Source organism: Pseudomonas sp. CP4 (genome assembly GCF_047758505.1).
GTDB lineage: Bacteria > Pseudomonadota > Gammaproteobacteria > Pseudomonadales > Pseudomonadaceae > Aquipseudomonas > Aquipseudomonas fluorescens_AO.
The window spans coordinates 1,603,852-1,661,522 of record NZ_CP180489.1; the positions used below are offsets into that span (position 1 = coordinate 1,603,852).

The 57,671-nt window shown below is 61.3% G+C and carries 48 protein-coding genes (2 of these 48 only partly in view); 22 read left to right on the top strand and 26 right to left on the bottom strand.

The window, feature by feature from the left end; genetic code table 11:
• The 8 genes from ACMYUN_RS07110 to ACMYUN_RS07145 form a co-directional block, all read right to left on the bottom strand.
• Nucleotides 1-1,271: the 5' portion of a flagellar hook-associated protein 3 gene (locus tag ACMYUN_RS07110; RefSeq protein ID WP_039761124.1), read on the bottom strand. Its footprint begins 298 nt before the window's first position; the window shows 1,271 of its 1,569 coding nt (coding positions 1-1,271); the start codon lies at nt 1,269-1,271; its stop codon lies off the left edge, out of view.
• 13 nt (nt 1,272-1,284) lie between these two features.
• Nucleotides 1,285-3,330 (bottom strand): flagellar hook-associated protein FlgK, encoded by a 2,046-nt coding sequence (gene flgK, locus ACMYUN_RS07115; RefSeq protein WP_073472814.1) that lies wholly within the window; start codon nt 3,328-3,330, stop codon nt 1,285-1,287.
• A gap of 25 nt (nt 3,331-3,355) precedes the next feature.
• On the bottom strand, nt 3,356-4,672 hold the full coding sequence (gene flgJ, locus ACMYUN_RS07120) for a flagellar assembly peptidoglycan hydrolase FlgJ (RefSeq protein ID WP_129999012.1): 1,317 nt from the start codon (nt 4,670-4,672) through the stop codon (nt 3,356-3,358).
• A gap of 11 nt (nt 4,673-4,683) precedes the next feature.
• The gene (locus ACMYUN_RS07125; RefSeq protein ID WP_052269122.1) at nt 4,684-5,772 is read right to left on the bottom strand and encodes a flagellar basal body P-ring protein FlgI; all 1,089 of its coding nucleotides are present in this window, start codon (nt 5,770-5,772) and stop codon (nt 4,684-4,686) included.
• Nucleotides 5,773-5,799: 27 nt separating this feature from the next.
• On the bottom strand, nt 5,800-6,495 hold the full coding sequence (gene flgH, locus ACMYUN_RS07130) for a flagellar basal body L-ring protein FlgH (RefSeq protein WP_039761113.1): 696 nt from the start codon (nt 6,493-6,495) through the stop codon (nt 5,800-5,802).
• 51 nt (nt 6,496-6,546) lie between these two features.
• Nucleotides 6,547-7,332 (bottom strand): flagellar basal-body rod protein FlgG, encoded by a 786-nt coding sequence (gene flgG / locus ACMYUN_RS07135; RefSeq protein WP_016771111.1) that lies wholly within the window; start codon nt 7,330-7,332, stop codon nt 6,547-6,549.
• A 45-nt stretch (nt 7,333-7,377) separates the two neighbouring features.
• Nucleotides 7,378-8,118: a flagellar basal body rod protein FlgF gene (locus ACMYUN_RS07140; protein WP_129999011.1), complete on the bottom strand. Its 741-nt coding sequence runs from the start codon at nt 8,116-8,118 to the stop codon at nt 7,378-7,380.
• A gap of 344 nt (nt 8,119-8,462) precedes the next feature.
• A complete protein-coding gene (locus tag ACMYUN_RS07145; protein WP_415763338.1) occupies nt 8,463-10,025 on the bottom strand; it encodes a sigma-54-dependent transcriptional regulator in 1,563 nt (520 codons plus the stop codon).
• Nucleotides 10,026-10,416: 391 nt separating this feature from the next.
• Between ACMYUN_RS07145 and phhA the strand changes: the two genes are divergently transcribed.
• From phhA to ACMYUN_RS07175, 6 genes are all read left to right on the top strand, one after another.
• Nucleotides 10,417-11,208, top strand: coding sequence for a phenylalanine 4-monooxygenase (gene phhA, locus ACMYUN_RS07150; protein WP_129999010.1), 792 nt, complete (start codon nt 10,417-10,419; stop codon nt 11,206-11,208).
• 115 nt (nt 11,209-11,323) lie between these two features.
• Nucleotides 11,324-11,680 (top strand): 4a-hydroxytetrahydrobiopterin dehydratase, encoded by a 357-nt coding sequence (locus tag ACMYUN_RS07155; RefSeq protein WP_016771115.1) that lies wholly within the window; start codon nt 11,324-11,326, stop codon nt 11,678-11,680.
• Complete coding sequence (locus ACMYUN_RS07160; protein ID WP_415763339.1) at nt 11,680-12,873, top strand: amino acid aminotransferase; 1,194 nt, start codon at nt 11,680-11,682, stop codon at nt 12,871-12,873. The genes ACMYUN_RS07155 and ACMYUN_RS07160 overlap by 1 nt, the downstream gene beginning before the upstream one ends.
• A 334-nt stretch (nt 12,874-13,207) precedes the next feature.
• Nucleotides 13,208-13,339: a hypothetical protein gene (locus tag ACMYUN_RS07165; protein ID WP_016771117.1), complete on the top strand. Its 132-nt coding sequence runs from the start codon at nt 13,208-13,210 to the stop codon at nt 13,337-13,339.
• A 70-nt stretch (nt 13,340-13,409) separates the two neighbouring features.
• Complete coding sequence (locus tag ACMYUN_RS07170; protein WP_039761215.1) at nt 13,410-13,592, top strand: hypothetical protein; 183 nt, start codon at nt 13,410-13,412, stop codon at nt 13,590-13,592.
• A 112-nt stretch (nt 13,593-13,704) separates the two neighbouring features.
• Nucleotides 13,705-14,892: an MFS transporter gene (locus ACMYUN_RS07175; RefSeq protein ID WP_039761213.1), complete on the top strand. Its 1,188-nt coding sequence runs from the start codon at nt 13,705-13,707 to the stop codon at nt 14,890-14,892.
• Here the strand turns inward: ACMYUN_RS07175 and arfB are convergent.
• From arfB to ACMYUN_RS07215, 8 genes are all read right to left on the bottom strand, one after another.
• A complete protein-coding gene (gene arfB, locus ACMYUN_RS07180) occupies nt 14,889-15,302 on the bottom strand; it encodes an alternative ribosome rescue aminoacyl-tRNA hydrolase ArfB (RefSeq protein ID WP_016771119.1) in 414 nt (137 codons plus the stop codon). The two genes, ACMYUN_RS07175 and arfB, sit on opposite strands and share 4 nt — an antisense overlap.
• A gap of 224 nt (nt 15,303-15,526) precedes the next feature.
• Nucleotides 15,527-16,939 (bottom strand): amino acid permease, encoded by a 1,413-nt coding sequence (locus ACMYUN_RS07185; protein WP_039761099.1) that lies wholly within the window; start codon nt 16,937-16,939, stop codon nt 15,527-15,529.
• A gap of 1,101 nt (nt 16,940-18,040) precedes the next feature.
• Nucleotides 18,041-19,261: a 23S rRNA pseudouridine(2605) synthase RluB gene (gene rluB / locus ACMYUN_RS07190; RefSeq protein ID WP_039761212.1), complete on the bottom strand. Its 1,221-nt coding sequence runs from the start codon at nt 19,259-19,261 to the stop codon at nt 18,041-18,043.
• A 142-nt stretch (nt 19,262-19,403) separates the two neighbouring features.
• On the bottom strand, nt 19,404-19,595 hold the full coding sequence (locus ACMYUN_RS07195; RefSeq protein ID WP_016771121.1) for a DUF1289 domain-containing protein: 192 nt from the start codon (nt 19,593-19,595) through the stop codon (nt 19,404-19,406).
• Nucleotides 19,596-19,721: 126 nt separating this feature from the next.
• A complete protein-coding gene (scpB, locus tag ACMYUN_RS07200) occupies nt 19,722-20,687 on the bottom strand; it encodes an SMC-Scp complex subunit ScpB (RefSeq protein ID WP_415763340.1) in 966 nt (321 codons plus the stop codon).
• 11 nt (nt 20,688-20,698) lie between these two features.
• A complete protein-coding gene (locus ACMYUN_RS07205) occupies nt 20,699-21,397 on the bottom strand; it encodes a segregation and condensation protein A (RefSeq protein WP_172828192.1) in 699 nt (232 codons plus the stop codon).
• A gap of 123 nt (nt 21,398-21,520) precedes the next feature.
• On the bottom strand, nt 21,521-22,150 hold the full coding sequence (locus tag ACMYUN_RS07210; protein WP_016771124.1) for an L-threonylcarbamoyladenylate synthase: 630 nt from the start codon (nt 22,148-22,150) through the stop codon (nt 21,521-21,523).
• Nucleotides 22,151-22,163: 13 nt separating this feature from the next.
• A complete protein-coding gene (locus tag ACMYUN_RS07215) occupies nt 22,164-23,027 on the bottom strand; it encodes a PHP domain-containing protein (protein ID WP_039761090.1) in 864 nt (287 codons plus the stop codon).
• A gap of 87 nt (nt 23,028-23,114) precedes the next feature.
• Between ACMYUN_RS07215 and ACMYUN_RS07220 the strand changes: the two genes are divergently transcribed.
• The 6 genes from ACMYUN_RS07220 to ACMYUN_RS07245 all read left to right on the top strand — a co-directional run bounded on the left by ACMYUN_RS07220 (nt 23,115) and on the right by ACMYUN_RS07245 (nt 27,414).
• Entirely contained in the window at nt 23,115-23,711 is a 597-nt protein-coding gene (locus tag ACMYUN_RS07220) for a septation protein A (protein WP_042607495.1), read from the top strand.
• 1 nt (nt 23,712) lies between these two features.
• On the top strand, nt 23,713-24,012 hold the full coding sequence (locus ACMYUN_RS07225; RefSeq protein ID WP_415763341.1) for a YciI family protein: 300 nt from the start codon (nt 23,713-23,715) through the stop codon (nt 24,010-24,012).
• A 108-nt stretch (nt 24,013-24,120) separates the two neighbouring features.
• Nucleotides 24,121-24,531, top strand: a complete 411-nt coding sequence (locus ACMYUN_RS07230; RefSeq protein WP_039761083.1) for a translation initiation factor 2 — start codon at nt 24,121-24,123, stop codon at nt 24,529-24,531.
• A gap of 7 nt (nt 24,532-24,538) precedes the next feature.
• Nucleotides 24,539-25,216 (top strand): response regulator transcription factor, encoded by a 678-nt coding sequence (locus ACMYUN_RS07235; RefSeq protein ID WP_016771129.1) that lies wholly within the window; start codon nt 24,539-24,541, stop codon nt 25,214-25,216.
• Between the two features lie 234 nt (nt 25,217-25,450).
• On the top strand, nt 25,451-25,903 hold the full coding sequence (locus tag ACMYUN_RS07240) for a Spy/CpxP family protein refolding chaperone (protein WP_042607494.1): 453 nt from the start codon (nt 25,451-25,453) through the stop codon (nt 25,901-25,903).
• Nucleotides 25,904-26,073: 170 nt separating this feature from the next.
• Complete coding sequence (locus ACMYUN_RS07245; protein WP_350571619.1) at nt 26,074-27,414, top strand: HAMP domain-containing sensor histidine kinase; 1,341 nt, start codon at nt 26,074-26,076, stop codon at nt 27,412-27,414.
• 113 nt (nt 27,415-27,527) lie between these two features.
• On the opposite strand, the gene ACMYUN_RS07250 is transcribed toward ACMYUN_RS07245, so the two are convergent.
• A complete protein-coding gene (locus tag ACMYUN_RS07250; protein WP_415763342.1) occupies nt 27,528-28,094 on the bottom strand; it encodes a nitroreductase family protein in 567 nt (188 codons plus the stop codon).
• 121 nt (nt 28,095-28,215) lie between these two features.
• Here ACMYUN_RS07250 and ACMYUN_RS07255 point away from each other — a divergent pair, with 121 nt between their 5' ends.
• The gene (locus ACMYUN_RS07255; RefSeq protein ID WP_042607491.1) at nt 28,216-29,670 is read left to right on the top strand and encodes a TrkH family potassium uptake protein; all 1,455 of its coding nucleotides are present in this window, start codon (nt 28,216-28,218) and stop codon (nt 29,668-29,670) included.
• Here the strand turns inward: ACMYUN_RS07255 and ACMYUN_RS07260 are convergent.
• On the bottom strand, nt 29,627-30,688 hold the full coding sequence (locus ACMYUN_RS07260) for an AraC family transcriptional regulator (RefSeq protein ID WP_205884335.1): 1,062 nt from the start codon (nt 30,686-30,688) through the stop codon (nt 29,627-29,629). The two genes, ACMYUN_RS07255 and ACMYUN_RS07260, sit on opposite strands and share 44 nt — an antisense overlap.
• Before the next feature lie 165 nt (nt 30,689-30,853).
• On the opposite strand from ACMYUN_RS07260, the gene ACMYUN_RS07265 reads away from it, so the two are divergent.
• Both ACMYUN_RS07265 and ACMYUN_RS07270 read left to right on the top strand, forming a co-directional pair.
• A complete protein-coding gene (locus ACMYUN_RS07265) occupies nt 30,854-31,165 on the top strand; it encodes a DUF962 domain-containing protein (protein WP_039761067.1) in 312 nt (103 codons plus the stop codon).
• Nucleotides 31,166-31,179: 14 nt separating this feature from the next.
• On the top strand, nt 31,180-31,770 hold the full coding sequence (locus ACMYUN_RS07270; protein ID WP_415763343.1) for an HD domain-containing protein: 591 nt from the start codon (nt 31,180-31,182) through the stop codon (nt 31,768-31,770).
• A 111-nt stretch (nt 31,771-31,881) separates the two neighbouring features.
• Here the strand turns inward: ACMYUN_RS07270 and ACMYUN_RS07275 are convergent, their stop codons facing one another.
• Nucleotides 31,882-32,697 (bottom strand): UDP-2,3-diacylglucosamine diphosphatase, encoded by an 816-nt coding sequence (locus tag ACMYUN_RS07275; protein ID WP_137216256.1) that lies wholly within the window; start codon nt 32,695-32,697, stop codon nt 31,882-31,884.
• Nucleotides 32,698-32,996: 299 nt separating this feature from the next.
• On the opposite strand from ACMYUN_RS07275, the gene ACMYUN_RS07280 reads away from it, so the two are divergent.
• A complete protein-coding gene (locus tag ACMYUN_RS07280; RefSeq protein WP_415763344.1) occupies nt 32,997-33,890 on the top strand; it encodes a DMT family transporter in 894 nt (297 codons plus the stop codon).
• Here ACMYUN_RS07280 and ACMYUN_RS07285 read toward each other — a convergent pair.
• Nucleotides 33,884-34,171 carry a SelT/SelW/SelH family protein gene (locus ACMYUN_RS07285; RefSeq protein WP_016771139.1) on the bottom strand — a complete coding sequence of 96 codons (288 nt, stop codon included), beginning with the start codon at nt 34,169-34,171 and terminating at the stop codon, nt 33,884-33,886. The genes ACMYUN_RS07280 and ACMYUN_RS07285 overlap by 7 nt on opposite strands.
• Nucleotides 34,172-34,242: 71 nt before the next feature.
• Between ACMYUN_RS07285 and ACMYUN_RS07290 the strand changes: the two genes are divergently transcribed.
• Complete coding sequence (locus ACMYUN_RS07290; protein WP_415763345.1) at nt 34,243-36,432, top strand: patatin-like phospholipase family protein; 2,190 nt, start codon at nt 34,243-34,245, stop codon at nt 36,430-36,432.
• 103 nt (nt 36,433-36,535) lie between these two features.
• Here the strand turns inward: ACMYUN_RS07290 and ACMYUN_RS07295 are convergent, their stop codons facing one another.
• The 3 genes from ACMYUN_RS07295 to recQ all read right to left on the bottom strand — a co-directional run bounded on the left by ACMYUN_RS07295 (nt 36,536) and on the right by recQ (nt 41,165).
• Nucleotides 36,536-38,341, bottom strand: a complete 1,806-nt coding sequence (locus ACMYUN_RS07295) for a FimV/HubP family polar landmark protein (protein WP_415763346.1) — start codon at nt 38,339-38,341, stop codon at nt 36,536-36,538.
• A 127-nt stretch (nt 38,342-38,468) separates the two neighbouring features.
• Nucleotides 38,469-38,903, bottom strand: coding sequence for a MarR family transcriptional regulator (locus ACMYUN_RS07300; RefSeq protein ID WP_415763347.1), 435 nt, complete (start codon nt 38,901-38,903; stop codon nt 38,469-38,471).
• Nucleotides 38,904-39,035: 132 nt separating this feature from the next.
• On the bottom strand, nt 39,036-41,165 hold the full coding sequence (recQ, locus tag ACMYUN_RS07305; RefSeq protein WP_415763348.1) for a DNA helicase RecQ: 2,130 nt from the start codon (nt 41,163-41,165) through the stop codon (nt 39,036-39,038).
• Between the two features lie 412 nt (nt 41,166-41,577).
• Here recQ and ACMYUN_RS07310 point away from each other — a divergent pair, with 412 nt between their 5' ends.
• Complete coding sequence (locus tag ACMYUN_RS07310; RefSeq protein WP_039761053.1) at nt 41,578-42,165, top strand: YecA family protein; 588 nt, start codon at nt 41,578-41,580, stop codon at nt 42,163-42,165.
• Between the two features lie 10 nt (nt 42,166-42,175).
• Nucleotides 42,176-42,571: a YbaN family protein gene (locus ACMYUN_RS07315; RefSeq protein ID WP_415763349.1), complete on the top strand. Its 396-nt coding sequence runs from the start codon at nt 42,176-42,178 to the stop codon at nt 42,569-42,571.
• A 297-nt stretch (nt 42,572-42,868) separates the two neighbouring features.
• Here ACMYUN_RS07315 and ACMYUN_RS07320 read toward each other — a convergent pair whose 3' ends face one another.
• On the bottom strand, nt 42,869-50,722 hold the full coding sequence (locus tag ACMYUN_RS07320; protein WP_415763350.1) for a retention module-containing protein: 7,854 nt from the start codon (nt 50,720-50,722) through the stop codon (nt 42,869-42,871).
• A gap of 532 nt (nt 50,723-51,254) precedes the next feature.
• Between ACMYUN_RS07320 and ACMYUN_RS07325 the strand changes: the two genes are divergently transcribed.
• The 3 genes from ACMYUN_RS07325 (at nt 51,255) to ACMYUN_RS07335 (ending at nt 56,306) form a co-directional block, all read left to right on the top strand.
• Nucleotides 51,255-52,613, top strand: a complete 1,359-nt coding sequence (locus ACMYUN_RS07325; RefSeq protein WP_016771146.1) for a TolC family outer membrane protein — start codon at nt 51,255-51,257, stop codon at nt 52,611-52,613.
• Between the two features lie 161 nt (nt 52,614-52,774).
• Nucleotides 52,775-54,934 (top strand): type I secretion system permease/ATPase, encoded by a 2,160-nt coding sequence (locus ACMYUN_RS07330; protein ID WP_217879519.1) that lies wholly within the window; start codon nt 52,775-52,777, stop codon nt 54,932-54,934.
• A 10-nt stretch (nt 54,935-54,944) separates the two neighbouring features.
• The gene (locus tag ACMYUN_RS07335) at nt 54,945-56,306 is read left to right on the top strand and encodes an HlyD family type I secretion periplasmic adaptor subunit (RefSeq protein WP_039761043.1); all 1,362 of its coding nucleotides are present in this window, start codon (nt 54,945-54,947) and stop codon (nt 56,304-56,306) included.
• A 114-nt stretch (nt 56,307-56,420) separates the two neighbouring features.
• Here the strand turns inward: ACMYUN_RS07335 and ACMYUN_RS07340 are convergent, their stop codons facing one another.
• A complete protein-coding gene (locus ACMYUN_RS07340) occupies nt 56,421-57,017 on the bottom strand; it encodes a tRNA-uridine aminocarboxypropyltransferase (protein ID WP_125917808.1) in 597 nt (198 codons plus the stop codon).
• A 7-nt stretch (nt 57,018-57,024) separates the two neighbouring features.
• A protein-coding gene (locus tag ACMYUN_RS07345; RefSeq protein ID WP_007956593.1) for a LysR family transcriptional regulator crosses the window boundary here: on the bottom strand, nt 57,025-57,671 show its 3' portion. The gene runs 247 nt beyond the window's last position; the window shows 647 of its 894 coding nt (coding positions 248-894); its start codon lies off the right edge, out of view — the gene reads right to left on this strand; it ends in the stop codon at nt 57,025-57,027.

The window sequence follows — 57,671 nt, forward strand, 5'->3', positions numbered from 1 at the left end:
TCGCCGTCAACCGGCGTGTTCAGCGCGGTGATCATCTGGCCCAGTGTGTCGAGCACGTTCTGGGTCTGGTGATTGTTCGGCTGGATCGAGAACTGGTCACCTGCAGCCGGCGTGTTGCCCAGCGCGAAGGTCACACCGGCAGCGGTGGCGTTACCGCCGGCCACCGTGCCCGAGGAAACCGGCTTGCTGTCGGCGGTCACTGGCGCGGCATACAGATCGAAATCGGTGGCGCTGGTGAACTTGAGCACCGCGCCGCCCTGCGGGAAAGCTGCGGTGTAGGCTGCCTGATCGGTGATGGTCGAACCAGTGATCACGCTGGTCGACGGGTTACCCGGATTACGCGTGGTGGTGAACGAGTCCGGCGAGGCCGACAGCTGGAAGCTGTGCCCTGCGATAACGGCGTCCGGATTGGTATCGCCGGCCTTCAGGTTGACGTTCAGCTTGAGGTCGACGCCGCGGAAACTGACGGTCTGATTGGCGCCGCTGCTGTTGCTGATCAGGCCATTTTGGCTGGCCTCGGCGGTCACGTCGTTGCCCAAAGCATCGGTGATCTTCAGCTGGGTGCTGCTGACGAAATCGATGGTGTACGGCTGCCCGGCAGTGAACTTGGCGTCGTAGGTGGCGGCAGTGCCGACGGTGCCGTTGGACAGCACGACACGGCCGTCATCCACGGCTGGTGCAGTCATTTTGGTGTTGGTGCGGCCGGTGTTGATGGTCTGCTGAAACGCATCCCAACCAGTGGTGTTGGTACCTACGGTCATGCCGTCGCCGATGCCCAGATCAATAGTGGTCTGGTCACCGTTGTAGCTGAACGTGCCGTCAGAATTCTTCGAGTACGGTGCGGTATCGGTTTTCGAACCGGAGAACAGGTAGTTGCCGTTGGCATCCTTGGCGTTCATCAGGCCCAGCACTTGTTGCTGGATCTCGCCCATCTCCGAGGCGTAAGCCTGGCGGTCCTTGTCGGTGATCGTGCCGTTGTTCGCGGCCAGCGCAAGTTCCTTGGCCCGTGCCAACGCCGTGGTGATCGAATCCAGCGTGGACTCCTGCACGTTCAACGCACTTTTGGTGGTGTTAACGTTGGTCTTGTACTGATCGAGCATCGCTGCCTGCTGGCCCAGCTGCAGCAGACGCCCGGCACCGATCGGATCATCGGCGGCAGTGTTGATGCGTTGCAGGCTGCTCGCCTCGCTCGCGGTGGCGACAGCCTTGTTGAAGTTACGCTGATAATCCGAAGCTTGCGTTCCGTAATACTGGGCGGTGGAAATGCGCATGAATTACGACTCCTTAAAGGCTGTTGATCAGCGTGGCGAAAGTTTCCTGCGCAGCTTTGATGATCTGCGAAGACGCTGTGTAGTACTGCTGGTACTTGACCAGGTTGCCGGTTTCTTCGTCCAGGTTGACCCCGGAAAGCGAATCGCGGGCACCCTTGGCGTTCTCCAGAATCGCCGTGGTCGCGGCGCTGTCGGACTTGCCTTGGGCGGTCTTGGTACCGACGTTGGTCACCAGGGTGTTATAGGCGTCGGTCAGGCTGATGCCCTTGCTAGCCGAACCGGTGTCCACGGTCTGTTTGGTTTGCAATGCGACCAGTGCCTGGGCGTTGCGGTTGTCCGAAGACGCCGCGCCGGTCAGGTTCATGGTGAAGGTCTCGCCGGATTTCGGCGTGCCGCCCACGGTGGTCTGCACGGTGAAGGTCTTCTGCACGTTCGGCGTGACCGTAGTGTCCATCACCGGGTTGCCGCTGGCGTCGACGATGCCGACTTTCAGGTTCAGCGTGTTCGACTGGCCGGGCACGATGGTGCCGGTGCCGATGGTCGCGCCCTTGGCGTCGACCAGATTGTACGATTGGCTGCCGCCGCTGGCTGCGCCGAACACCAGTTTGACCGGCGTCGAATTCTTCAGCGCCGCCTGCATGTCAGCCTGGGCGGTCGGGTTGTAGATGTCGATCTTGTCGCTGAGCGTCGGCTGGGTGTAAGTGCCCAGACCGTTGGCGCTGGCGACGCCGGTGAGCGGACCGGCCGCAGCGATTTTCTTCGGATCGGTCAGGACCGTCTGAATGCTCGCCGCCGCGTTGCGGGTCGGCGTGATTTTGAACGAGTCACCCGCGCTCAGCGCGCCGCCATTCAAGGCCAGGGTGAAACCGTCGATCACTGGCGGCGGATTGGTCGTGGTGCTGAATGCGCCCAGATCGGTGCCGTCGGAACGTTTGACGGTGTAATCGGTGGCACTGGTGAAGGTCACCTGATAATCGCTGGTGGTCAGCTTGCCGGTGTCCTTGATGGTCACATCGAGGTTGCCCGAACCGGCGCTGTTGCCATCCTTCGCAATGCTGCGCTGACTGATCAGGGCGGCACTGTTGATGTTGTTGAAAATCGCCGCGCCGAAGTCACCGTTCTTGTCGATGCCCTGGGCTTGCTGGCTGTTGATCTGATCGGCAATCACCAGAGCGACGCGACCGAGCTCGTTGAGCGACGGGTCGAGGACTTCCTTGCGATAAGTCAGCAGACCGCCGATTTCGCCACCGCTGATCACCGAAGTGATGTCGATGGTGCTCGAACCGCGATCCATCTGGATCGACATGCGCGACGGGTCGGTCTTGCTCGCGACCATGCTCAGGCTGTTGGTGGTATTGCCGATGACCAGCGGCTGGCCGCTGCCGACATAGATGTCGAAGCTGGTGCCGCGCTCGACGACCTGGGCACCGGTCAGTTCGGAGAGCTGACGCACGGCTTCGTTACGGCTGTCGAGCAGGTCGTTCGGCGCCCCGCCACTGGTGGAGATTTCGCCGATCTTCTGGTTGAGATTGGCGATCGCCGTGGCGAGCTTGTTCACCTGGGCGGTCATGTCGCCGAGGCTGCCGTTGATCGTGGTGTTCTGATCGTTGAGCTGCTTGGCCAGGGTATTGAAACGGCTGGTCAGCGCCTGCGCACCGGTCAGCACCGACTGACGCGAAGTGTCATCGGTGGCCGACGTCGATACGCCCTGCATCGAGGTGAAGAATTTCTGCAGCACACCGGTCAGGCCGGTGTTGGTGTCCGAAAGCATGGCGTCCAGCGGCGTCGCCTGCTTGAGGAACGCGGCCGATTCGCTGTCCAGCGAAGTCGCGGTGTGCAGCTGCGATTCCAGGTACGAGTTGTACACCCGGCGCACGTCGGCCAGGGTCGTGCCCGTGCCGATGAAAACGCTGCCGTACTGCTGCGAGGACTTGGTGCCCTGCACGGTTTGCTGACGTGAATAACCGGCGGTGTCGACGTTGGCAATGTTGTTGCCTGTCGTAGCCAGAGAGGACTGGCTGGCCGACAGTCCCGACATCCCGATATTGAGCAAACTCATGGTTCAGACCTTATTACCTGGTGCCTTATAAAGGCGTGGTGGAGACACCCGCCGCAGCGTAGTTTTCAAAACTGTTCATCTGCTTGGCAATTTGCGAAATCTTCGTCGCGTAGTTCGGGTCGGTGGCGTAACCGGCCTTCTGCAACTCGCGTACAAACTGTTCTGGGTTATCGGCCGACTTCAGCACTTCTTGATAGCGATTGTTGCTCTGCAGCAACGTCACCAGATCGTGGAAGCTGTCCTTGTACGAGGCATAGGAACGGAACTCGGCCGTCTCCTTGACCATCGCGCCATTGCGGAACTCGCTGGTGATCGCGCGGGCCGAATCGCCCTTCCAGTTGCTGCTCGCCTTGATGCCGAACAGGTTGTGGCTGCTGCTGCCATCCTGAGCGCGCATGACCGATTTGCCCCAACCGGTTTCCAGTGCCGCTTGCGCCACCAGATAACGCGGATCGACGCCGATGCGGTCGGCAGCTTCCTTGGCCATCGGTAGCATGGTGTTGACGAATTCGTCGGCGGAACTGAAGGCTTTTTTCGCCGGTGCCAGCGGAATCTGCGCCATGGCGCGGCCGTAGACCTGCATCTGCCCGCCGGCAGCTTTCTGCTCTTCGGCACGGGCCAGCCAGTCGCCGTTGTACAACGCGCCGGAACCGCTGACGGCGGTTGTCGCAGCCCGTTGCGGCAAGGCGTTGGTCGCCGCTGCTGCAGTGGTCGCAGTGGCCACGCTCGGCGCCGACGGCACCAGGCCGGCGAGCAAGCGATCGGCCAGTTTCGGCGGCAGCGCCAGACGCCGCTGATTGATCAGCGCCATGTCGTTGCGATGGGAAATATCGGTGTTGTTCGGCGCATGCACCGAGCGCGATGCCCACAACGGACGCTCGCCGTTGACGCGGGACAGCGGACCGGTGGCGACGGTGCCGGCGGCAATCGGCGTCGGCACGGCGGCGGCCTTGGCCAGCGCTTCCTGCTGCTTTGCGGCGGACGCGGCGGCAGCCTCACCCGGAGCCATCGGTTTGTTCTTCGACATCTGCCGGATCAGCACGTCGGCCAGGCCGATACCACCGCCCTCGCGGGACATGGAAACCGCCAGTTGCTGGTCGTACATTTCCTGATACTGCTTGGCCGCCGGTGTGTTCAGCGGATTGTCCTGGCCGAGCGCTTCGGTGGCCGAACGCATCGACTTGAGCATTTCGCCGAGGAACAGCGACTCGAATTCCTGCGCCACCTTGCGCATGTTTTCGTCGCTGTTCTTGTCGCCGACCTTGAGCTGATTCAGACGATTGAGGTCCGAGTAGGACCCCGAATCGCTGCTGCTGACCAGACCGCTTTTGCGCATATCCATGGGGGCCGGCCTCAGATCACGATCAGGTCGGCTTGCAAAGCGCCGGCCTGCTTCAGAGCTTCAAGAATTGCCATCAGGTCACCCGGTGCCGCGCCGACCTGGTTCACCGCACGGACGATCTCGTCGAGGGTGGTGCCCGGGCCGAACTTGAACATCGGTTTGGCTTCCTGTTCGGCATTCACTCGCGAGCGCGGCACGACGGCAGTCTGGCCGTTGGACAGCGGGCCCGGCTGGCTGACGATCGGGTCTTCGGTGATGGTCACGGTCAGGCTGCCGTGGGTGACAGCGGCCGGCGACACTTTCACGTTCTGGCCGATGACGATGGTGCCGGTGCGCGAGTTGATGATGACTTTGGCGACGGCCTGGCCCGGATCGACTTCAAGGTTTTCCAGGATCGACAGGTAGTCGACACGCTGGCTCGGATCGAGCGGTGCAGTCACACGGATCGAACCGCCATCAATGGCTTGTGCGACGCCAGGGCCGAGCATGTCGTTGATCTTGTCGACGATGCGCTTGGCGGTGGTGAAGTCGGAGCGGTTGAGGTTCAGCGTCAGGCTGTTGCCCTGGTTGAAACCGCTCGGCACCGAACGCTCAACCGAGGCACCGCCAGGGATGCGCCCCGCCGACGGAACGTTGACAGTAATCTTCGAACCGTCACGGCCTTCAGCGTCGAAACCGCCAACCACGAGGTTGCCCTGAGCGATTGCATAGACGTTGCCGTCGATACCCTTGAGTGGCGTCAGCAACAAAGTGCCGCCGCGCAGGCTCTTGGAGTTACCGATCGACGAAACGGTGATGTCGACCTGCTGACCCGGTTTCGCAAACGCTGGCAGATCAGCACTCACCGACACCGCCGCGACGTTCTTCAACTGCACGTTGCCCGATCCCGGCGGCACCTTGATGCCGAACTGCGAGAGCATGTTGTTGAAAGTCTGCAGGGTGAACGGGGTCTGCGTCGTCTGGTCGCCGGTACCGTTAAGCCCGACCACCAGGCCGTAACCGATCAACTGGTTGGAGCGCACGCCGGAAATGCTGGCGATGTCTTTCAGCCGCTCGGCATGTGCAGTGAAGGCAACCGGCAACAACAATGCGGCCAGCATGAGGCTTTTCAGATTCAACGTAGCCACCTAGAAAGGGAACAGCGGGCTGAGGAAGAAGCGGTCGAACCAGCCTGGCTGACTCGTGTCGGCAAACGCGCCGGTACCCGAATAGGTGATACGCGCATCGGCGACACGGGTCGACGACACGGTGTTGTCGGTCGCGATGTCATCGGCGCGGACCATGCCGGCGATGCGCACCAGCTCGTCACCGGTATTGAGCGTCAGCCACTTCTCGCCACGCACGGCAATGATGCCGTTGGGCAGCACGTCGGCCACGGTCACGGTGATCGAGCCGGTCAGGCTGTTGCTCTGCCCCGACTTGGCGTCGCCCTTGGTCGAACGGTCGGCGCTGTAGCCGGCGTTCAGGCTCAGGTCGTTGCTACCGATCGGGTTGTTGGTGGTCAGGCTGGAGCCGAACAGCGAAGTCAGCCCGATCTTGTTGTCGCTGTTCTTGTCCATCTGCGAGTTGGCATTCTTGCTCGCCTGGGTGCGCTCGTTCAGGGTGATGGTGATGATGTCACCGACCCGGAACGCCTTGCGGTCGCTGTACAGGTTCTGCTCGAAGCCGGCCTGATAGATCGAGCCGTTGTTGGCGGCCGCCGGCAACGGCGTGCGCGGCAACACCGGAGCGTAGTAAGGGTCGTTGGGCCTGGGCGTCGGGGCGACGCAGCCCGCGAGCGAGACGACCCCACTCAATGCCAGAACAGATACAAAGCGCTTCATGACCCTACCTCACGGTGTTGCTGGCGACCTCAGGCCGCCCCAAAGACTGGATTACAGATTCTGCGTTACGAACGAGAGCATCTGGTCGGCGGTGGAGATCACCTTGGAGTTCATCTCGTAGGCGCGTTGAGTGGTGATCATGTTGACCATCTCTTCAACGGTGCTGACGTTGGACGTTTCCAGGGTGTTCTGCAGCGTGGTACCGAAACCGTTCAGGCCCGGGGTGCCGATCTGAGGCGCGCCGGAAGCCGCGGTTTCCAGGAACAGGTTGTTGCCCACGGCTTGCAGGCCGGCCGGGTTGATGAAGTCGGCGGTCTGCAGGTTGCCGATCACTTGCGAGGCCGGGTTGCCGGCGATGGTGATCGACACGGTACCGTCGCGGCCGACAGTGAAGGTCTGCGCATCGTTCGGGATGATGATCGCCGGTTCCAGAGCGAAACCGCTGGCATTGACGATCTGGCCATTGGAGTCGAGGTGAAAAGTACCGTCACGGGTGTAGGACGTGGTGCCGTCCGGCTGCAGGATCTGGAAGAAACCGCGACCGTCGATGGCCATGTCCAGCGGCTGCTCGGTGGTTTGCAGGCTGCCGGCGGTGAAGTTTTTCTGCGTGCCGACGATGCGCACACCGGTACCCACTTGCAGACCCGACGGCAGTTCGCTGTCCTGGGTCGACTGGGCGCCTGGCTGACGCTTGATCTGATAGAGCAGGTCCTGGAACTCTGCACGGTCACGTTTGAAACCCGTGGTCGAAACGTTCGCCAGGTTGTTGGAAATGGTGGTCAGGTTGGTGTCCTGGGCGGACAGGCCGGTTTTGGCAACCCATAGAGCCGGAAGCATTCGATTCTCCTCGTGCGCCTGTTTTACGGCGCGACGTTCTGATAATTAGCTGATCTGCAAGACCCGAGCCATGGCCTGGTCGTCGTCTTTGGCGGTGTTCATCATCTTGACGTGCAACTCGAACTGCTTGGCCAGGGCCAGCACCGAAGTCATTTCTTCCACGGCATTGACGTTGCTCGACTCGAGGAAACCCGAGACCAGTTTGACGTTGGCGTCGGCTTGCGCCGGCTGGCCGTCCTTGGTGTAAATCGAACCGTCGAGACCTTTGTTCATGTTCTTGATGTCCGGGTTGACCAGCTTGATCCGGTCGACTTCGGCCATCACGCGCGGACCTTCGCCCATTGCGCGAATACTGATGGTGCCGTCTTCGCCAACTTCGACCTGCTGCTCGGGCGGCACGGCGATCGGGCCGCCGTTGCCGATTACCGGCATGCCGTTGCCGGCGCGCAGTACGCCGAGGGCGTCGATGTTCAGGCTGCCGGTGCGCACGTAGCTTTCGCCACCGTTGGGGTTCTGCACGGCGATGAAACCGTTGCCGGACACTGCGACGTCGAGGTCGCGGCCAGTCTGCACCAGCGAGCCCGGGGTGAAGTCGGTGGCGGGCCGTTCGCTCATGGCAAACGCACGCGCCGGAAAGCTGTCACCGAATACCGGCATCGAACGCGCCTGCTCGAGGTCGCGCTGGAAGCCGTTGGTGGAAATGTTCGCCAGGTTGTTGGCATGCGCCCGCTGCGCCAGTGCGTTCTGGCTGGCGCCGGTCATTGCCACATAAAGGTACTTGTCCACAGTGTTTCCTCTGCATGCCGGACGTTTGCCGCCCACCGCTGTACTGCTCAGCCATAAGCAATTTGCAGACCAACTTTTTATTGGCGGGCAAAGGCCCGGTAAACAAGGGACTTGAGGGGATCGGAGGGGAATTTGAAATGTATCGAAGACGAAAAACCGGCGGTGTCATGCCGGTTGGTGGCAATCCTCAGTTCAGCGGGGGGATGGCGATCCTGTGGCGAGGGGATTTATCCCCGTTCGGCTGCGCAGCAGTCGCCAAGCCTGCAAATGAGGTCGCTGGGAAGGAAAAGCGGGGCGGCTTCGCCGCCCATCGGGGATAAATCCCCTCGCCACAAAGGCTCTATTTAGCTTTCGGAGGTTTTGCCCACCTCATACTCACGCAGCTTGTTGGCAATGGTGGTGTGCGAAACCCCCAGCCGCTTGCCCAGTTGCCGACTGCTCGGGTGCTCGGAATACAAGCGCTCCAGCACCGCTTTCTCGAAACGCCCGACAATCTCATCCAGATTTCCATCCAGGGAAAAATCGCCAAGCGGCTGACGCACGCCATAATCCGGCAGGCGGATATGTTCAGCCTTGACCTTACCGCCGTCGCACAACGAAACCGCCTGGAACAGCACGTTCTCCAATTGCCGGACATTGCCCGGCCAGTGGTAATGGCTGAGGCGATCCATCGCCGCCGGGGCCAGTTTCGGCAGCGGACAGCCGATCTGCCGACTGGCCTGATCGAGGAAGTGTTCAACCAGCGGCGTCAGACCGTCGAGGCATTCGCGCAACGGCGGAATGTGCAGCGACAGCACGTTCAAGCGGTGATAGAGATCCTGACGAAACTCGCCCCGCGCGCACAGTTCGGACAAGTCCACCTGGGTGGCGCAGATCACCCGCACGTCGAGATACACCTCTTCATCACTGCCGACGCGACGGAAGCAGCCGTCCTGAAGAAAGCGCAGCAATTTGACTTGCAAGCGCGGACTCATCTCGCCGACGCCATCGAGAAACAGCGTGCCGCCAGCGGTCAACTCCAGCAGGCCGAGCTTGCCTTCGGCCCGTGCGCCTTCGAAGGCGCCGGGGCCGTAGCCGAACAGTTCGGTCTCGGCCATCGACTCCGGCAACCCGGCGCAGTTGAGCGCCATCAACGGTGACTGTCCGCGCGGACTGGCAAGGTGACAGGCGCGCGCGAGCAGTTCCTTGCCGGTGCCGGTTTCGCCTTCTATTAATAGCGGCGCATCCAGCGGTGCCATGCGTCGCGCTTCGCGGACCACAGCGGCCATGACTTTCGAGCTTTGGAAAATACTGTCGAAGCCGCGCAGCTCTTGCTTGCGCACATTGTAGATACGCTCGCCGACGCGGTCGGCGCGGTGCAGAGTCAATACGGCGCCGGCCATGGCCTCGCTGTCATCGTGCTCCGATTGCAGCGGCGCGATGTCGGCAAGAAAGATGTCGCCCTTGACCTTGACCCGCATGCCGTTGATTCGCGATTTGTTGGCGCGCACCAGTTCCGGCAAATCGAAATCCTCAGCGTAGCGCGACAATGGAATCCCCGGCACCTCATCGACACGCACGCCGAGCAATTGCGCTGCAGCGCGGTTGGCCGCAACGATCGAGCCGCCCATGTCGATCGACAGCACCGGAAATTCCAGCGCGCCGAGCAGCGCATTCAATTCCATATGCCGGCGCTCGCTGGGCATCAGCCCGACGCGCTTGACACCGAACACCCCGCCGATTGCCTCGAATTTCGGCCGCAATGCCTGGAACTGGATGTTGATCAGGTTCGGGCAGTGCAGGTAGATCGCGTTGCCATGCTCACCGCCAACCTCACCGCGGGCAACGTTGATCCCGTATGCCACCAGCAGATTGAGAATATCGCGCAGGATGCCGATGCGGTTCTGGCAGTGGACTTTGATGCGCATAGAAAAAGGCCCGACAAGACTGGAAAATTGACACATCCCCTGTGGGAGCGAGCTTGCTCGCGAAGACGGCGGCACATCCTACATTGATGTGTCAGGTCCACCGCTTTCGCAAGCAAGCTCGCTCCCACAGGGGAATCGCGTTGCGCGCCAAATTGTTTTCTGTCGAGGCACGCAGATAGTTGTCAAGATTATGTGACAGCCCCGCCCCATTTCAAACCCGCCAATCACCGCAAACGCGCATTACCCGACCAAGCGTAACGATAACTTTACGAAATCAGTTGAATTTTCCTACGCACTCACGGCTCAACATGCTGCGCGCCTTCGCACTCTGGGGTATTCCTTTAGCCATCGCTGGACATAACAAAAACGAATTTCCTAGCAGGAGAGCAGCATGAAGCAGACGCAATACGTGGCTCGCGAGCCCGATGCGCAAGGTTTTATCGACTACCCCGCCGAAGAACATGCGGTGTGGAACACGCTGATCACTCGCCAGTTGAAGGTGATTGAAGGTCGCGCGTGCCAGGAGTACCTGGACGGTATCGAAAAACTCGGCCTGCCCCACGACCGTATCCCGCAACTGGCCGAGATCAATAAAGTCCTCGGCGAGACCACCGGCTGGCAAGTTGCCCGGGTGCCAGCGCTAATCCCCTTCCAGACCTTTTTCGAATTGCTTGCCAGCAAGCAATTCCCCGTCGCCACCTTCATTCGTACCCGCGAAGAGCTCGACTATCTGCAAGAGCCGGACATCTTCCACGAGATCTTCGGCCACTGCCCGCTGCTGACCAACCCGTACTTCGCCGAATTCACCCACACCTACGGCAAGCTCGGCCTGCAAGCGACCAAGGAAGAGCGTGTGTACCTGGCGCGGCTGTACTGGATGACCATCGAATTCGGTCTGGTCGACACCCCGCAGGGCAAGCGCATCTACGGCGGCGGGATTCTGTCCTCGCCCAAAGAAACCGTTTACTGCCTGTCGGACGAGCCTGAACATCAGCGCTTCGATCCGCTGGAAGCCATGCGCACGCCGTATCGCATCGACATCCTGCAACCGCTGTATTTCGTCCTGCCCAATCTCAAGCGCCTGTTCGACGTGGCCCATGAAGACATCATGGCCATGGTTCGTCAGGGCATGCAGTTGGGCTTGCACGCGCCGAAATTTCCGCCGAAACCCAAAGCCGCCTGAACCGCGACTTTTGCTGACAATTGCGTCTGTCCGTCGCCGCCACTTTGCTTTAGCGTGACGGCATTGACGGCACACGCGCTTTAATAAAAAACACACTCGTTTTCAGGAATACACCATGTCGACTTTGAACCAAGCCCACTGCGAAGCCTGCCGCGCCGATGCGCCACAAGTCAGCGATGAAGAACTGCCGATCCTGATCAAGCAGATCCCTGACTGGAACATCGAAGTACGCGACGGCATCATGCAGCTGGAGAAAGTTTTCCTGTTCAAGAACTTCAAACATGCGCTGGCGTTCACCAACGCAGTGGGCGAGATCTCCGAGGCCGAAGGTCACCACCCGGGTCTGCTGACCGAATGGGGCAAAGTCACCGTGACCTGGTGGAGCCACTCGATCAAAGGCCTGCACCGCAACGACTTCATCATGGCCGCGCGCACTGACGAAGTGGCCAAGACCGCAGAAGGACGCAAGTAATGCACTTCGACGCCATCGGCCGGGTTCCCGGCGACCCGATTCTCGGTTTGATGGAGGCCTATGCGCAGGATGCCAATCCGCGCAAATTCGACCTCGGCGTTGGCGTCTACAAGGATGCCCAGGGCCTGACGCCGATCCCGGAGGCGGTGAAAATCGCCGAAGCGCGACTGGTCGAAAGCCAGGACACCAAGACCTACATCGGTGGCCATGGCAACCCGCTGTTCGGCAAGGTCATCAACGAGCTGGTGCTCGGCGCCGACTCACAACTGCTCACCGAACAACGCGCCGGCGCCACTCAGACCCCGGGCGGCACCGGTGCCCTGCGTCTGGCGGCCGACTTTATCGCCCAATGCCTGCCGGGCAAAGGCGTGTGGTTGAGCAACCCGACCTGGCCGATCCACGAAACCATTTTCGCCGCCGCCAAGGTTAAGGTCAGCCACTACCCGTACGTCGGCAGCGACAACCGCCTCGACGTCGAAGCCATGCTCGCCGTGCTCAGGGAAGTGCCAAAAGGCGACGTGGTGCTGCTGCATGCTTGCTGTCACAACCCGACCGGTTTCGACCTCAGCCATGACGACTGGAAGCGTGTGCTGGAAGTGGTGCGCAACCGCGATCTGCTGCCGCTGATCGACTTCGCTTATCAGGGTTTTGGTGATGGTCTGGAGCAGGACGCGTGGTCGACCCGGTTGTTCGCGGCGCAAGTGCCGGAACTGCTGATCACCAGTTCCTGCTCGAAGAACTTCGGCCTGTACCGCGACCGCACCGGTGCGCTGATCGTCTGCGCGACCAGCGCCGACAAGCTCATCGACATCCGCAGTCAACTGGCCAATATCGCTCGCAACCTGTGGTCGACGCCGCCGGATCACGGCGCTGCGGTAGTCGCGACCATTCTTGCCGATCCAGAGCTGAAAGCGCGCTGGGCCGATGAAGTGGAAGCCATGCGCTTGCGGATCGCGCAGCTGCGCAGCGGTCTGGTCGAAGCGCTGGAACCCCACGGTTTGCGCGAGCGTTTCGCGCACATCGGCGTGCAACGCGGGATGTTCTCCTACACCGGCCTGTCGCCGGAACAAGTGAAAACCCTGCGCGAGCGGCACAGCGTGTACATGGTCAGCTCGGGCCGGGCCAACGTCGCCGGCATCGACGCCACCCGCCTCGCCTTGCTGGCTGACGCCATCGCCAGCGCTTGCAAATAGTTACTGCAACACAAAACCCTGTGGGAGCGAGCCCTGTGGTGAGGGGATTTATCCCCGACCGGCTGCGCAGCAGTCGTAAACCGTTGATCGCGGAGTGTCAGACATTCCGCGAACGCAGGGTTGGGGCCGCTTCGCAGCCCATCGGGGATAAATCCCCTCGCCACAAAAGTCCACTCCCACATTTGGTTTTTGTGGTCGCCTCCCCTCCCTGCGGCCATCTGTCGCATTAATTCGAATTAAAAGTCTGATTGTCATTTTTCCTGCTGTATCCTGCGCAGGCTTTGTAAAGCGCGGAGCACCTGATCTATCAACAGACTTAGCGAGGAGCGCAACCATGCACGAGATTCCCAATCTCCCCTTCCCAAGCCTGCACGTACCTGAGCAGACGACCCCGCAACACGCCGGCGCCGAAAAGCCCGAGCCGCAAGAAGCCGCTGACAGCCGCAAAGCCGACAGCGAAGAGTAAGACCCGCCGTACAGACCGTGTGGAAAGCGCTAACATGCGCTTTCCACACTGCCTGAAACCCGAGCCCGCCATGACCGACGAATTCTCCGAAAGCCAAGCTGCCGTGCTGATCGGCGCCACCGAGAAAATGATCGAGATCTGGAATCGCCTCTCACCCGAGAAACAGGCCGCCCTGCTCGAGCGTTTCGGCAGCGAAGAAAATGCCCTCGCCGCCCTCGTCACCACGCAACTGGTCGCTCCGGCGAAATCCTGAACGCGCCGCCCGGCAAATAGTTTTACTTTTCCCCGCCCTTGAGCGGTTCACGCCGGTATCATGAGCAGCCTATCTAATCGGCTGCTCCCGTGGATCGTTACCCATGTCGTCTATATCCGAGCCCCAGCGTCCGCTGGCGGTTACGCTGCAAGTAGTTTCCATCGTCCTCTTCACCTTCATCGGTTACCTGAACATCGGCATCCCGCTCGCCGTGTTGCCGGGCTACGTCCACAGCGACCTCGGTTTCGGCGCAGTGATCGCCGGGTTGGTGATCAGCGTGCAATACCTCGCCACCCTGCTCAGCCGCCCGTACGCCGGCAAGATCATCGACAACCAGGGCAGCAAACGCGCGGTGATGATCGGCCTCGCTGGTTGCGGTTTGAGTGGTGTGTTCATGCTGATCTCGGCGTGGACACCGAACCTGCCGCTGCTGAGCCTGATCAGCCTGTTGATTGGCCGCCTGGTGCTGGGTAGCGCGGAAAGCCTGGTCGGTTCCGGCTCGATTGGCTGGGGCATCGGTCGCGTCGGCGCGGCAAATACGGCGAAAGTGATTTCCTGGAACGGCATCGCCAGTTACGGCGCCCTGGCGATCGGCGCGCCGTTCGGTGTCTGGCTGGTGAGCCGGCTGGGTTTGTGGAGCATGGGCGTGAGCATCATCCTCCTCGCTTTGCTCGGTCTGGCGCTGGCATGGCCGAAAACTGCGGCACCGATTGTTGCCGGTGAACGCCTGCCGTTCATGCACGTGCTCGGCAAAGTCTTCCCGCATGGTTGCGGGCTCGCGCTGGGTTCGATCGGCTTTGGCACCATCGCCACTTTCATCACCCTGTATTACGCGACTCAGCACTGGGACAACGCCGTGCTGTGCCTGAGCCTGTTTGGCGCCAGCTTCATCGGCGCGCGGCTGCTGTTCGGCAACCTGATCAACCGCCTCGGCGGCTTCCGCGTGGCGATTGCCTGCCTGTCGGTGGAAACATTGGGGCTGTTGTTGCTGTGGATCGCACCGGATGCGCATTGGGCGCTGGCCGGTGCAGCGCTGAGCGGCTTCGGTTTCTCGCTGGTGTTCCCGGCGCTGGGCGTGGAGGCAGTGAATCTGGTCCCGGCCTCCAGCCGTGGCGCGGCGGTCGGTGCCTATTCGTTGTTCATAGATTTGTCGCTGGGGATCACCGGGCCGCTGGCCGGGGCGATCGCAGCAGGATTCGGTTTTGCCTCGATCTTTCTGTTCGCAGCCTTCGCGGCGTTGAGTGGACTCGGTCTGAGTGTCTATCTGTACAAGCACACGGCGAGATACCGCGAGGCTTAGAAGTCCACCTTGCCGCGCCCGGCCTTGATGCTACCGCGCTTGGTTTTCGACTCCAGCCGACGCTTCTTCGAGCCGAGGGTCGGCTTGGTCGGGCGGCGTTTCTTTTCGACTTTGGTGGCGCTGAGAATCAGCTCGACCAGCCGCTCCAGCGCATCGGCGCGATTGGCTTCCTGGGTGCGATATTGCTGCGCCTTGATGATCAGCACGCCGTCGCTGGTGATACGACTGTCACGCAGCGCCAGCAGGCGTTCCTTGTAGAACTCCGGCAATGACGAGTTGGGAATGTCGAAGCGCAAATGCATGGCGCTGGAAACCTTGTTGACGTTCTGCCCACCGGCGCCTTGCGCGCGGATGGCGGTCAATTCGATCTCGGCATCCGGCAGATGCACATTGTTGGAAATCACCAGCATGGAAAAACGTCCGTAATCAGAGGGTGCAGGATAACCTGATTCACTCAACCTCTGTGGGAGCGAGCCTGCTCGCGAAGGCGGTGTGTCAGTCGATGCAGATGTTTCTGATGGACCGCTTTCGCGAGCAGGCTCGCTCCCACAGTGTTCGGTGTGATGCCAGATTTTTCCATTTCAAAACAACAAACCCGGCACTCTGGCCGGGTTTGTCGTTTCTGCTTGCGCGGTTATTTCGCCGTTGCAGCCACCACCGGCTGCACACTGCGCTTGTTCTTGATCAGGTAGCAGACCCACATGAACACCACCCACACCGGAATCGCATACACCGAGATCTGGATCCCCGGGATCAGCAGCATCACGCCGAGGATGAACACCACGAACGCCAGGCAGACGAAGTTGCCGTACGGATACCACAGCGCCTTGAACAGCGGCGTCTGCTTGGTCTGGTTCATGTGCTGGCGGAACTTGAAGTGCGAGTAGCTGATCATCGCCCAGTTGATCACCAGCGTCGCAACCACCAGCGACATCAGCAGTTCCAGCGCGTGTTGCGGGATCAGATAGTTGAGCAACACGGCAACCAGCGTCACTGCCGCCGACGCCAGAATCGAACGCACCGGCACGCCGCGCTTGTCGATCTTCGCCAGGCCTTTCGGTGCATCGCCCTGCTCGGCCATGCCCAGCAGCATGCGGCTATTGCAGTAGGTGCCACTGTTGTACACCGACAGCGCAGCGGTCAGCACGACGAAGTTGAGGATGTGCGCGGCGGTGTTGCTACCGAGCATCGAAAACACCTGGACGAACGGGCTGCCGCTATAGGAATCGCCGGACGCGTTGAGGGTTTCCAGCAGGCTGTCCCACGGGGTCAGCGACAACAGGATCACCAGCGCGCCGATGTAGAAAATCAGGATGCGGTAGATCACCTGATTGATCGCTTTCGGGATCACGGTTTTCGGCTTGTCGGCTTCGGCTGCGGTGAAACCGAGCATTTCCAGACCGCCGAAGGAGAACATGATGATCGCCATGGCCATCACCAGACCGCTCACTCCGTTGGGGAAGAAACCGCCGTGGGACCACAGGTTACTCACCGACGCTTGCGGGCCGCCGTGGCCGCTGACCAGCAGGTAGCTGCCCAGCGCGATCATGCCGACGATGGCCACAACCTTGATGATCGCGAACCAGAATTCGGCTTCACCGAAGACTTTGACGTTGGCCAGGTTGATAGCGTTGATCAGCACAAAGAATGCGGCAGCGGAGACCCAGGTCGGGATGTCCGGCGCCCAGTAATGGATGTACTTGCCGACCGCTGTCAGCTCGGACATGCCCACCAGAATGTACAGAATCCAGCAGTTCCAGCCCGAGAGAAAACCGGCGAAACCGCCCCAGTATTTGTGGGCAAAGTGGCTGAAGGAACCGGCCACCGGCTCTTCGACGATCATTTCGCCGAGCTGGCGCATGATCATGAAGGCGATGAAGCCGCAGATGGCGTAGCCGAGGATCATCGACGGGCCGGCGGATTTCAGTACCCCGGCAGAACCGAGGAACAATCCGGTACCGATCGCGCCACCGAGGGCGATCAGTTGAATATGGCGATTTTTCAGGCCGCGTTTAAGCTCGCCTGATTGCGAGGGTTGTCCACTCATGAAAAAGGTCTCACGCAAGGTTTGATGATGTTCAGTAGACGTTGCTGCAAGGTTGCGATTTCAGGCAGCCCCGATCAAACCCCAGCGCAGGCACCAGGAGTTCAGCTCATTTACAACGGTCATGCGTCACCTGTTTGTTTTTATCTGTGACGAAATCGAACCCGGCACGCTTGTGGCGCGGCGGAGTGAACAAGGCGGATAGCCTCGAGATTTTTGCGATTACGCAGAGGGTCACAGTTAAAACGCGGCGCATTGTACACCGCTAACCCCCTGCTGCCAGACCCGCCTGATCAGCGTGTCGGTTGCCGGGATTGCGTGTGTCCGCCTCGACAGTCTTGAGCGGCTGCAAAATGTGAGTCAGGCCTTTGCAGGCCATCGGCGGGGACGAGGAGAAAACCGTCCCACGGGGAGAAGTGGAAATCAGTCGCGGCGTTCATTGCGCCTCCTTCTTGTTATTCGCCTGCACGACAGGCATGGGGCGCATCACACCCTGACTGGAGGCTGGAAACAAGCGCGCCAGAGCCTTGCGTGGCGCACGCTCCGTCGGGTTACGGAAGCTTTTCCTTACAACGGAGGGCGAGACCGGAAATCACCGCGTTGGCGGGCCAATATCGTCAGGTTATCTTTACAAGGCGTAACGAATATTTTCCGAATCAGAAATTTCCGTAGGACGCCTACAAATTGACGGTCGCTAGCTTGCTAAACATTTCGCCGGCCTGTTTTTTGTTTTCAAATAAGAAAACCCACCCTGAAAAACAGAACAAGAAGTCTATTAAAAAACCCTCAACCAGGTTTTTCACGTCTCACCGGCCACCCAAGGGCAACCATCACCTGGACCTGATCTTTTCCGGCGGGGTGTTGGCGCTGGATGACAAGCCGGTTTGCGACGGACGATTCATGTTCTAAGCGACTGGCTCCTTCGCGAGCAGGCTCGCTCCCACATTGGATCTGCGGCGTACAAATCCTCTGTGGGAGCGAGCCTGCTCGCGAAAGCGCCTTGTCAGACGCCAGATGAGTTTCGCCAGACGAAAAAAAACGCCAACCCTACGGTTGGCGTTTCCGCTTCAACTTGCAGCTTGCCGCTAGAAACTCACAGCTGCCTCACTCAGGCTTCTTGCGACCGAAACCCGGGCGCTGACCGGAACCGGCCGGTGCGCCGCGGCGTTTGCCCGAGGGCTTGTCGCCGTCGACCAGTTTGATCCCTGGACGCTTCGGCGCCGGTTTGGCCGGGCGCTTGTTGGTGGTGTCGGCTGGACGATCCGCGACCGGCGTACCGCGACCGGCAGGCGCGCCGCGTTCGCCACGCTCGGTACGACCATTGGCCGGACGCGGTGCACGCTCGCCATCACGGGCAACCGGTTTGCGGCCAGGACGCTCGCCTTCAATCTGCGGCTCGCGGCCCGGGCGTGGCCCGGTCGGTGCGCCAGCGGCTGGACGCAGGGTGCGTACGCGCTCGGTCTTGGCCATCGGCCGCGACGATTTACGCTGCATGCGTTCGAGCTTGTCCTTGCTCTTGGCGTTCAGCTGCGGCATTGCCACCGGGGTCAAGCCGACTTCGGCGCTGAGCACGTCGACTTCGTACTGGCTCATTTCGCGCCAGCGGCCCATCGGCAGATCGGAGTTGAGGAACACCGGACCGAAACGCACGCGCTTCAGACGGCTGACCACCAGACCCTGCGATTCCCACAGACGACGCACTTCACGGTTGCGCCCTTCCATGACCACGCAGTGGTACCAGTGGTTGAAGCCTTCACCGCCCGGCGCCTGTTGAATATCGGTAAAACGCGCCGGACCGTCTTCCAGCACCACGCCGGCCTTCAGGCGTTCGATCATCTCGTCATCGACTTCACCGCGTACACGCACGGCGTACTCGCGGTCCATCTCGTAGGACGGGTGCATCAAACGGTTGGCCAGTTCACCGTCAGTGGTGAACATCAGCAGACCGGTGGTGTTGATGTCGAGACGGCCGATGTTGATCCAGCGGCCTTCTTTCGGACGCGGCAGCTTGTCGAACACGGTTGGACGGCCTTCCGGGTCGTCACGGGTGCAGATCTCGCCGTCAGGCTTGTTGTACATGATCACGCGGCGCACCGATTCGGCGGCCTCTTCGCGTTTGATCACCTTGCCATCGATGGTAATGGCGTCGTGCATGTCGACGCGCAGGCCGAGGGTGGCGTCTTTGCCATTGACCTTGATCCGGCCCTGGCTGATCCAGGCTTCGACGTCACGGCGCGAGCCGACGCCGATACGGGCGAGGACCTTCTGCAACTTTTCGCCTGCTGGGCCGATTTCCTGGTCGTCTTTCTGATTGATGTCACTCATCTGGGCACCTCCCGGTGTGGTCTGTTCAGGCGGCGCCTGAAGCATTGGAAACTGGTGTTCGGCCGAAGGGATCGGCGAAGGGTCGCGAATCATACGCGGATGTGCGCCATCGCGCATCAGAGACTAGCTGATCGATGGCCGGTTATTTCTTTTTCCGCCGACCGGCACCGCCGAGTTTGATCAGGCGCAGCGCGGCTTCGGCCAGCACCGTGCGTTTATCGTCCTTGTCGAGCTTCTTCCAGGCCTTGATCTCGCGCTTGCTGCGACCGCAACCGAGGCAGATGTCGTCGGAAAATTTGCAGAGGCTGATGCATGGGTCTTTGGTTGAGCTCATCATCCTCTCCAGAAACACATCAAACCCTGTGGGAGCGGGCTTGCCCGCGATAGCGGTGTGTCAGTCAACATCATTGGATCTGACCCACCGCAATCGCGGGCAAGCCCGCTCCCACAAGGATCCGGATCAATCGTGGAACTCGCGCCGTTCGGCTTCGATTGCCTCAGCCAGTGCACGGGCTTCGGCTTCTTCTTCGCTGAGTTCCGGTTCCGGCTGTTCGAGGGCGGCGACAGCGGCCAAGAGTTTCTCGCGGGCCTCGGCGACACCCAGGACGTCCTCTTCCGGTTCGGCGTCAGGCGTGGCTTCAAGTTCAACTTCAAGCTCAACAACCGGTTCGATAATCTCGGACTCAGACACCGGCGCTTCGCCATCCACCGCATCACGCAGCAAGTCGTCGAAGTCGGTCTTGATCCCCTCCTCCATGCTGTCCAGCTCCAGCAGCAGGGAATGGAAACTGGTTTCTTCCTTCTCCTCCTCCGGCTCGGCGCTGGCGTCGGCCAGTTCCTGCAGACTCTGCGGCACCGGCACGTCGTCGAAGTCGAGCACCGGTTCGGCTTCCATCTCGCGCAGTTCGGCCAGCGGCGGCAGGTCTTCGAGGTTTTTCAGGTTGAAGTGGTCGAGAAACGCCTTGGTCGTGGCGAACATCGCCGGTTTGCCCGGCACGTCGCGATAGCCGACGACGCGAATCCACTCACGCTCGAGCAAGGTCTTGACGATGTTGCTGTTGACCGCCACGCCCCGCACATCTTCGATTTCGCCGCGGGTGATCGGCTGGCGATAGGCGATCAACGCGATGGTTTCCAGCAAGGCGCGGGAATAGCGCTGCGGGCGCTCTTCCCAGAGACGGCCGACCCACGGCGAGAACTTCTCGCGGATCTGCAAGCGATAGCCCGACGAGACTTCCTTGAGCTCAAAGGCGCGGCCCTCGCAGGACTTGCCGAGCAGGGTCAGGGCTTTCTTGAAGACCGCCGGCTCCGGCCGCTCGCCTTCTTCGAACAGTTCAAACAGGCGCTCAAGGGATTGCGGCTTTCCCGAGGCCAACAGAAAGGCTTCAAGCAGGGACGCCAGCTCGCGGGGTTCAGTCAGGTTCATACAGGGACTCGTTATTCGGCTCGGGCTCGCACGTGGATCGCAGCGAACGGCTCATTCTGCACCAGCTCGACCAAGGATTCCTTGACCAGTTCAAGGATCGCCATAAAAGTCACCACCACACCGAGGCGGCCTTCTTCGGCGGTGAACAGCTCGACAAACGGCACGAAGCCGCCGCCCTTGAGCCTTTCCAGCACATCACTCATGCGCTCGCGGGTGGACAGCGCTTCACGGCTGACCTGGTGGCTTTCGAACATGTCGCCACGGCGCAGGACTTCGGCCATGCACATCAGGATCTCTTCCAGCGCGACGTCGGGCAACAGCTTGCGCGCCCGCGCTTCCGGTGCGTCGAGCTTGGGCACGATCACATCGCGACCGACCCGGCTCAAGCCGTCGATGCCTTCGGCGGCGGCCTTGAAGCGCTCGTATTCCTGCAAGCGGCGGATCAGTTCAGCGCGCGGGTCGTCTTCTTCATCTTCAACGGTTTCGGCGCGCGGCAGAAGCATGCGCGATTTGATCTCGGCGAGCATCGCCGCCATCACCAGATACTCGGCGGCCAGTTCCAGACGTACCGACTGCATCAACTCGACGTAGCCCATGTACTGGCGAGTGATTTCCGCCACCGGGATGTCGAGGATGTTGATGTTCTGTTTGCGGATCAGGTACAGCAGCAGGTCGAGCGGGCCTTCAAAGGCTTCAAGAAAGACTTCCAGCGCATCCGGCGGGATGTACAAGTCCAGCGGCATTTCCATGACCGCTTGGCCATAGACCATCGCAAACGGCAGCTCCTGCTGGGCGCCGGCCTGGGGATCGACCACGGTTTCCACTGCGGACATTCAGGCCTCGACCATGAACGGCGTCGGATCGCCGCAACCGACGCGGACCACTTCCGGGTCGTCGCCGGTCAGGTCAATCACCGTCGAGGCCTTGATACCGCCAAAGCCGCCGTCGATGATCAGATCGACCTGATGCTCAAGCAACTGGCGCATTTCGTAGGGATCGCTGAGTGGGTCTTCGTCGCCGGGCATGATCAGCGTCACGCTCATCAGCGGCTCGCCGAGTTCGGCCAGCAGCGCCAAGGCGATCGGATGGCTGGGCACGCGCAGGCCGATGGTGCGCTTCTTCGGATGCAGCAACAGGCGCGGCACTTCGCGGGTGGCATTGAGAATAAAGGTGTACGGCCCTGGCAGGTGCGCCTTGAGAATGCGGAAGGTGCCGGTGTCGATCTTGGCGTAATTGCCCAGCTGCGACAGGTCGCTGCAGATCAGCGCGAAGTTGTGTTTTTCGTCGAGCTGACGCAGACGTCGCACGCGCTCGATGGCGGTCTTGTCGCCGATCTGGCAACCGATGGCGTAGGACGAGTCCGTGGGATAAATCACCACCCCGCCCTTGCGGATGATCTCGACCGCCTGTTTGATCAGGCGCGCTTGCGGGTTTTCCGGATGTATCTGGAAAAATTGACTCACATTCTCTACCTGTTCAGACGGCGGCAATATCTGTGTCATGTTTGAACCGACACCACAGGGGTGGAAGGTCCTCGGGAACCGGCCGGTACTGGCCGATCTCGGACCAGCCGCCAGGGCCATGGAAGTCACTGCCGGCGCTGACCAGCAGACCGAACTCACGGGCAAGGATCGCCAGGCTGCCCACCTGCTCTGCGGGCTGATGGCCATTGACCACCTCGATAGCATGCCCGCCTGCTTGAATATAGTCGGCAATCAGCTTTCGGCGCTTGCTACGGGTGAAATCGTAGTGCCAGGGATGCGCCAGGCTGACCCAGGCACCGGCGGCGCGCAGGGTGCCGACGGTGTCTTCCAGGGTCGGCCAGTGCAGCTTGACGTCGCCGAGCTTGCCGGCGCCGAGCCATTTGCGAAACGCCTCGGCGCGATCCTTTACATAACCTTCACGCACCATCCAGTCGGCAAAATGCGGCCGGGCTGGCGCGTTGCCGCTGTCGCCCAGTTCTTGCTGGATCTGCCGGGCGCCATCGAGGGCACCGGGCATGCCCTTGAGGGCGAGCTTGCGGCTTATTTCTTCCGACCGCAGCCAGCGGCCATCGTGCAATTTGGCGATTGCTTCGACCAACGGCGCGGCGTTGACGTCGAAACCGTAGCCCAGCACATGAATGGTCGCCCCGCCCCAGGTGCAGGACAATTCGACGCCGTTGACCAATTGCATGCCCAACTCGGTGGCGGCAGTACGCGCCTCGGCGAGCCCCTCAAGGGTGTCGTGGTCGGTCAACGCCAAGACTCGCACGCCATTTTCGAACGCACGCGCAACCAGAACCGCGGGCGCCAGGGCGCCGTCGGAGGCCGTGCTATGGCAGTGCAAATCAACATTCACGGGGAGTTGTAACCTCAAATCAGCTGGCGCTATCGCGCGCCCATATGTTTGTTATTATGCCGCCACATCCAGCTTCTGGCTCTCACTGTGAAACAATTCATCGATTTCATCCCGCTTCTGCTGTTCTTCATCGTTTACAAACTTGATCCACGGGTCGTCGACATTGCCGGCCAGCAAGTGACCGTAGGCGGTATCTACAGCGCCACGGCGATGCTGATCATCAGCTCGCTGGTGGTGTACGGCGCGCTGTTCATCAAGCAGCGCAAGCTGGAAAAGAGCCAGTGGCTGACGCTGATTGCCTGCCTGGTATTCGGCAGCCTGACGCTGGCCTTCCACAGCGAAACCTTCCTGAAATGGAAGGCGCCGGTGGTCAACTGGCTGTTCGCTGCGGCCTTCATCGGCAGCCACTTCATCGGTGACCGCCTGCTGATCAAACGCATCATGGGCCACGCGCTGACCTTGCCGGACCCGGTCTGGACGCGCCTGAACATCGCCTGGATCGCGTTCTTCCTGTTCTGCGGCGCCGCCAACCTGTTCGTCGCCTTCACCTTCCAGAGCATCTGGGTTGATTTCAAGGTGTTCGGCAGCCTGGGCATGACCGTGCTGTTCCTGGTTGCACAGGGCATCTACCTGTCGCGCCACCTGCATGACACCGATACCACAACGCCAAAAACCGAGGACTGACATGCTCTACGCCATCATTGCCACCGACGTTGCCAACTCGCTCGAAGCCCGCCTGTCCGTGCGTCCGGCACATCTGGAACGCCTGCAAGCGCTCAAGGGCGAAGGCCGCATCGTGCTGGCCGGCCCGCACCCGGCCGTCGACAGCAATGATCCGGGCGCAGCGGGTTTCACCGGCAGCCTGATCGTCGCCGAGTTCGACTCCCTCAGCGCCGCACAGGCCTGGGCCGATGCCGATCCGTACATCGCCGCTGGCGTTTACGCCAATGTGATCGTCAAGCCGTTCAAGCAAGTCCTGCCTTGAGTCCTTGCGCGCGATGAACCTTCTCGGTTCATCGCGCTCTCAATCGCTCATTATTCTCGTTTGCCTGCCGACAACCTGCCCAATATCCATTTGGAAACAGGTGTCGCGATGCGCAAGGGTCCGTTGTGTCTGATGTTGCTCACGTTGTCGATCATGGCGCCCGCCCATGGTGAGGAAACCACCGAAGGCGGCAGCTCCACGCCATTGTCATTGAGCGCCGGCAGCCAGATCACCGAGCTGCAACAGCGGCTCAAGGCCAGTGAACAGCAGCGCGAAGAACTGAACAAACAACTGCAGAATGCCGACAACACCCGCGAAAGCGCCCAGCTCGCCCGGCTGCGCCAGGAGAACCAGCGTCTGAAGCTGCAACTCAAGGAAGCCCAGGCCAGCCCGTTGCCGCGTTTGCTGACCGATCAACAGCAGTGGTTCGTCACTGGCGCCGGGGTAGCGCTATTGGCGCTGCTCTGCGGTATCTTTGCCAGTGGTGCAAGCCGAAAACGTCGGCAATGGCTAAATTGAGTGAGTCATGAGCGAGCTGTTACTGATTGATGATGACCAGGAGTTGTGCGAACTCCTGAGTAGCTGGTTGAGCCAGGAAGGCTTCCAGGTACGCGCCTGCCACGACGGCCAGAGCGCGCGCAAGGCGTTGGCCGAAACCGCCCCGGCGGCGGTAGTGCTGGACGTAATGCTGCCCGACGGCAGCGGTCTGGAACTGCTCAAGCAACTGCGCAACGACCACGCCGACCTGCCGGTGCTGATGCTGTCAGCGCGTGGTGAACCGCTGGACCGCATCCTCGGTCTGGAACTGGGCGCCGACGATTACCTGGCCAAACCCTGCGACCCCCGCGAACTGACCGCGCGCCTGCGCGCCGTGTTGCGCCGCAGCCATCCGGCCGCCGTATCGACGCAACTTGAGCTGGGCGACCTGAGTTTCAGCCCGGTGCGCGGCGTGGTCAGCATCGACGAAAAAGAACTGACCCTGACCGTCTCTGAAAGCCGCCTGCTCGAAGCCCTGCTCAAGCAACCCGGCGAGCCGCTGGACAAACAAGAACTGGCGCAACTGGCCCTCGGCCGCAAGCTGACCCTGTACGACCGCAGCCTCGACATGCACGTCAGCAACCTGCGCAAAAAAATCGGGCCCCACCCCGACGGCCGCCCGCGCATCGTCGCGCTGCGTAGCCGGGGTTACTACTACAGCCTCTGAAGAGCCCTCCCTGTACTGATCGTTCCCACGCTCTGCGTTGGAATGCAGCCGGGGACGCTCCGAGTCCCACAGCCTGAAGATCGCAGCCTTCGGCAGCTTTTACACAGAATTTGTGTCAGGCCGGGCACGAAGCGTCTTTACCGAAGCTTTACGCTGCGCTGACCGCCGCTGACCTTGATCTGCGTAATCTGCACTCATCCGGAACGTACCGGGAACGAGACAAGGAGATACACCATGCGCAAGACTCTTATCGCTCTGATGTTCGCTGCCGCTCTGCCAACCGTGGCCATGGCCATGCCGCAGGATGGCGGTCCGCTGGGTGGTCCGCTGGATGGCCCGCGCCACGGCGGTCAGATGCACGGCGGCATGCACGGCAAAGGTCCGTACAGCCAGCTCGATCTGACCCGCGAACAGCGCGAGCAGATTCGCAAGATCATGGGCGAGCAGATGCACGAGCGTAAGCAGGTGGTCGACAAGTACCTGGAAAAACTCTCGCCGGCCGACCAGAAAGCCATGAAGGACGAGATCGCGGCCAACCACAAGAAAGCCGAGTCCGATGTCCGCGCACTGCTTAAGCCCGAGCAACAGAAGCAGTTCGACGAGATCCAGAAGAAACGCGCCGAGCGCCGCGCCGAATGGGCCGAGTTCAAGGCCTGGAAAGCGCAGCAGGCACAAAAGGCGCAATAATGTTCTGACGTCAGGCTCGACGGTTCACTCCGTCGGCCTGTTTTCATCATTTACTGTGGGAGCGAGCTTGCTCGCGAAAGCGGTGTATCAGACGCAGAAATGTTGACTGACATACCGCATTCGCGAGCAAGCTCGCTCCCACAGGGTTTTGTGATTTTCGAGGAGTTTCTGTGCGTTCACTGTTCTGGCGGATTCTTGCGAGCTTCTGGCTGGCCATCGCTCTGGTAGCCGGGCTGTCGATTCTGCTCGGGCACATGCTCAATCAGGACGCATGGATTCTCAGCCGCCATCCCGGCCTCAACACGCTGGCGGCAGAATGGACGCAGACTTACGAAGCCCAAGGCGAAGAAGCTGCGCAGGACATCCTCGAACAACGCAAACGCCAGTATCACATCGACGTTCAGGTGCTCAACGAAACCGGCGATCCGGTGGTGCGCGGCACCTTCCCGCGCCGCGCCGCAGCATTCGAAGCGCGGCAGAACAACGATGACCGCCGCCTGCCGTGGCGGCGTCTGACCGACGAGATCACCAGTGAAAAAACCGGTGACACCTACCTGTTCATCTACCGCATTCCACACCCGGAACTCGACGCCTGGCACCGCGAAAGCCTGCTCTGGCCGCTGAGTGCGCTGGGCATCGCGCTGGTGGTGCTGACCCTGTTCAGTTTGCTCGTGACCTTTTCCATCACTCGCCCACTGAGTCGCTTGCGGGGCGCGGTGCATGATCTGGGGCAGACCACTTATCAGCAGAACAGCCTGGCGAAACTGGCCAACCGCCGTGACGAATTCGGCGTGCTCGCCACCGATTTCAACCGCATGGGCGCGCGCCTGCAAAGCCTCATCGGCAGTCAGCGGCAGCTGCTGCGGGATGTCTCCCATGAATTGCGTTCACCCCTGGCGCGCCTGCGCATCGCGTTGGCCTTGGCTGAGCGCGCCAACCCGCAAGAGCGCGAAAAACTGTGGCCACGGCTGACGCGCGAATGCGACCGGCTGGAGGCCTTGATCAGTGAGATTCTGGTGCTGGCGCGAGTCGATGCCGACAACGCCAGCGCTGAAGAAGTGGACCTGAACGCGTTGCTCGCCACGCTGCAAAAAGATGCGCAGCTCAGCTCGCCCGAGCAGACCGTACGCCTGCAAGCCGAGCCGCAGCTGAATCTCAAAGGCTGGCCGACGATGATCGAACGCGCGGTAGATAATCTGCTGCGCAACGCCCAACGCTTCAACCCGAGCGATCAGCCGATCGAATTGCAGGCTGCGCGGCAGGGTGAGCGAATTGTCATCAGCGTGCGCGACCATGGGCCCGGGGTTCAGACCGAACATCTAAGTCAGTTGGGCGAACCGTTTTACCGGGCGCCGGGACAAACGGCTGCCGGGCATGGCTTGGGGCTGGCGATCGCCAAACGCGCGGCGGAACGGCATGGCGGCACGCTGACGCTGGCCAATCATCCGCAGGGCGGCTTTGTGGCGAGTCTGGAATTGCCGCTGGTGCCGGGAGTCGTGGTCCAGCCCTGAAGCAAGAAATGTGGGAGCGAGCCTGCTCGCGAGAGCGGTGTGTCAGTCAACCAATATGACTACTGACACTGCGTCTTCGCGAGCAGGCTCGCTCCCACAGTTTGAAATCGGGGTCAGGCTTTAGCGGGCCAGGCGCTGACGAACTCAGCCAGATCAACCTTCTCCGCCACGCGCGGCTCTTTCTGCGGCGTGCCGAGATAGAGGAACGCGATCACCTCTTCACCCTCCTCCAGCCCCAAACCTTCGCCCACATGCCTGGAGTACGCCAGATCCCCGGTGCGCCACACCGCACCAATCCCCTGCGCATACGCTGCCAGCAAGATCCCGTGCGCCGCGCAGCCGGCTGTAAGCAATTGCTCGGCCTTCGGATATTTCACGTGTTCCTGCAACTTTGCGATGACCACGACCACCAACGGCGCGCGCAGTGGGCCGTTGCGCGCCTTGTCGATCATCGCTTCGGTGACTTCGCCGCCCTGCTGGCGAGCCGCCTCGGCGAGCAGCTCGCCCATTTGCTCACGCGCCGCGCCTTCGACGGTCAAAAAGCGGTACGGCTGCAAGTGCCCGTGATCCGGGGCACGCAGGGCCGCGCCGAACAGGGCTTCGCGCTGCTCGGCAGTGGGGGCCGGTTCGACCAGTCGGGGAACGGAAACACGGTTGAGCAACGCGTCGAGAGCCTGCATCGGCCACCTCCTTTGAAAAATGTGCGGCTATTCTAGCTGCAACTGCGCAGCGCCTGCCGGTTTACATGCCTTGCCCCGCAGGTAGAATGGCGCCCTTCTTCCACCAGCCCGAGCGGATTTCATGGCGTTGCCGACCTTACGGACCATTGGTTTCATCATCGGCATTTTCCTGATCACCCTGGCTGTGGCCATGGTCGTGCCGATGGCCACGCTGGTGATTTTCGAGCGCACCAGCGACCTGCCGTCATTCCTCTGGGCGAGCATGATCACCTTCGTCGCCGGCCTCGCGCTGGTGATTCCCGGCCGCCCCGAACACGTTCATCTGCGCCCGCGCGACATGTATTTGCTGACGGTCAGCAGCTGGCTGGTGGTGTGTATTTTCGCCGCGCTGCCGTTTCTGCTGACCCAGCACATCAGCTACACCGACTCGTTCTTTGAAAGCATGTCCGGCATCACCGCCACCGGCTCCACCGTGCTCAATCATCTGGACAGCATGTCGCCGGGCATCCTGATGTGGCGCTCGATGCTGCACTGGATCGGCGGCATCGGCTTTATCGGCATGGCGGTGGCGATTCTGCCACTGCTGCGCATCGGTGGCATGCGCCTGTTCCAGACCGAATCCTCGGATCGTTCGGAAAAGGTCATGCCGCGCTCGCACATGGTGGCGCGGCTGATCGTGGCGGCGTACGTCGGCATCACCATTCTCGGCAGCCTGGCGTTCTGGTGGGCCGGGATGAGTCCGTTCGATGCGATCAACCACGCGATGTCGGCGATTTCCACCGGCGGTTTCTCGACCTCCGACCAGTCGCTGGCGAAGTGGACGCAACCGGCGGTGCACTGGGTGGCCATCGTCATCATGATTCTCGGTAGCCTGCCGTTCACCTTGTACGTGGCGACCTTGCGCGGCAATCGCAAAGCGTTGATCCGTGATCAACAGGTGCAAGGCTTGCTGGCAATGTTGCTGGTGACCTGGCTGGTGCTCGGCACCTGGTACTGGTGGACGACCAAGCTGCACTGGCTGGAAGCACTGCGGCATGTGGCGTTGAACGTGACCTCGGTGGTCACCACCACCGGTTTCGCCCTCGGTGACTACAGCCTGTGGGGCAATTTCTCGCTGATGCTGTTTTTCTATCTGGGCTTCGTCGGCGGTTGCTCAGGTTCGACGGCGGGCGGGATCAAGATTTTCCGTTTCCAAGTCGCCTACATCCTGCTCAAGGCCAACCTTAATCAGCTGATCCACCCGCGCGCGGTGATCAAGCAGAAGTACAACGGTCACCGCCTCGACGAAGAAATTGTCCGTTCGATCCTGACCTTCTCGTTTTTCTTCGCCATCACCATCTGCGTGATCGCCCTGCTGCTGTCGCTGCTCGGGGTCGACTGGATGACCGCGCTGACCGGCGCCGCCAGTACCGTGTCCGGCGTCGGCCCGGGTCTGGGCGAAACCATCGGCCCGGCCGGCAACTTCGCGACGCTGCCGGATGCGGCGAAGTGGATTCTGTCGTTCGGCATGCTGCTCGGCCGATTGGAGATCATTACGGTGTTTGTGCTGTGTATTCCGGCGTTCTGGCGTCATTGACCGCGTCTGGCACTTGCGTCAGGCGCAAGCGGTATTCACCGGGCGTGGTGTCAAACCAGCGGCGGAAGGCGCGGAAGAAGTTGCTCGGGTCGGCAAAGCCCAGCAAGTAAGCGATTTCCAGCAAGGTCATGCTCGGTTGCGCTAGATATTGTTCGGCCAGTTCACGCCGGGTGTCATCGAGCAACTGCTGAAAACTGGTGCCTTCCTCCTGTAAGCGCCGCTGCAGAGTGCGCTGCGACAGGTGCAACGTCTGCGCCACGGTGTCGCGCTTGGGCTCGCCCTGGGGCAGCAAACGACACAACACTTGGCGTGCCCGGTGCGTCACGCGACTTTCGGAAAACCGCGCCAGATATTCCCCGGCAAAACGGTCATGCAACAGCGCCATGGCTTCGTTGGCGGTGGGCAGCGGCGCCTCCATATCGGCACGTTCGAAGATCAACGCGTCGTAAGGCGCGTTGAACACCAGCGGTGCATGGAAGGCTTCTTTATAAGGTTGCAGGTTGGCTGGTTGATCGCCCTGAACCAACACTTTGACCGGGTGCAGTGGACGCCCGGTCAGCCAGCCGCACAGCGCCAGTGCGCAGGCCAGCGACGCTTCGGCACTTTGCCGGGTCGGCGGCAGATGATCGCCGTGCACAGTCAGGATCAACGCGTAACCTTCATCGAGCCGGCGAAAACTCAGGTCAGCGCTTTCGGCGATGATGCGCTGATAGCGCACCAGGCGCTGGAAGCCTTCAGCCAGGGTATTGCTCGACATCAGCGCGTAACCGGCGACGTGAAACGAGGCCGGGCGCACCACTTTGCCCATGTTCAGGCCGATCGCCGGGTTGCCGGAAACCTCCACCGCGCGCTGCCAGAGCCGGGTCATGGAGTCCTGCGGGAAACGCGCATCCGGATCTTCGAGCGCGCTAAAATCCAGCCCCAGTTGCTTGAACAGAACCCGGCAATCCAGGCCGTCCATCTCCAGTGCTTTGACAATCCCCATCGCCCAGCTTGCAGAAGTCGTTCGTTCGCTCATGGTTGTTATTCTTTTACATGACGGGCTGCAGATAACCGCCCTATTTGCGAAGGATACTAAAGTGGCGCCGATTGTCACTGGCCCACGCCAATGATCACTCTAGACTCAAATAAGCTACCCGACGCACAACTTGTCGCCAGAACAATCACCACAGAGAACGCGGTCGTGGAAAACATCAAGCAGTTCAACAGCTTCGCCGAGTTCTACCCTTATTACCTCGCCGAGCACAGCAACAGTACCTGCCGTCGTCTGCATTTCATCGGCACTTCTCTGGTCATCTTCATTCTCGCCCTGAGCATCGCCAAGGGCGCCTGGCTACTGTTGCTGGCCTTGCCGCTGGCCGGTTACAGCTTTGCCTGGATCGGCCATTTCTTTTTCGAGAAAAACCGCCCGGCGACGTTTCAGCATCCGCTGTACAGCCTGTTCGGCGATTTCGTCATGTACCGCGACATGATTCTCGGTCGCGTGGCGTTCTGAATGAGGATCTGCCCATGAATGCCCATGCTCGTTTCACCCATATGAAGGACGGCACCGAGGAAGACTGGGCGATCATCGCCGCCGATTTCAGCGCGTACGCCAAGCAGCTGCCGTCGCGGATTCTCGCGCACCTGAAACTGCTTGAAGGCGACTTCGGCGGTTTCCCGGTGGATCGCCTGACCCACTCGCTGCAAACCGCGACCCGCGCCTTTCGCGACGGGCGTGACGAGGAATACGTGGTCTGCGCGCTGTTGCACGACATCGGCGACACCCTCGGTTCCTACAACCATCCGGACATCGCCGCGGCAATTCTCAAGCCGTTCGTGAGTGCGGAAAATCTGTGGATGGTGGAGAAGCACGGCATCTTTCAGGGCTATTACTTCTTTCATCACCTGGGCATGGACCGGCATTTGCGCGAGCAATTCAAGGATCATCCGCAGTTCCAGACCACTGCCGAATTTTGCGCCAAGTACGACGCGGCGGCGTTTGATCCGGCGTATGACACGCTGCCGCTGAGTTTCTTCGAGCCAATGATGGAGCGGCTGTTTGCGCAGCCGAAGAACTCGATTTACAAGGCTGCGATGCAAGAACACAGCCCGGCCTGAAAACACATGTGGGAGCGAGCCTGCTCGGGAAAGCGCTGTATCAGGCACAAAAGTTTTGTCTGACACTACGCCTTGGCGAGCAGGCTCGCTCCCACAGGGTTTCTCTTTCGCTCAGGCGATCTCGGCAATTTTGGCAGCCTTGAGCTCCGCCTCACGCGCCTGCGCATCCGCCAGCCGATACAGCTCGATCGTGCCGTCCCAATGCTCGATCAGCGCCGTGCACGATTCGACCCAATCGCCGCAATTGAGGTAGTCCACCTCCCCTACCTTGCGAATCTCGGCATGGTGAATGTGCCCGCAGACCACACCATGCAATTCGCGCTTCACACATTCGTGGGCGATGGCTTCTTCAAAGTCGCTGATGAAACTCACGGCGGTCTTGACCTTGTGTTTCAGGTACGCCGAGAGCGACCAGTAACCGTAGCCATAACGGGCGCGCCAGTGATTGAGCCAGCGGTTGAGGGTCAGGGTGAATTCATAGGCCGAGTCGCCAAGAAACGCCAGCCAGCGGTGATAGCGGGTGATCACATCGAACTGATCGCCGTGGATTACCAGCAAATGCCGGCCGTCCGCCGTAACGTGTACCGCCTCGTCGACCAACTGGATATTGCCCAGAATCAGCTTCGAATAGCGCCGCAGAAATTCATCATGATTGCCGGTGACGTAAATCACCTCGGTGCCGCGCTTGCTCATGGTCAGCAGGCGGCGGATGACGTTGGTGTGCGCTTGCGGCCAGTACATGCCGCTGCGCAGTTTCCAGCCATCGATGATGTCACCGACCAGATAGACCTTGTCGGCGTGATAGCCCTTGAGAAATTGCGACAAGTGCTCGGCCTGGCAATCCCGCGTGCCCAGATGCACATCGGAAATCCACAGGGTTCGCACCCGTTGTTTGCGACTGGGTCTGGCGAGCTCGGCGCTGGTCATGGGCAACCCTCTGCGATGTTTTCGCCAGCTTGCGCGCACCCGGTTAATCGACCGTGACAAGCGTGAGTCAGTCGTGTGACAGCGCAAATCGTTCACCATTTGAGGATCCGGATGACAGACGCGGCGGCGACAGCGCTTTAGACTGGCGCGCAATTGTTCTGTCTTTGATGATCGTTCCCACGCTCCTGCGTGGGAACGCCTCTAGGGACGCTCCGCGTCCAGTGACGCGGAGCGTCACGGGCTGCATTCCCACGCAAAGCCTGGGAATGATCAAAACTGTGTCTGGATTAAGGAATGCAATGACTCCGCGTACCGCCCTCGGCGCCCTGCATATCGGCGCTTTGATGTTCGGCCTGACCGGTGTGCTCGGCAAACTTGCTGCCGCATCACCGGCGGTCATCGTTTTCGGCCGCGCGGCCTTCGCCGTGCTTGCCCTGGCCTTCTTTGCGCGATTCGCCAGTCAGAGCGGCTGGCAAAAGCTGCAAGCAGTGGACTGGCGGCGTCTGGCGCTGAGCGGCGTGTTGCTGGCCGGGCACTGGGTGAGTTTTTTCGTATCGGTGAAGATCGCCGGGGTGGCCATCGCCACGTTGGGCTTTGCCAGTTTCCCGGCGTTCACGGTGATTCTCGAAGGACTGATCTTCCGCGAACGCATCCGCGCCAATGAAATCGTCCTGGTGGTATTGGTCAGCATCGGTCTGGTGCTGGTGACCCCGGCGTTCGATCTGGGCAGCGGCGCGACCGTCGGCTTGCTTTGGGCGGTGTTGTCCGGCCTGCTGTTTTCCCTGCTGTCGCTGACCAACCGCGCCAGTTCCGGGCGCATCCCGGCGGTGCAGGCGGCGTTGTGCCAGAACGTTGTCGTGGCGTTGTGTCTGTTGCCGGTGGCGGCGCCGCAGTTGAGTCAGGTGCGAGCGCTGGACTGGTTGTGGATCGCCCTGCTGGGGGTGTTCTGCACGGGCGTGGCGCACAGCCTGTTCGTCGCCAGTCTGGCGGTGATCAAGGCGCGCACGGCGGCGGTGGTGTTCGCCATGGAGCCGGTTTACGGCATCACCCTCGCCTGGCTGCTGTTCAGCGAAACCCCGACCCTGCGCATGCTCATCGGTGGCGCGCTGATCATCATCGCGATCGTGGTGTCAGCGCGGATGTCAGGCGGCAGCGACAAGCAAACCGTCGCCGCCGAGGCCGCCTCTCACTGAGTGCGGTCGTTGTGACCGAGGTCGCGGTCCGGATCGATCTGATCGCGCACTCGCTGCTTCAATACCTTGGCCTCGGGGAAACCACCGTCAGCCTTGCGCTCCCAGATCTGCACGCCTGCACAGGTGATGTGAAACACCCCGCCGGTGCCAGGTACCAATGACACTTTGCCCAGGTCATCAGCGAAGGTGCTGAGCAGCTCCTGGGCCAGCCATGCGGCGCGCAGCAGCCACTGGCATTGGGTGCAGTAAGTGATGACAACTTCGGCTTTGGCGACGGTCATGATCGCTGAAACTCCTGAGACAGAGGGCGCCGCTATAATAGCCGGCTTTACCGCTTGCCCCGAGACTCACCATGCGCCGTTTGCTGTTTTGCCTGTTACTTGGTTTCCTTCCCCTGCTGGTTCACGCCAGCGAAGCGCCACGACCGAAAGTCGGCCTGGTGCTGTCCGGTGGTGCCGCGCGCGGGCTGGCACACATCGGCGTGCTCAAGGCGCTGGAAGAACAAGGAATCAAGATCGATGCGATTGCCGGCACCAGCATGGGCGCGGTGGTCGGCGGCCTGTATGCCTCGGGCTACAAGATCGATGAATTGGAAAAGCTCGCCCTGAGCATCGACTGGCAGGCTGCACTGTCCGACGCCCCGCCGCGTGAGGACGTGCCATTTCGACGCAAGCAGGACGACCGCGATTTTCTGGTCAAACAGAAACTGAGCTTTCGCGACGACGGCAGTCTCGGCCTGCCGTTGGGGGTGATCCAGGGCCAGAATCTCGCGCTGCTGCTGGAAAGCCTGTTGGCCCACACCAGCGACACCCGCGACTTCGACAAGCTGCCAATCCCGTTCCGCGCGGTGACCACCGACATCGCCAATGGCGAAAAAGTGGTGTTTCGCAAAGGCCACCTGCCGCAAGTGATTCGCGCGAGCATGTCGATCCCCGCAGTGTTCGCCCCGGTCGAGCTTGATGGTCGGTTGTTGGTGGACGGCGGCATGACCGACAACATTCCACTGGATGTCGCGCGGGAAATGGGCGTCGACATCGCCATCGTCGTCGACATCGGCACGCCGCTGCGCAATCGCAAGCAGTTGACCACCGTGGTGGATGTGCTCAATCAGTCGATCACCCTGATGACCCGGCGCAACTCCGAAGAACAACTGGCGAGTCTGCATGCCGATGACGTGCTGATTCAGCCTGCGCTGGCTGCGTTCGGCGTGACTGATTTCGGCAAGGCGCAGGAGATGATCGATGCCGGTTATCGCGCCACGCGGATCCTCGATGCGCGTCTGGCGCAACTCAAGCCGACCGAAACCCAGGACGCCGAGCTCAACGCCGCCCGCCAACCGGGACAGCGAACGCCGATCATTACCGCCATCCGCGTCGAAAACGATTCGAAAGTCGACGATGACGTGATTCGCTATTACATCCGCCAGCCGATCGGCGCGCCGCTCGACCTGGGCCGCCTGCATTCGGACATGGGCACGCTGTACGGCCTCGATTACTTCGATCAAGTGCGCTACCGCGTGGTGCACAAAGGCCAGGATCACACCCTCGTCATCAGCGCCAGCGGCAAGCGCAGCGGTACCGATTATTTGCGCGTTGGCTTGAATCTGTCGGACGACATGCGCGGCGACAGTGCTTTCAACCTCGGCGCCAGTTATCGCGTCAACGGCATCAACCGCCTCGGCGCGGAATGGCTGACCCGCGCGCAGATCGGCGACAAGCAGGAACTGTACAGCGAGTTTTATCAGCCGCTGGACGTCGGCTCGCGTTACTTCGTCGCGCCCTATGCGTCGTTCGAGGCGCAGAACGTTGACTCGGTGCTGGATAACGATCCGATCGCCCAGTATCGCGTCGAGCGGTACGGCTTCGGCCTCAACCTTGGCCGGCAGATCGGCAACAACGGTGAAGTCCGGCTCGGCGTCGGCCAGGCCTGGGGCAAGGCGGACGTGCGCATTGGCGATCAGGATCTGCCGAGCGAGAGTTTCAACGAAGGCTTCTATACCGTGAAGTATTCCTACGACTCACTGGACAACGTCTATTTTCCGCACGAGGGCAAAGACGTCAGCCTGACGTTCGCCCAGTTCGAGCCGGGCCTGGGTTCAGACAATCGCTATCGCCAATGGGAAGCGAAATTCGACAAGGCGATGAGCCACGGGCCCGACACCCTGATTCTGGGCGGACGCTACGGCCGCACGCTGGACGATGCCAATGTGGTGACTTCGAGCTTCCTGCTCGGCGGCGCGCGGCAGTTGTCGGGGTTCCGTGAGGATGCGCTGTCCGGACAGAACGTCAGCCTGATGCGCGCTGTGTATTACCGGCGCCTGACGCCGCGCTCATATTTACCGCTGGACTTTCCGCTGTACGCCGGCGCCTCACTGGAACGTGGTCGAGCGTGGAACAACGACAACGAATTCGACAGCGGCTACATCAACGCCGCGAGCATGTTTATCGGCTTCGACACGCCGCTGGGGCCGTTGAATTTCACGTATGGCTTGAATGATGCGGACGAACAGGCGGTTTATCTGAATCTGGGGCAGACGTTCTGACGCCTTCGCGAGCAGGCTCGCTCCCACAGGGTAGAGCGCATTTCCCTGTGGGAGCGGCCTGCTCGCGAAAGCGGTCCCCGATGAGCCCGAAATCCGTGGGCGCTCAGCGAATCCCCGCCAACAACGTCCTTGCCGTCTGCTTCAACGGCTCATCCCCTTCCCTGAGCAATTCGTTGAGCAGCGCGATCGCACTGTCGATGTCACCGTCGTCGATGCAGGTTTGTGCCTGCTCGAGCTTGCCGGCGGCCTCGGTGTCGACCTCAGTGGACTCGGGTAATGGCAGATCCAGAGGTTCGAGCACCAGCGACGGCTCGGGATCGCCGAACTCATTGAGAAAGTCATCGTCGAGGGGCTGGGCGTCGGGTTCGGGGATCCATTCAAGTTCGGCTTCTTCGGCAGATTCAGCCTGTGGCAATTCGAAATCGGCGTCCACTGACAAACTGGTTCCCAGTGCCGGATCATCGATCGGCGCTGCGGCGTGATCGCTGCGGCTGTCGTTCAGATCCCAATTTGAATCCATCGACAGCTCGCCCAGATTCAATTCGAAATCATCTTCGAGAGCGCTGGGCGACGATGCGAGCGGCGCGGCCACTGCCGCTGCCGTGGCCACTGGCAGTTCGGGGGCGATTGGCGTTGCTGCAAATGCCGCCGGTGCGGCGCCTGCCAGTTTTGGATGGCGAGCGCGGGTTTCAATCAGTTCGCGCTCATCAACGCCAAGCGCACGCAGGCGGGTTTCCTGCTGGTCAAAAGCGCCGCTGTCACCCTGGCGCCCCAGGACTTCCAAAAGCTGCAAACCGAGATCGGTGCGCTCGGGCTCCTTGTGCAAAGCATCGCGCAGCAGCCCGGCGGCTTCGCTGAGTCGACCGTAGGCCAGATAGATGCCCACAGCCTCAAGCACGTCGCCGGCACCGGGTTCGTCGCGATGATCAGCGGCCGCGTGCGCACCGACAGATTGTTGAAGCTCGGGCTCGTCGTCGTCTTCTTCGGCGCCTACCGGCAAGAGCGGCAGCGGCGTGCCATCAGCTGTCGAACGGTGCTGCCGGCGGCGTATGAGCAACGCTGCCAACACGCCCAGCAGCACTATCAGTCCGCCGAGCAGAGGCCAGTTCAAGCCGTCGTCTGTCGCCTCGACCGGAGCCGAAACAGCGGACGGAGCCGGCGCGACCACGGGTGGTGACGGCGCTTTCTGCACTTCGGCCAGACGGGTTTGCAACTCTTCGACCTGCTTCTTGCCGTCAGCTATCTGCACTTGCTGCTCTTGCAGCCTGAGGTTCTGTTCGTCGAGGGTCTTTTGCAGTTGCTGGGTGAGCAGCACACTGGCCGCCAATTGCTCGGCCTGCGCATCGTTGGCAGGCGGCGCCGGCGTTGGCGGCACAGGCGCTGCAGCGCGTTTGCCTTGGGCCGCCTGGGGCGATGCGGTAACCGGTTCGACGGTTGGAAATTCAGAGGATTGCGGACGCGGATCCGGCTCGTCGGTGGCGGGCACGATGCCCGGCGAACCCGGCGGATCAATCAGCACCGTGTACTCGCGCAGCAGACGGCCATTGGGCTGATCGAGCTGCACGAGGAAATTCAGGAAAGGTTCGTTGACCGGTTTGCCGGACGTCACCCGGAGCATCTGGCGGCTGCCGCGCAGGATCGGGGTGAACTTGAGGTCATTGAGAAAGAACACCCGCTCGACGCCCGCCCGGCCGAATTCATCCGCCGAAGCCAGGCTGGCCGAGAGATCGTTTTGCGTCAACGTGCCGACATCGACCAACGCGATGTCGGCCTTGAACGGCTGATTGAGGGCTGAGTGAACAGTGATTTCGCCCAACCCCAACGCCATCGACCAGGTCGAATAGCTGAATACGCCAGCGAGCAGCAGCCATTTGGCGCCCCCCCCCAGCACGTGCCGACTTGCGAGCATGAGCATCCCTTAAATAAGCAAAACCGGTTTCTATGCGTTCGCACATCCAGTACGAACACGATATTGCCCAGTAGTTCTTATAGTCGGCTTAGCGCGATCTCTCAAAAAATCACCGCCGGGATGTGCCTCAAGATTTTTCCAGGTTGCTCAGGATGTGCCCGTGCACGCGCATGCACACCTTCAAATCCGCCTCGTCGACGCCTTCGAACAATTCGTGGCGCAGTTGCGTGGCAATGGTTTCAATCTGTTCGATCAACGGCAGCGCAGGTGCGCAGAGAACAATTTTTTTCGCTCGACGGTCTTCCATTACTGACTGGCGTTGCACCAGTCCCTGGTTCTCCAGACTATCAAGCAAGCGCGCCAGGGTCGGGCCTTCGACGCCGACACTCTGCGCCAGTTCGCGTTGGGTCGGCGCCTCTTCAAAACGCGCCAGATGCAGCAGCACCAGCCAGCGCGCCTGCGACAGGCCCAGCCCGGCGAGACGACGATCCAGTTCGGCACGCCAGCCACGAGACATCTGGGCCAGTTGCATACCAAAGCGATGTTGATCGGTTAACGGCATAAAACACTCACGGTTAGACTGAAAATACGGAAAATCTAATTATTAGTCAGCTAAGCATGGGCGGCAGTTATAGGCAAGAGTCGCTCTGTACTGAATCGTTACAACTGCACGAGGCTTGGCGCATACGTCGTTTCACATCTCGAATTCAGACTGCAAAGCCGCCCGCACGCAATACAGCACGCCTTCCGGCACACGCCCGGCAAACAGCTCAGCCACTTCAGCGACCGACGGCAGCTCGCCCTCACCATCGAGGAACGCGTCCTGCACTTCGCCCATCAATTCCTCAGGCAAATCCAGCGCCTGCTCCAGCGACAATTGCTGCTTGCCGATGGCTTCGGCGAGCATGGCGTAGACGTTCTTCTCCGAGCATTGCAACTGCCCGGCGATCTGCAGCGGGGTCATGCCGGCGCGGGCCAGGGTGATCAGCTCGTGACGGACATCGGCGACCACCTTCGGCGCCTCCGCCTCGCCGCCGAGCACTTCCAGGAAGGCTTCACCATAGCGCTCCAGTTTGCGCGCACCGACGCCGCTGACCCGGGCCATTTCCGCCAGCGAGGTCGGTTGGCTGCGGAGCATTTCCAACAGCGTCGAGTCGGGGAAGATGACGTACGGCGGCACGCCGTGTTCTTCGGCGAGCTTGCGTCGTAATGCGCGCAAGGCTTCCCACTGTTCACGTTCCTCGCCGCGCACCAGTTGGCTGGCCTGGCTCTTGCTGCCGGTTTTGGCGGTGACTTGCGGTTTCAGGTCGCGGCGCAGCTCCAGCTTCACTTCGCCTTTGAGCAAAGGCCGGCAACTGTCATTCAAGCGCAGACCGCCATACCCCTCGTGATCGACGTCGGCCAACCCACGCGCCACCAACTGACGGAACAGCGAGCGCCACTCGCTGTCGCTCAGCGCCTTGCCAACGCCAAACACCGACAAATGCTGATGGCCGAAGCTGCGCACCTTTTCGTTGTCCTTGCCCAGCAATACGTCGACCAGATGACCAACGCCGTAACGCTGACCGGTGCGGAAAATCGCCGACAAGGCCTGACGTGCAGGCTCGGTGGCGTCCCAGGTCTGCACGCCATCGACACAGTTGTCGCAGTGCCCGCAAGGCTCAGGCATGTCTTCATCGAAATAGGCCAGCAACGCCTGCCGGCGGCAGCGGGTTTCTTCGCAAAGCGAGAGCATGGCGTCGAGCTTGTGCTGCTCCAGACGTTTGTGCCGTTCGTCGCCTTCGGAGTTCTGCAGCATCTGCTTGAGCATCACCACGTCTTGCAGACCGTAGGCCATCCACGCATCCGCCGGCAGACCGTCACGACCGCCGCGCCCGGTTTCCTGGTAATACGCCTCAAGGGATTTCGGCAGATCCAAATGCGCGACAAAGCGCACGTTAGGCTTGTCGATGCCCATGCCGAACGCCACCGTGGCAACCATGATCAGGCCTTCCTCGTTGAGGAAGCGCTTCTGGTGATAGGCGCGCAGATCGTTGGGCAGACCGGCGTGATACGGCAGCGCCGGGAAGCCTTGCTCACTGAGGAACGCCGCGACTTCTTCAACTTTCTTGCGCGACAGGCAATAAACGATGCCGGCGTCGCTGCGCCGTTCGGCGAGGAAGGCCAGTAACTGCTTGCGCGGCTGCTCCTTCGGGACGATGCGGTAGAAAATATTCGGACGGTCGAAGCTCGACAGAAAGCGCTCAGCGTTCTGCAGGTGCAGGCGATCGACGATTTCTTCACGGGTGCGCTTGTCGGCGGTCGCGGTGAGGGCAATGCGCGGAACGTTCGGGAACAGCTCTGCCAGTTGGCCGAGTTGCAGGTATTCGCGGCGGAAGTCGTGGCCCCATTGCGACACGCAATGCGCTTCGTCGATGGCGAACAAGGCGATTTCCAGGCTTTGCAGAAACGCCAGCATGCGCGGCTGCACCAAGCGCTCGGGCGCCAGATAGAGCATCTTCACTTCGCCGCGCTTGATCCGCACGGCGAGGTCGCGTTGTTGCTCGGCGCTCAGCGTGGAGTTCAGCGCAGCCGCGGCCACGCCGAGTTCTTCAAGGGTGGCGACCTGATCGTCCATCAGCGCGATCAACGGCGACACCACCACGGCCAGGCCTTCGCGCAATAGCGCCGGCACCTGAAAGCACAACGACTTGCCGCCACCGGTAGGCATCAGCACCAGCGCATCACCGCCGCCGGCCACGCGCTCAATGATCGAACCCTGACGGCCACGGAAACTGTCGTAGCCGAAGATGTCCTTGAGGACGCGTTGAGCCTGTTCGAGCATAAAAACTCCAAAAATCTACCGATACATCCCTGCTCAGGCTGGTTCAGAGCAGCCTCGGCTGCTTAAACAAAACGTAAGAACACATTGCATGACCAGCGCAGCGCCGGCAGGGATCGCAAAACGCGGCAGTATACCCGAGGCCTTCGCCGCAGAGGGTGCCGCTGAGAAGACTCACTCTGCAATTGACATCACACCGAACCCTGTGGGAGCGGGCTTGCCCGCGAAGAGGCCGGCACTGACAACTTCTTCATCGACTGACACACCGCCATCGCGGGCAAGCCCGCTCCCACAGGTTTTGCGTCCGACCCGGCATTTGCGTGCGTCCGTGCGGGCAAATCTGCCAAGCGGCTGGCTAGAGCGCGCAAGAAGGCCTAGAATTCCCGCATTGTTTATTCCCCAAGGTAGCCCCGTAATGTCCTTCGCTGAGCAACTGACCCGCCTGCAAGTCTTCCTCGACGCCGACGAGCTGCACGACGAGGCGCTGGATTACGTCGCCGCCCACGGTTACCTGACCGCGCTGTCGATCTGCTCGGAAGACGTTCCGGAGCGCGAGTGGATCGACGCGCTGTTTGCCGAAGAGCCGCACTACAGCGACGAAGCCCAGCGTGCCGAAATCGAAGCCACGCTGATCGGCCTCAAAGCGCACATCGCTCGCCAACTGGCCTCGGATGAAGAATTCGAACTGCCGTGCGAACTGGATCTGGGCGAAGAGCCGGACGATTCCGAACTGCGCGGCTGGTGCATCGGCTTCATGGAAGGTGTGTTCCTGCGCGAAGCGGCATGGTTCGAAACCGCCGAAGAAGAAGTCAGCGAAATGCTCCTGCCGATCATGGTCGGTTCCGGCCTGTTCGACGAACAACCGGAGTTCGAAGACATCGCCAAGGACGCCAATCTGATGGACGACATGATCGTGCAGATCCCGGAAGCCCTGACCGCGCTGTACCTGCTATGCCAGGCGCCCGACGAAAAACCGGCGATCCTCAAGCCACGCCACCACTAAGACCCGGCCTATGGACAACCCCATAGGCAACCGCCCCCTGATGTTGCGCTACGTGCTGCTGGCCATCGGCTGGCTCAGCGTCGCATTGGGGGTGATCGGCATTTTCCTGCCGGTCCTGCCCACCACCCCCTTCCTCCTGCTCGCCGCGGCCTGCTTCGCGCGCAGCTCTCCGCGCTTCTATCGCTGGCTGGTCGAGCACCCACGGCTCGGGCCATGGATTCGCGATTATCTCGACGGCAACGGCATCCCGCTCAAGGCCAAGGTCTACGCGATCGGGCTGATGTGGCTGAGCATTCTGTTCTCGTGTTATCTGGTGCCGCTGGTTTGGGCGCGGGGGTTCATGCTGACCAGTGCGGTGCTGGTGACGGTCTATATTTTGCGGCAGAAGACGTTGCGTAAAACCTGATACCTCCCAGTTGATCATGCTTGGCGAACTGGCAGTGAGTCGGGTGCTGGATAATCTGGAGTTGCCGGGGTGATGTTGGTCTGCTGAGTTACTTGGTGATCAACCCGGCCTCTTCGCGAGCAAGCTCGCTCCCAAAATTGATCCTGGTCGGACACATATTCTGCATCCACTGAAGAACCCTGTGGGAGCGGGCTTGCCCGCGAAGGCGGACTCACAGCCAACACATCTGTACAGACAGACAAAACCCGCCGTCCCGAATCAACCGGGGCGGCGGGTTTTGTGGTTTCAGACCTCAGGTCAAACCGTATCCACCTTCAACGAATGATCATTGAGCATGCCGCTGATGATCGTCGCCGTGTCGTGGCCGCTGGCAATCATGCCGCCTGCGCCCGGGGTTACGCCGTAGTGGCTGGCGAGGTTGACGCCGGCGAGGTCGATGGTCTGGTTCGGCGGGGCGCCGGCCATGGCGCTGACGTCGATGCTGGTCATCACCGAGGCGCCGCTGCCGCTGACGGTGAAGTGCAGATAGTCGTCCAGCGACGCGGTGCTGGCGTTTTCGCCTTGCAGCAGTTGCGACAGGTCGAGCTTGTCGGTGCCGGGGGTGAAGTCGGTGATCAGGTCGTGGCCGCTGTTGCCCTTGAGCCACTGGAAGGTGTCAGCCCCTGCCCCGCCCGTCAGCGTATTGTTGCCCATGCCCCCGATCAGCAAGTCATCGCCAGCGCCGCCATTGAGGAAGTCGTTGCCGAGGCCACCGTTGATCACGTTGTTGTTGCCGTCGCCGGTGAGGCTGTCGTTGAAGTTCGAACCGAGCAGGTTTTCGATGCCGGTCAGCGTGTCAGTACCGGCGCCCAAGGTGTTCTGCGCACCGAGCAGGCCGAGGTTGACGGTGACGGCGGCTGTGGCGTGGGCATAGCTGGCGGTATCGCTGCCAGTGCCGCCGTCGAGCAGGTCATTGCCCGCGCCGGTGTAGAGCAAATCGTTGCCGGCGCCGCCGTGCATTTCGTTGTTGCCGGAGCCTGCAGTGAGCACGTCATTGCCGTCGCCGGCGTTGATCACGTTGTTGCCGCTACCCGCCACCAGCACATCGTCGCCAGCGGTGCCGGTCAGGGTGTGGCCGTCCTGATAGCTGATGCTGACGTTGGCCGTGTCACTGCCGCCGTGGTTGTCGTTGGCGGTGTAAGTGCCGTGGTAATCCGGCGTGATGTCGTGCGCCCCGGCGTAGTTGAGGGTCATGGTCAGTTGGTAGTTTTCCGCCGCGTTCGGGTTGCCGTTACCCGTGGCGTTGGCGATGTTGGTGATGTGGATCTGATAGACGCCATCGGCCGATGCGGTAAGCGTTTGCCCGTCCGCCAGCGCGATCCAGCTCCCTCCGTTGAGCGAGTACTCCATGCCGATCTGCCCGGCAGCGAGGTTGTGATCCAGATTGAGAGTTTCGCCCTGGCGCAGATTGACGGTGATGCGGTCCTCGTCATTGGCATTGCTGTTGCTGACAGCGCCGAGGTAACCGCTGACTACCAGCACGGCGGTCATGGTCGCGGCATTGGCGCTGAAGGCGCTGCGCACGTTGGCCAGGTTCTGGTTGGCGACGCTGTTGCTCTGCCCGGTGAAGCCGATCAGACCGGTGCCGGTGAAGTCTGCCGCTTTCGACGCCCAACCGGTGTTGAAACTGGTGGGTGTGGCGTTGAGCGCATCGCCGTTCGGATCGCTGTCATTGGCCAGCAGCAGCTCACCCGGCACCACGATGTTGCCCGAGAGCACGTTGGTGATGACGTGATCGTCCATCGCCACCGGTGGCGCGTTGGGAATCACTTTCACGGTCAACGTTGAGCTGGCCAGATCGCCGTCGTTGTCGCTGACGGTGAAGCCGATGTTTTCGGTGATGACCACGGCGGTGGTTTTCTGCGAGGTGTAGCTGTATTCGCCGGTATCGAGGTTGACCACCAGCGTGCCGCTGTTGTTGGTGGCGATGCTGACACTGTTGTTGGCCGTGTTGAAGGTGCCGTGGTTGGCGCCGCCGCTCGCGGTCAACGAGCCCTGGCCGCTGAGGGCTTTCGGGTCGTAGGTGTAGGTGGTGCCGTCGACCATGATCGACTTGATGAAACCGCCATCGGCGCCGAACGAACCACCGTCGCCCAGCAGCGAACCGGTGACCGGCGCGCCCTGCACGGTGCCGGACAGCACCGAGTTGAGCTGATTGAGATCGGTGACCACCACCGCATTGGTGTTGGTGTGGTTGATGCCGTCGTACGCCAGCGGATCGAGGTTGGCGTTGCTCACGCCACTGCCCAGACCGATTGCGTAGTTCTTGATGTTGTTGGCGTCGAGGAAGTTTTTCAGCGCGGCTTCGTCAGCCGTGCCGATGTCGCCCTCGTTGGGCTTGCCGTCGGAGAAGAAGTAGCCGACGTTCTGTGCCCCGGTGAGTTTGCCGGAGGTGTTGAACGCGGTCTGCATCACCGCCACGGCGGCGTCGTAGTTGGTGCCGCCGCCGGCGTTGAGGCCGGCGAGCAATGTCTTGGCAGTAGCGACATCGACCCACACGGTGGTGCGATCGGCGGCATTGCTGCTGAACGTCACCAACTGCACTTTCACATCGCCCAGATCATCGTACTTGTCGAGCAACGCACCGATGGCTTGTTTGGCCAGTGCCAGCCGCGACAGGCCGGGCACGCCAGAGGCATCGGCCATGCTGCCGGAGATGTCGAGGACGATGAGGATGTTGGAGTCGATTTCCACTGCGGTAACCGAGCGCTCCGAGGCAACGGCTTTCGGTATGTCGTCGACGATGTTCACCACGAGGGTGCTGGTGGTGCTGTTGCCCAGCGCATCGGTGGCTTGGTAGGTGAACGTTTCGCTCAGGGTGTTCGGCCCGTCGTTGGCGTTCGGCGCAGTTTTCGGCGCCGAGGTCAGCGTGTAGGTGTAAGTGCCGTCGGCGTTGAGCTGCAGTTGTCCGTAGCTGCCGGTGGCGTTGCCGACCAACGTGTAAGTGATCGCGCCGCTGCCACCGCTCACGGAACCGACCAGCGTGCCGCTGGCGGTTTCGCCGGTATTGCCCGGTTCGCTGCCGGTGACTGTGCCGGGAGCGAGATCCTGGCCATCCTTGCTCAGGTCGAGGGCTTTTTCGTAGACCGTCACATCCTGATCGACCGAGGCGACCAGTTTGCTGTCGGCGACGTTGATAGTCAGCGTTGTGGTGCTTTCGTCGCCATCGCTGTCACGGATGGTGTAGGTAAACGTGTCGGTCGCGCCCGGCGGGCTCACCGAGTTCGGGTTGCTGTGGTAAACCGCGTTGCCCGCCGCGTCGAGGGTCAGGTAGCCGTAGTTGCCGTTGATGTTGCTGTTCAGGCCGCCGCTGGCCGACGTCGCGGTGTTACTGCCCGCGCGCACGCCGACCACCGTTGCGGCACCATCGGCGCCGCTGCTGTCATTGCCGAGCACACTGACATTGACCGTACCGCCCTCCGCTACCGAGCCGGTATCAGCGTTGGCAGTCGGCAGATCGTCGACGATGGTGACGTTGATCTGACCGCTGGCGGTGCTGCCGTCGGTGTCGGTGGCGACTACGTCAAAGCTGTCGCTGAGGCTGTTGGCACCGTTGGCGTTCGGATGAGCTTCGTTGTCCACCAAGGTGTAGCTGTAGCTGACCACGCCGGTGGCCGGGTCGTAACCGGTGACGGTAAAGGTGCTGCCCAGCGGCGAGACCACCGATTGCGGCAAACCGGCGGCGACGCCATTGCTGATCACGGCAATGCCGCCGACGGTCAGGGTTTGCAGGCCATCGAGGGCGGTCACGGTGAAGCTGCCGCTCTGGGTCAGCGCTGCAGTATTGGGGTTGCTGCCGTCGCTGAGGTTTTTCTCGTAAACCGTCAGTTCGCCGCCCTTCACATCGAGGCCGTCGAGGCACACCGGATCGTCGTTGTTATGGACGTTCAGCACCAGGTTGGCGGTGCTGGTGTCGCCGTCGGCATCGGTAATGGTGTAGGCAAAGGTTTCAGTGCCGTTGCCGCCACCGTGAAGGTTTTTGAAGTCGGCGTCATTGGCGTCCAGCGTGTAGGTGTAAGTGCCGTTGGCATTGAGCACCAGCGTGCCGTAAGTGCCGGTGAACGTACCGGCGGTGACCGGCCCAACGGCGACGCGGTCGGCGCCTTGCACATCGTTATCGAGAACGTTGCCGGTCAGGGTCAACTGCTCTTCCGTTGCGTTGGTCGCGTTGCTGTCATTCAGCGCTTTCGGCACGTCATCGACGATGTTCACAACGACTGTGCTGGTGACGACGTTGCCGAGAGAGTCGGTCGCCTGATAGGTGAAGGTTTCGCTCAGGCTGTTGGCGCCGTCGTCAGCGTGCGGCGTGGTGGTCGCTGGCGAAGTGAGCGTGTAGGTGTAAGTGCCATTGGCGTTGAGGACGATCTGCCCGTAATTGCCGGTCGCGCTGCCGACCAGCGCATAACTGATCGCACCAACCGCGCCGGTGACCGAACCGACCAGCGTGCCGGACGCGGTTTCGCCAGTGCTATTCGGATCGCTGCCGACCACACTGCCCGCTGCCAGATCCTGGCCGTCCTTGTTCAGGTCGAGGGCTTTTTCGTAAACGGTGACATCGCTGTCGCTGACGGCTTTCAGGCAGCTGTTGTAGACATCGATGGTGATGGTCGTGGTGCTTTCGTCACCGTCGGCATCGCGCACGGTGTAGGTGAACACATCCACCGCGCCCGGGCCGTTCACCACGTTGGGGTTGCTGTGATAAACGGCGTTGCCGTTAGCGTCAAGCGTGAGGTAACCGTAGGCGCCGTTGATCTGCGAATTGAGCCCGCCGATGGCCGAGGTCGAAGTGTCGGCACCAGCGCGCACGCCGACCACGGCACCGGTGACCGCCGGGCCATCTGCACCGCCGATATCGTTATCCAGCACATTGCCACTGACGGTGCCGCCCTCCGCCACCGAAGCCGCGTCCGCATGCGCAGTCGGCAAATCATCGACGATATTGACGTTGATCTGGCCGCTGGCGGTGCTGCCATCTGTGTCGGTCGCGACCACATCGAAGTTCTCGGTGAGGCTGTTGGCGCCATTGGCAGTCGGGTGGGCTTCGTTGTCGGCCAGGGTGTAGCTGTAGCTGACCACGCCGGTTGCCGGGTCATAACCGCTGATGGTCAAGGTGCTGCCCAGCGGGGTGACGATTGATTGCGGGAAACCTGCGGCTACGCCATTGGTGATCACGGCGATGCCGCCGACTGTGAGGGTCTGCAGACCATCGAGAGCGCTGACGGTGAAAGTGCCGTTCTGGGTCAGCGCTGGGGTGTTGGGGCTGGTGCCGTCGCTGAGGTTTTTTTCGTAGACGGTAAGTTCGCCGCCGTTGACGTCGAGGCCATTGAGCAGCACCGGATCATCGTTGTTGTGAATCTGCAGAACGAGGTTGGCAGTGCTGGTATCGCCGTCGGCGTCAGTGATGGTGTAGGCGAAGGTTTCGGTGCCGTTGCCGCCACCATGCAGATTTTTGAAGTCGGCGTCGTTGGTGTTCAGGGTGTAGGTGTAGGTGCCGTCGGCGTTCAAAACCAACGTCCCGAACGTGCCGGTGAAAGTGCCCGGGGTAACCGGGCCGGTAGGCACACGGTCGGCGCCTTGCACGTCGTTGGTCAGGACATTGCCGGCCAGGGTCAGTTGGGATTCGGACGCGGTGCCGTTGCTGTCATCGTTGGCTTTCGGCAGGTCGTCGACGATGTTGACGTCCAGCGTGCCAGTGGCGGTGGTGCCGTTGTCATCGACTACCGTGACTGCGAATTGCTCGGGCAGATTATTGGCGCCATTGGCGTTCGGATGCGCCTCGTTGTCAGCCAGGGTGTAGCTGTAACTGACCACGCCCGTTGCAGCGTTGAAACCGGTGATGGTCAGCGTGCTGCCGAGCGGCGTGGTGATCGATTGCGGGAAGCCTGCGGCCACGCCATTGGTCACCACGGCAATTCCACCGACGGTCAGCGTGGTCACGCCGTCGAGAGCGGTGATGGTGAAGGTGCCGTTTTGCGTCAGCGCGCCAGCATCCGGTGCGCTGCCGTCGCTGAGATTTTTCTCATAAACCGTCAGCTCGCCACCGGCGACGTTCAGGCCGTCGATGATTACTGGATCGTCGTTGTTGTGAATCTGCAGAACCAGATTGGCAGTGCTGGAATCGCCGTCGGCATCAGTGATGGTGTAGGCGAAGGTCTCTGTGCCGTTGCCGCCACCAGTCAAGGCTTTGAAATCCGCATCGCTGGTGTTCAGCGTATAGGTGTAGGTGCCGTCGGCATTGAGGACCAACGTACCGAAAGTACCAGTGAAAGTGCCCGGCGTGACTGGACCTGTTGGCACACGGTCGGCGCCTTGCACGTCGTTGGTCAGGACATTGCCGGTCAGGGTCAGTTGGGATTCGGACGCGGTGCCGTTGCTGTCATCGTTGGCTTTCGGCAGGTCGTCGACGATGTTGACGTCCAGCGTGCCAGTGGCGGTGGTGCCGTTGTCATCCACAACCGTGACCGCGAACTGCTCAGGCAGACTGTTCGCGCCGTTGGCGTTCGCATGCGCCTCGTTGTCGGCCAGGGTGTAGCTGTAACTGACCACGCCGGTTGCAGCGTTGAAACCGGTGATGGTCAGCGTGCTGCCGAGCGGCGTGATGATCGATTGCGGGAAGCCTGCGGCCACGCCATTGGTCACCACGGCAATTCCACCGACGGTCAGCGTGGTCACGCCGTCGAGAGCGGTGATGGTGAAGGTGCCGTTTTGCGTCAGCGCGCCAGCATCCGGTGCGCTGCCGTCGCTGAGATTTTTCTCATAAACCGTCAGCTCGCCACCGGCGACGTTCAGGCCGTCGATGATTACTGGATCGTCGTTGTTGTGAATCTGCAGAACCAGATTGGCAGTGCTGGTATCGCCGTCGGCATCAGTGATTGTGTAGGCGAAGGTTTCGGTGCCGTTGCCACCGCCGTGCAGGTTTTTGAAATCGGCATCGCTGGTGTTCAGCGTGTAGGTGTAGGTGCCGTCGGCATTGAGGACCAACGTACCGAAAGTGCCAGTGAATGTGCCGGGCGTGACCGGTCCGGTGGGCACGCGGTCGGCGCCCTGGATGTCATTGGTGAGGACGTTGCCAGTCAGGGTCAGCAAGGTTTCCGAGGCAATGCCGTTGGCGTCGTCAAACGCTTTGGGCACGTCGTCGGTGATATTCACGTCCAGCGTGCCAGTGGCGCTGTCGCCATTGCTGTCGGTGGCGATCACGGTGAATTGTTCGCTGAGATTGTTCACGCCGTCGCCGGCCGCGTGGGTTTCGTTGCCGTTGAGGGTGTAGCTGTAGCTGACCGTGCCGGTTGCTGCGTTGTAGCCAGTGATGGTCAGGGTGTTGCCCAGTTGCGTGGTGATCGACTGGGGAAAGCCGATCGGCACGCCGCCAACAATCACGTTGATGCCGCCGATGCTCAGACTGCTCAAGCCGTCCGCTGCCGAGACGGTGAAGCTGCCGCTCTGGGTCAGAGCGCCCGGATTGGCCGCTGTACCGTCAGGCAGATTGGCTTCATTGAGGTTCAGCTCGCCGCCCGCTGCGTCCAGGCCGTTGAGGATAACCGGATTGTTCACCGGTGGCGGTGGCACCACGATTGGCGCCGGGGTGTCGTCGCCATTGTCGATGTCCGCGTCACGACGATACTCGGGAAATTCGGGAATGCCGTTGAAGCCGGCGGTGGGGAAACCGATGATCGGATCAACTCGGCCGCCGACTTCGGTCAACAGAACGAAGCTGTGTCCGCCGCCCAGTTCACCGGTATTGCCGGTGGGTGCGTTGGGGCCGGCAGCGGTGGCTTCGGCGGTCTTGCTCGGGTCTTCACCGGCGGCGATGGCTTTCTGGATCTGCTCGACATCGGTCAGTTGTGCCTGGCTCGGGGTCTGCGCTTCGTCGACGCTCACCGGCACCGCCTGGTCGGCCAGCAGTTGGCCGGTCATGGTGATGCTGCTGCCGCGGCCGAGGGTCAATTCCTCGCCGTTTTGCAACTTCACCGCCACCGCGCCCTCCGCGCCAGTGATCAGTTGATCGCCGGCGTACAAACGATCGCCTTCGAACAGCGGGCGTTTGATGCCGTCGCCCGTCTGGGCGAACACCTGACCAATGACTTTTGTGACCGTACCGATGAGCGTTGCCATGTGAAATCCTCCGCTGCCGACCACCGTCGGCACAGGTTCGCGAAGCAGCCCATGGCTCAATCGGGTTGCCGGGGGCGACGCTCGCACCCTCGACAGTTCGTTTCGCAGGCTTGGTTTGAAACGAATTGTCAGCGCTATCAAGCACTTGCCAACCCTGTTCAATCCATCGACCCACTAGCGCTACGTAACAGTGGTGAATCACCCGAGTGACAAAAATCTGTCGCTCATTCGCCGTTACGCGTCCCTCCCCTTCAGCAGTACTTCGCAGTGTCTCGCAAAGTGAATGGAACTTTCCTCAAGCCTTTTCGAGCTCCCTAAAGCGCATAAAACAAAGGCTTTCGAGCTGAACAATGTGCTGCTTTTGAAAAACCGCATAAGTTTTTTTTGGCATAAGCCTTATGAAAATTTTTTCTTAGCTACGCTCTAGGATGTTCTTAGCTCTGTTGTTACAAGAGTGAAACGCTTACACCCTAAAATTACGTCAAATAATTGGCGACGGTAACACAACATTGAGATCCAGGGAGATGCACCCATGCGCGTTTTAACCCCCCTCTGCAGCGCGGTTTTGCTGGCCATGGCTTGCACTTCCCAAGCCCAGGCGATGAACCTCACCGAGGCGATTCAAAGCACCATCGCCACTCACCCGGAACTCGCTTCGCGCGTGGACGCCCGCCTGTCTGCGGATGAGCAGGTGAAAGTGGCCAAGGGCGGATTTTATCCGTCAGTCGATCTGAACGCTGCCTACGGGCGCGGCTACAGCGACAACACCAACACTCGCGCCTTCGGTAATCACAACACCGAAATCCTCAATTACACCCAGTCGGAGCTGCGTTTGCGGCAGATGATCTTCGACGGCTTCAACACCGCCAACGAGGTCGAGCGCACCAAGGGCGTGTCCAATTCGCGCGCCTACTACGCGCAAGGCACCGCACAGGATCTGGCCCTGCGCACCATCGAGGTCTACCTCGAAGTGCTCAAGCGGCGGGAACTGGTGACGCTGGCGAAGAACAATTTGCAGGCGCACTTGCGCGTCAACGATCAGATCGGCCTGCGCACCGAGCGCGGCATCGGCAGCACCGCCGACTCCGATCAATCGGTTGCCCGTCGTGCACTGGCGCAGAACAACCTCGACACCGCCGAAGTCGATCTGGCCGACGCCGAATCGAATTTCTACAGCGTGGTCGGACGCATGCCCGATGAGCTGGAAACCCCGGCCTCGACTCGCGGTGAGATGCCGCCGGACCTGCGTGAAGCGCAGCAGAGCATGGTCGACAACAACCCGTACCTGAAATCGGCCCAGGCTGACGTGCAGTCCGCCGAGAGCCAGTACGAAGTGGCCAAGTCGCCGTTCTACCCGCGCTTCGATGCCGAAGCAGCAGTCGGCGCAAACAACAACGTGCAGGGTGATGAAGGCCACGACAACGAATGGCGTGTCGGTGTGGTGATGAACTACAACCTGTTCCGTGGCGGCAGCGACAAGGCACGTCTGGCGGCGAATGCCCACGACATCAACCAGGCGATGGACATCCGGAACAACGCCCTGCGTCAGCTCAACGAGAACATTCGTCTGGCCTGGAACGCCATGGAAAATGCCAAGAAGCAGACGCCGACCGCTCGCGAGTACGCAGAAACCACCAAACGCGTGCGCGCCGCTTATCAGGACCAGTTCGGCCTCGGCCAACGCACCCTGCTCGACCTGCTCGACAGCGAAAACGAGCTGTACAACGCCAACCGCCGCTACACCGAAATCCGCTACACCGAGGAATACTCGATGTACCGCGTGCTGGCGAACATGGGCCAATTGCTGAGCAAGCAACGCGTAGTGCTGCCGGCTGATGCGATTGCCACGACCGAAGTGAAAAACCAGGCGCGCCTGCCGGAACTGAAATAAACGGTGCAGGAACTGACTTTGCCCTGATCGTTCCCACGCGCAGCAAAGGAATGCCTCAAGGGACGCACCGCGTCCAGTGACGCGGAGCGTCACGGGCTGCATTCCCACGCAGAGCGTGGGAACGATCCGATAACCGAGCCCGTTCAACAGAGGCAATCACTATGACCAGCATGGAACCCGGCGCCACCGGGGTCGATCCGCGCCTGAGCTTCGACGACCCGTTACTCGACGGCCTGCTGATCCTCTGCAAACTGCATGGCGCCACGGTCAGTCGTGCCAGCTTGAGCGCCGGGCTGCCTCTGAACAAACAACGCCTGAGCCTCGATCTGCTGCCCCGTGCAGCCGCGCGGGCCGGATTGCAGGCGCGGCTGTTGCGCCGTGACCTGAAAGACATTTCGCCGCTGAACCTACCGATCCTGCTGCTGCTCAACGACGGGCGCACTGCCGTGCTGCGGCGCTTCGGCGAGGATGGCAAAGCCCTGCTGCTGCCCAGCGAAGCCGACGGCGGCGAGCAATGGGTCAGCCGCGAAGAACTCAGCGAACACTACAGCGGCCAGGCCTTGTTCGCCCGTCCGCGCCACGAACTCGAAGACCTGCGCGCGCCGCTGGTGCCACGGGTAAATGCGTGGTTTCGCGACACTCTCAAACTGTCGAAATGGCTGTACAGCGATGCGATTCTCGCCAGTTTTCTGATCAACCTGCTCGGCCTGATGGTGCCGCTGTTCGTCATGCAGACCTACGATCGCGTGGTGCCCAATCAGGCGACCTCGACGCTGTGGGTGCTGTCGATCGGTTTGCTGATCGGCACCGGTTTTGAACTGGTGCTGCGCGTGGTGCGTGCGCATCTGCTCGACACCGCCGGGAAGAAAACCGATGTGATCCTCTCGGCAACGTTGTTCGAGCGCATCACCGGCATGTCGATGAAAGCGCGGCCGGCGACCATCGGCGGCTTTGCCCAGAGCATTCACGACTTCCAGGGCCTGCGTGAATTTCTCACTGCCGTGACCCTGACCAGTCTGATCGACTTGCCCTTCGTGGTGTTGATGCTGGTAGTGATCGGCCTGCTCGGCGGCTGGCTGGTGGTGATTCCGCTGCTGGCGTTTCCGATCACGATCATCTTCGCCATGGCGATTCAGGTGCGCCTGCGTGACACCGTGCAGAAAAGCCTGAGCCTCGGCGCCGAGCGTCAGGCAGTGCTGATCGAAACCCTCGGCGGCCTGGAAACCCTCAAGGCCTGCGGCGCCGAAAGCGAGCGCCAGCACAAATGGGAAAGCACCCACGGCGCCCTCACCCGCCTCGACAGCCACGCACGCAACCTGTCGGCCCTGGCCACCAACGGCACTTTGTTCATCCAGCAGTTTTCCGGGATGGCGACGATTGTGGCCGGGGTCTACAGCATCATTGCCGGCAACCTCAGCGTCGGCGCGCTGGTTGCCACTTACATGCTCGGCAGCCGCGTACTCGCCCCGCTCGGCCAGATCGCCGGGCTGATCACCCGCTACCAGCAAGCGCAACTAACGATGAAAAGCACCGACGCGCTGATGGCCCTGCCGCAGGAACGCGACGGCAAACAACGGCCACTGGAACGCACGCAGCTGCAAGGCGCCCTCGACGTCAGCGGCGTGACGTTCCACTACACCGGCCAGAACGCACCGGCGCTGAGCGAGGTCAGCTTCAGCCTGAAACCCGGCGAGCGGGTCGGCATCATCGGCCGCAGCGGCTCCGGCAAAAGCACGTTGGCGCGGCTGGTCATGGGCTTCTACGAAGCGGAACAAGGCCAGTTACTGCTCGACGGCCTCGACCTGCGCCAACTGGACGTGGCTGACCTGCGCCAGCAGATCGGTTATGTCGCCCACGACTTGCCGCTGCTGGCCGGCAGCCTGCGCGACAACCTGACCCTGGGCGCGCGTTACATCAGCGATTCACGCATGCTCGAAGTCGCCGAACTGACTGGCGTCACCGAACTGGCCCGACAACACCCGCAAGGCTTCGACCGACCGGTGGGCGAACGCGGACAACTGCTATCCGGCGGCCAACGCCAGGCGGTGTTGCTGGCGCGCGCGTTACTGCTCGATCCGCCGATCATGCTGCTCGACGAACCCACCAGCGCCATGGACAACAGCAGTGAAGATGCGCTGCGACAGAAACTGCATGGCTGGGTGCAAGGCAAAACCCTGCTGCTGGTGACTCACCGCACCTCGATGCTGAGCCTGGTGGACCGGTTGCTGGTGCTGGACAACGGCCGGGTCGTCGCTGACGGTCCGAAAGAAGCAGTCATCGATGCACTGCGCAAGGGCCGTGTCGGCTCGGCGGCGGTCTAGGAGTTACGCCATGCCTGCTTCCTCCGATAGCAACAAGCGCGGCTACTTCGACAGTTTCGGCAAAAGCGCCGAAGCCGAGTTCATGCCGGAAACCGCCGGCGCAGCATTGCAGGATTCGCCGCGCAAATCGCGGATCACCGTGTGGCTGGCGGCAGCGCTGCTGATCGCCGCCCTGGTCTGGGCCAAATTTGCCGTGCTCGAAGAAGTGACCATGGGCGAAGGCAAAGCGATCCCGTCAAGCAAGGTTCAGGTGATCCAGAACCTTGAGGGCGGCATCGTCACCGAGATTTTCGTTCGCGAAGGCCAGATGGTCGGCAAGGGCGACACCCTGCTGCGTCTGGATGACACGCGCTTCCGCTCGAACAAGGGCGAGAGCGAGGCCGACCGTTACGCGCTGACCGCGCAGGTTGAACGGCTGTCAGCAGAGGCCGAGGGGCGCCCCTTCAAACTCTCCGCTGAAGTCATCGCCAAAGCGCCGCAAGTCGCCGAGGACGAGCGCTCGCTGTACGAGCAACGCCAACGCCGCTTGGCCAGTGAACAGCGCACCCTCAGCGAACAATTGCGGCAGAAAACCCAGGAGCTGGCCGAATTTCGCTCCAAGCAGGGCCAGTTCAGCTCGAGCCTGGCGCTGCTGCAACAAGAGATGAACATGTCCGAACCGCTGGTGAAAACCGGCGCCGTGTCACCAGTGGAAATCCTCAGGCTCAGGCGCAGCGCCGTGGAGATCCGTGGTTCGCTGAACGCCACCACGCTGGCGATTCCCCGCGCCGAATCGGCCATCGCCGAGATCCGCAGCAAGATCGACGAATCCGAGCAGACCTTCCGCTCCGAGGCCGCCAAAGAGCTGAATGAGAAACGCACCGACCTGTCGAAAATCACCGCGTCGAGCATCGCCATCGACGACCGCGTCAGCCGTACCACGGTGACTTCGCCGGTGCGTGGCGTGATCAAGCAGATGAAGGTCAACACCATCGGCGGCGTGGTCCAGCCGGGCAGCGACATGGTTGAAATCGTGCCGCTGGAAGACAACCTGCTGATCGAAGCCAAGGTCCGCCCGCAAGACGTCGCGTTCCTGCATCCGGGCCAGAAAGCCATGGTCAAATTCAGTGCCTACGACTACACGATTTACGGCGGGCTGAGCGCCAAGCTCGAGCTGATCGGCGCCGATACGATCACCGATGACAAGGGCAACAGCTTCTATCTGATTCAGGTGCGCACCGACAAGAATCACCTGGGCGGCGACGTGAAACCGCTGCTGATCATCCCGGGGATGGTGGCGACAGTGGACATTATCACCGGTGAGAAAAGCGTCTTGGATTACCTGCTCAAACCGGTGTTGAAAGCGCGGACCGAGGCGATGCGTGAACGTTAGCCAATGATCGTTCCCACGCTCCGCGTGGGAATGCCGCCCGGGACGCTCCGCGTCCCTTCACGACGGTGACGCAGAGCGTCACTGGATGCATTCCCACGCAGAGCGTGGGAACGATCATCTGTCGCCATGGTTACGCTGGAAAACCTCCTCCCCCATCGCCGCAATCTGCCCTTCGATCAGCGCTTCAAACGGCTTGAGCAACGGCGCAAACGTCGTCGGCGCTTCGAGGGTTTCCAGCGCCTGCACAATCGCCTCGATCGTCGATAGCGCCCCCGGCCCCGGCGCCTTGCGCAAGCGATAGCGCGACACGCCGCCCTCGGTCAGGGTCACCCGTGGCAGTGCTGCCAGCAGCGGATTGAGGTGCAACATCTTGCGCGCCTTGCGCCAGGTGCCGTCCGGGACGACCAGCAAAATTGGCTGATCATTCGGTGCGTAAGCCTGCAGCGGCTGCGCATCCTCAGCCGGGAACAACAAGCGCGCGTGATAGCCCGGCCGGTTCAACAGTTTCGGCAAATCCTCGAATACCTCGCCGACAATCAGCTCGGCATTGCTCAGCCCCAGCGCCGCCAGCCGCGCGGTATTGAGCGCGTGACTGACCTCGCTCGGATGCTGCAGCAGCAAGACTCGGGTGCGGCTATCGAGGTGCGGAATCAATGGGCACAGGCAATGGGTCTGGGGGCGCAGGCAGCGCGGGCATTGTGGTCGGGACATTTTTTTCTCAAGCCTGATTGAGCTGCGCTTTGAGCAAATCGCGGAAGGTCTGGATCAGCGGCTCGCGGCTGCGGCCCCTGCGCATGATCATCGAAAACGGCGCCTGATAACCGAAGGTCGCCGGCAGCAGAACGCGCAGATCGCCCTTGTCGGCCCAGGCCTGCGCGTAGTGTTCCGGCAGGTAACCGATGTAGGCGCCGGAGAGCACCAGAATCAGCTGCGCTTCCATACTTTCCACGGTCGCGGCGCTGTGTTTGAAACCGTGGCGGGCAAGTTCCGCCTGACTCCAGTAACCGCGCCCGACCATCCGTTGCTGGGTGATGACCTGCTCGGGGATGCGCCGCTCGTTGAACAACGGGTGACGACTGCTGCAATACAGCCAGTGCTGCTCGCGGTACAGCGGCATGTAGACCAGACCGCTCATGCGCGTGGAAAACGCACCGATGGCCAGATCGAGGCGATTGTCCTGCACGCCGAGTTGCAACTCATATGGACTCATTACCGACAGGTGCAAATGCACCGCCGGGTGTTCCTGACTGTAGGCGCCGATGGCTTCGGCAAACGGCAGAGCCTTGTCGCTGACAGTGGAATCGATCACCCCGAGATTGAGCGTGCCGCGCAGTTCGCCCTTGAGCGCAGCGGCGTATTGCTCGA

Excerpts from the sequence above, each read along its gene's own strand:
- rluB (WP_039761212.1), bottom strand. The coding sequence starts at position 19,261 with ATGAGTGACATCAATCAGAAAGACGACCAGGAAATCGGCCCAGCAGGC.
- ACMYUN_RS07195 (WP_016771121.1), bottom strand. The coding sequence starts at position 19,595 with ATGAGCTCAACCAAAGACCCATGCATCAGCCTCTGCAAATTTTCCGAC.
- ACMYUN_RS07270 (WP_415763343.1), top strand. The coding sequence starts at position 31,180 with ATGAATGCCCATGCTCGTTTCACCCATATGAAGGACGGCACCGAGGAA.
- ACMYUN_RS07325 (WP_016771146.1), top strand. The coding sequence starts at position 51,255 with ATGCGCGTTTTAACCCCCCTCTGCAGCGCGGTTTTGCTGGCCATGGCT.
- ACMYUN_RS07225 (WP_415763341.1), top strand. The coding sequence starts at position 23,713 with ATGCTCTACGCCATCATTGCCACCGACGTTGCCAACTCGCTCGAAGCC.
- scpB (WP_415763340.1), bottom strand. The coding sequence starts at position 20,687 with ATGAACCTGACTGAACCCCGCGAGCTGGCGTCCCTGCTTGAAGCCTTT.
- ACMYUN_RS07260 (WP_205884335.1), bottom strand. The coding sequence starts at position 30,688 with ATGAGCGAACGAACGACTTCTGCAAGCTGGGCGATGGGGATTGTCAAA.
- flgH (WP_039761113.1), bottom strand. The coding sequence starts at position 6,495 with ATGAAGCGCTTTGTATCTGTTCTGGCATTGAGTGGGGTCGTCTCGCTC.
- ACMYUN_RS07290 (WP_415763345.1), top strand. The coding sequence starts at position 34,243 with ATGCGCCGTTTGCTGTTTTGCCTGTTACTTGGTTTCCTTCCCCTGCTG.
- ACMYUN_RS07320 (WP_415763350.1), bottom strand. The coding sequence starts at position 50,722 with ATGGCAACGCTCATCGGTACGGTCACAAAAGTCATTGGTCAGGTGTTC.
- ACMYUN_RS07335 (WP_039761043.1), top strand. The coding sequence starts at position 54,945 with ATGCCTGCTTCCTCCGATAGCAACAAGCGCGGCTACTTCGACAGTTTC.
- ACMYUN_RS07315 (WP_415763349.1), top strand. The coding sequence starts at position 42,176 with ATGGACAACCCCATAGGCAACCGCCCCCTGATGTTGCGCTACGTGCTG.
- ACMYUN_RS07160 (WP_415763339.1), top strand. The coding sequence starts at position 11,680 with ATGCACTTCGACGCCATCGGCCGGGTTCCCGGCGACCCGATTCTCGGT.
- ACMYUN_RS07165 (WP_016771117.1), top strand. The coding sequence starts at position 13,208 with ATGCACGAGATTCCCAATCTCCCCTTCCCAAGCCTGCACGTACCTGAG.
- ACMYUN_RS07255 (WP_042607491.1), top strand. The coding sequence starts at position 28,216 with ATGGCGTTGCCGACCTTACGGACCATTGGTTTCATCATCGGCATTTTC.
- phhA (WP_129999010.1), top strand. The coding sequence starts at position 10,417 with ATGAAGCAGACGCAATACGTGGCTCGCGAGCCCGATGCGCAAGGTTTT.
- ACMYUN_RS07300 (WP_415763347.1), bottom strand. The coding sequence starts at position 38,903 with ATGCCGTTAACCGATCAACATCGCTTTGGTATGCAACTGGCCCAGATG.
- ACMYUN_RS07280 (WP_415763344.1), top strand. The coding sequence starts at position 32,997 with ATGACTCCGCGTACCGCCCTCGGCGCCCTGCATATCGGCGCTTTGATG.
- ACMYUN_RS07340 (WP_125917808.1), bottom strand. The coding sequence starts at position 57,017 with ATGTCCCGACCACAATGCCCGCGCTGCCTGCGCCCCCAGACCCATTGC.
- ACMYUN_RS07145 (WP_415763338.1), bottom strand. The coding sequence starts at position 10,025 with ATGCGCATCAAAGTCCACTGCCAGAACCGCATCGGCATCCTGCGCGAT.
- flgK (WP_073472814.1), bottom strand. The coding sequence starts at position 3,330 with ATGAGTTTGCTCAATATCGGGATGTCGGGACTGTCGGCCAGCCAGTCC.
- ACMYUN_RS07155 (WP_016771115.1), top strand. The coding sequence starts at position 11,324 with ATGTCGACTTTGAACCAAGCCCACTGCGAAGCCTGCCGCGCCGATGCG.
- ACMYUN_RS07330 (WP_217879519.1), top strand. The coding sequence starts at position 52,775 with ATGACCAGCATGGAACCCGGCGCCACCGGGGTCGATCCGCGCCTGAGC.
- ACMYUN_RS07170 (WP_039761215.1), top strand. The coding sequence starts at position 13,410 with ATGACCGACGAATTCTCCGAAAGCCAAGCTGCCGTGCTGATCGGCGCC.
- arfB (WP_016771119.1), bottom strand. The coding sequence starts at position 15,302 with ATGCTGGTGATTTCCAACAATGTGCATCTGCCGGATGCCGAGATCGAA.
- recQ (WP_415763348.1), bottom strand. The coding sequence starts at position 41,165 with ATGCTCGAACAGGCTCAACGCGTCCTCAAGGACATCTTCGGCTACGAC.
- ACMYUN_RS07125 (WP_052269122.1), bottom strand. The coding sequence starts at position 5,772 with ATGCTGGCCGCATTGTTGTTGCCGGTTGCCTTCACTGCACATGCCGAG.
- ACMYUN_RS07285 (WP_016771139.1), bottom strand. The coding sequence starts at position 34,171 with ATGACCGTCGCCAAAGCCGAAGTTGTCATCACTTACTGCACCCAATGC.
- ACMYUN_RS07230 (WP_039761083.1), top strand. The coding sequence starts at position 24,121 with ATGCGCAAGGGTCCGTTGTGTCTGATGTTGCTCACGTTGTCGATCATG.
- ACMYUN_RS07240 (WP_042607494.1), top strand. The coding sequence starts at position 25,451 with ATGCGCAAGACTCTTATCGCTCTGATGTTCGCTGCCGCTCTGCCAACC.
- ACMYUN_RS07235 (WP_016771129.1), top strand. The coding sequence starts at position 24,539 with ATGAGCGAGCTGTTACTGATTGATGATGACCAGGAGTTGTGCGAACTC.
- ACMYUN_RS07185 (WP_039761099.1), bottom strand. The coding sequence starts at position 16,939 with ATGAGTGGACAACCCTCGCAATCAGGCGAGCTTAAACGCGGCCTGAAA.
- flgG (WP_016771111.1), bottom strand. The coding sequence starts at position 7,332 with ATGCTTCCGGCTCTATGGGTTGCCAAAACCGGCCTGTCCGCCCAGGAC.
- ACMYUN_RS07295 (WP_415763346.1), bottom strand. The coding sequence starts at position 38,341 with ATGCTCGCAAGTCGGCACGTGCTGGGGGGGGGCGCCAAATGGCTGCTG.
- ACMYUN_RS07250 (WP_415763342.1), bottom strand. The coding sequence starts at position 28,094 with ATGCAGGCTCTCGACGCGTTGCTCAACCGTGTTTCCGTTCCCCGACTG.
- ACMYUN_RS07310 (WP_039761053.1), top strand. The coding sequence starts at position 41,578 with ATGTCCTTCGCTGAGCAACTGACCCGCCTGCAAGTCTTCCTCGACGCC.
- flgJ (WP_129999012.1), bottom strand. The coding sequence starts at position 4,672 with ATGGATATGCGCAAAAGCGGTCTGGTCAGCAGCAGCGATTCGGGGTCC.
- ACMYUN_RS07275 (WP_137216256.1), bottom strand. The coding sequence starts at position 32,697 with ATGACCAGCGCCGAGCTCGCCAGACCCAGTCGCAAACAACGGGTGCGA.